Source organism: Virgibacillus sp. Bac330 (genome assembly GCF_003667845.1).
GTDB lineage: Bacteria > Bacillota > Bacilli > Bacillales > Amphibacillaceae > Virgibacillus > Virgibacillus chiguensis.
This window is the reverse complement of sequence record NZ_CP033048.1, coordinates 3,806,310-3,863,980: the sequence shown is the minus strand read 5'-3', so window position 1 is coordinate 3,863,980 and position 57,671 is coordinate 3,806,310. Positions and strand designations below refer to the sequence as shown.

General features: G+C 35.6%; 60 protein-coding genes and 4 pseudogenes (2 of these 64 cut by a window edge). 43 read left to right on the top strand and 21 right to left on the bottom strand.

Going from position 1 to position 57,671, the window contains the following annotated elements:
• The 4 genes from dacB to D9780_RS17970 all read left to right on the top strand — a co-directional run.
• On the top strand, positions 1 to 904 hold the 3' portion of the coding sequence (gene dacB / locus D9780_RS17990) for a D-alanyl-D-alanine carboxypeptidase/D-alanyl-D-alanine endopeptidase (protein ID WP_121641083.1). Its footprint begins 626 nt before the window's first position; 904 of the gene's 1,530 nt are visible here — the last part of the coding sequence; the start codon falls outside the window, past its left edge; the stop codon is at positions 902 to 904.
• Positions 905 to 971: 67 nt separating this feature from the next.
• Positions 972 to 1,277: a hypothetical protein gene (locus tag D9780_RS21250; RefSeq protein ID WP_162985931.1), complete on the top strand. Its 306-nt coding sequence runs from the start codon at positions 972 to 974 to the stop codon at positions 1,275 to 1,277.
• A 150-nt stretch (positions 1,278 to 1,427) separates the two neighbouring features.
• Positions 1,428 to 2,207, top strand: a complete 780-nt coding sequence (locus D9780_RS17980; RefSeq protein ID WP_205601099.1) for an AAA family ATPase — start codon at positions 1,428 to 1,430, stop codon at positions 2,205 to 2,207.
• A 1,531-nt stretch (positions 2,208 to 3,738) separates the two neighbouring features.
• Entirely contained in the window at positions 3,739 to 4,110 is a 372-nt protein-coding gene (locus tag D9780_RS17970) for a hypothetical protein (protein WP_240458725.1), read from the top strand.
• Between the two features lie 176 nt (positions 4,111 to 4,286).
• Here D9780_RS17970 and metA read toward each other — a convergent pair whose 3' ends face one another.
• Positions 4,287 to 5,195, bottom strand: coding sequence for a homoserine O-acetyltransferase MetA (gene metA / locus D9780_RS17965; protein ID WP_121641081.1), 909 nt, complete (start codon positions 5,193 to 5,195; stop codon positions 4,287 to 4,289).
• 316 nt (positions 5,196 to 5,511) lie between these two features.
• On the bottom strand, positions 5,512 to 6,198 hold the full coding sequence (gene pssA / locus D9780_RS17960; RefSeq protein ID WP_073010391.1) for a CDP-diacylglycerol--serine O-phosphatidyltransferase: 687 nt from the start codon (positions 6,196 to 6,198) through the stop codon (positions 5,512 to 5,514).
• A 469-nt stretch (positions 6,199 to 6,667) separates the two neighbouring features.
• Between pssA and D9780_RS17955 the strand changes: the two genes are divergently transcribed.
• Complete coding sequence (locus tag D9780_RS17955) at positions 6,668 to 7,453, top strand: phosphatidylserine decarboxylase (protein ID WP_073010388.1); 786 nt, start codon at positions 6,668 to 6,670, stop codon at positions 7,451 to 7,453.
• 2 nt (positions 7,454 to 7,455) lie between these two features.
• On the opposite strand, the gene D9780_RS17950 is transcribed toward D9780_RS17955, so the two are convergent.
• Positions 7,456 to 8,040 carry a DedA family protein gene (locus tag D9780_RS17950; protein ID WP_121641080.1) on the bottom strand — a complete coding sequence of 195 codons (585 nt, stop codon included), beginning with the start codon at positions 8,038 to 8,040 and terminating at the stop codon, positions 7,456 to 7,458.
• A 326-nt stretch (positions 8,041 to 8,366) separates the two neighbouring features.
• The gene (guaC, locus tag D9780_RS17945) at positions 8,367 to 9,353 is read right to left on the bottom strand and encodes a GMP reductase (protein ID WP_121641079.1); all 987 of its coding nucleotides are present in this window, start codon (positions 9,351 to 9,353) and stop codon (positions 8,367 to 8,369) included.
• Positions 9,354 to 10,069: 716 nt separating this feature from the next.
• Between guaC and D9780_RS17940 the strand changes: the two genes are divergently transcribed.
• Complete coding sequence (locus tag D9780_RS17940) at positions 10,070 to 11,338, top strand: helix-turn-helix domain-containing protein (RefSeq protein ID WP_121641078.1); 1,269 nt, start codon at positions 10,070 to 10,072, stop codon at positions 11,336 to 11,338.
• 15 nt (positions 11,339 to 11,353) lie between these two features.
• On the top strand, positions 11,354 to 11,494 hold the full coding sequence (locus D9780_RS21245; RefSeq protein ID WP_162985930.1) for a hypothetical protein: 141 nt from the start codon (positions 11,354 to 11,356) through the stop codon (positions 11,492 to 11,494).
• Positions 11,495 to 11,766: 272 nt separating this feature from the next.
• On the opposite strand, the pseudogene D9780_RS17935 reads toward D9780_RS21245, so the two are convergent.
• The 3 genes and pseudogenes from D9780_RS17935 to D9780_RS17920 form a co-directional block, all read right to left on the bottom strand.
• Positions 11,767 to 12,468: pseudogene (locus D9780_RS17935) on the bottom strand (SDR family oxidoreductase).
• Between the two features lie 303 nt (positions 12,469 to 12,771).
• Entirely contained in the window at positions 12,772 to 13,275 is a 504-nt protein-coding gene (locus tag D9780_RS17930) for a DUF4188 domain-containing protein (RefSeq protein ID WP_121641077.1), read from the bottom strand.
• 265 nt (positions 13,276 to 13,540) lie between these two features.
• On the bottom strand, positions 13,541 to 14,083 hold the full coding sequence (locus D9780_RS17920) for a PadR family transcriptional regulator (RefSeq protein ID WP_121641075.1): 543 nt from the start codon (positions 14,081 to 14,083) through the stop codon (positions 13,541 to 13,543).
• 143 nt (positions 14,084 to 14,226) lie between these two features.
• On the opposite strand from D9780_RS17920, the gene D9780_RS17915 reads away from it, so the two are divergent.
• The 4 genes from D9780_RS17915 (at position 14,227) to D9780_RS21725 (ending at position 16,326) form a co-directional block, all read left to right on the top strand.
• Entirely contained in the window at positions 14,227 to 14,574 is a 348-nt protein-coding gene (locus D9780_RS17915) for a hypothetical protein (RefSeq protein ID WP_073010369.1), read from the top strand.
• 81 nt (positions 14,575 to 14,655) lie between these two features.
• Positions 14,656 to 15,135, top strand: a complete 480-nt coding sequence (rlmH, locus tag D9780_RS17910; protein WP_073010366.1) for a 23S rRNA (pseudouridine(1915)-N(3))-methyltransferase RlmH — start codon at positions 14,656 to 14,658, stop codon at positions 15,133 to 15,135.
• A 78-nt stretch (positions 15,136 to 15,213) separates the two neighbouring features.
• Positions 15,214 to 15,771 carry a DinB family protein gene (locus tag D9780_RS17905; protein ID WP_240458724.1) on the top strand — a complete coding sequence of 186 codons (558 nt, stop codon included), beginning with the start codon at positions 15,214 to 15,216 and terminating at the stop codon, positions 15,769 to 15,771.
• Positions 15,772 to 16,107: 336 nt separating this feature from the next.
• The gene (locus tag D9780_RS21725) at positions 16,108 to 16,326 is read left to right on the top strand and encodes a zinc-ribbon domain-containing protein (protein ID WP_121641074.1); all 219 of its coding nucleotides are present in this window, start codon (positions 16,108 to 16,110) and stop codon (positions 16,324 to 16,326) included.
• A gap of 26 nt (positions 16,327 to 16,352) precedes the next feature.
• Here D9780_RS21725 and D9780_RS17890 read toward each other — a convergent pair whose 3' ends face one another.
• Both D9780_RS17890 and D9780_RS17885 read right to left on the bottom strand, forming a co-directional pair.
• The gene (locus D9780_RS17890) at positions 16,353 to 16,535 is read right to left on the bottom strand and encodes a hypothetical protein (RefSeq protein WP_240458723.1); all 183 of its coding nucleotides are present in this window, start codon (positions 16,533 to 16,535) and stop codon (positions 16,353 to 16,355) included.
• A gap of 177 nt (positions 16,536 to 16,712) precedes the next feature.
• Positions 16,713 to 16,991 (bottom strand): DUF1433 domain-containing protein, encoded by a 279-nt coding sequence (locus D9780_RS17885; RefSeq protein ID WP_162985929.1) that lies wholly within the window; start codon positions 16,989 to 16,991, stop codon positions 16,713 to 16,715.
• A gap of 101 nt (positions 16,992 to 17,092) precedes the next feature.
• Between D9780_RS17885 and D9780_RS17880 the strand changes: the two genes are divergently transcribed.
• The 7 genes from D9780_RS17880 to D9780_RS17845 all read left to right on the top strand — a co-directional run bounded on the left by D9780_RS17880 (position 17,093) and on the right by D9780_RS17845 (position 23,668).
• Positions 17,093 to 18,490, top strand: coding sequence for an alpha/beta fold hydrolase (locus D9780_RS17880; RefSeq protein ID WP_162985928.1), 1,398 nt, complete (start codon positions 17,093 to 17,095; stop codon positions 18,488 to 18,490).
• A gap of 31 nt (positions 18,491 to 18,521) precedes the next feature.
• Complete coding sequence (locus D9780_RS17875; RefSeq protein ID WP_121641070.1) at positions 18,522 to 19,208, top strand: hypothetical protein; 687 nt, start codon at positions 18,522 to 18,524, stop codon at positions 19,206 to 19,208.
• A gap of 74 nt (positions 19,209 to 19,282) precedes the next feature.
• Entirely contained in the window at positions 19,283 to 19,873 is a 591-nt protein-coding gene (locus D9780_RS17870) for a hypothetical protein (RefSeq protein WP_121641069.1), read from the top strand.
• Between the two features lie 974 nt (positions 19,874 to 20,847).
• Positions 20,848 to 21,843: a virulence RhuM family protein gene (locus D9780_RS17860; protein WP_121641068.1), complete on the top strand. Its 996-nt coding sequence runs from the start codon at positions 20,848 to 20,850 to the stop codon at positions 21,841 to 21,843.
• 270 nt (positions 21,844 to 22,113) lie between these two features.
• Positions 22,114 to 22,515, top strand: coding sequence for a cytidine deaminase (locus tag D9780_RS17855; RefSeq protein ID WP_073013478.1), 402 nt, complete (start codon positions 22,114 to 22,116; stop codon positions 22,513 to 22,515).
• 193 nt (positions 22,516 to 22,708) lie between these two features.
• A complete protein-coding gene (locus D9780_RS21240) occupies positions 22,709 to 22,903 on the top strand; it encodes a hypothetical protein (protein ID WP_162985926.1) in 195 nt (64 codons plus the stop codon).
• A gap of 324 nt (positions 22,904 to 23,227) precedes the next feature.
• Positions 23,228 to 23,668 carry a cell wall hydrolase gene (locus D9780_RS17845; protein WP_073013476.1) on the top strand — a complete coding sequence of 147 codons (441 nt, stop codon included), beginning with the start codon at positions 23,228 to 23,230 and terminating at the stop codon, positions 23,666 to 23,668.
• A gap of 210 nt (positions 23,669 to 23,878) precedes the next feature.
• Here D9780_RS17845 and D9780_RS17840 read toward each other — a convergent pair whose 3' ends face one another.
• Complete coding sequence (locus tag D9780_RS17840) at positions 23,879 to 24,172, bottom strand: DUF1433 domain-containing protein (protein ID WP_162985925.1); 294 nt, start codon at positions 24,170 to 24,172, stop codon at positions 23,879 to 23,881.
• Positions 24,173 to 24,279: 107 nt separating this feature from the next.
• On the opposite strand from D9780_RS17840, the gene D9780_RS17835 reads away from it, so the two are divergent.
• On the top strand, positions 24,280 to 24,633 hold the full coding sequence (locus tag D9780_RS17835; protein ID WP_121641065.1) for a hypothetical protein: 354 nt from the start codon (positions 24,280 to 24,282) through the stop codon (positions 24,631 to 24,633).
• A 204-nt stretch (positions 24,634 to 24,837) separates the two neighbouring features.
• Complete coding sequence (locus tag D9780_RS17830) at positions 24,838 to 25,308, top strand: DUF1648 domain-containing protein (protein ID WP_121641064.1); 471 nt, start codon at positions 24,838 to 24,840, stop codon at positions 25,306 to 25,308.
• A 71-nt stretch (positions 25,309 to 25,379) separates the two neighbouring features.
• Here the strand turns inward: D9780_RS17830 and D9780_RS17825 are convergent, their stop codons facing one another.
• On the bottom strand, positions 25,380 to 25,643 hold the full coding sequence (locus D9780_RS17825; protein WP_162985924.1) for a hypothetical protein: 264 nt from the start codon (positions 25,641 to 25,643) through the stop codon (positions 25,380 to 25,382).
• A gap of 125 nt (positions 25,644 to 25,768) precedes the next feature.
• On the opposite strand from D9780_RS17825, the gene D9780_RS17820 reads away from it, so the two are divergent.
• From D9780_RS17820 to D9780_RS17795, 6 genes are all read left to right on the top strand, one after another.
• Positions 25,769 to 26,644 (top strand): alpha/beta fold hydrolase, encoded by an 876-nt coding sequence (locus D9780_RS17820; protein WP_121641062.1) that lies wholly within the window; start codon positions 25,769 to 25,771, stop codon positions 26,642 to 26,644.
• The gene (locus D9780_RS17815; RefSeq protein ID WP_162985923.1) at positions 26,616 to 27,029 is read left to right on the top strand and encodes a hypothetical protein; all 414 of its coding nucleotides are present in this window, start codon (positions 26,616 to 26,618) and stop codon (positions 27,027 to 27,029) included. The genes D9780_RS17820 and D9780_RS17815 overlap by 29 nt, the downstream gene beginning before the upstream one ends.
• A gap of 72 nt (positions 27,030 to 27,101) precedes the next feature.
• A complete protein-coding gene (gene tnpA, locus D9780_RS17810; RefSeq protein WP_121641060.1) occupies positions 27,102 to 27,533 on the top strand; it encodes an IS200/IS605 family transposase in 432 nt (143 codons plus the stop codon).
• 244 nt (positions 27,534 to 27,777) lie between these two features.
• The gene (locus D9780_RS17805; protein WP_121641059.1) at positions 27,778 to 28,077 is read left to right on the top strand and encodes a hypothetical protein; all 300 of its coding nucleotides are present in this window, start codon (positions 27,778 to 27,780) and stop codon (positions 28,075 to 28,077) included.
• Positions 28,078 to 28,288: 211 nt separating this feature from the next.
• Entirely contained in the window at positions 28,289 to 29,077 is a 789-nt protein-coding gene (locus D9780_RS17800) for a class I SAM-dependent methyltransferase (RefSeq protein WP_121641058.1), read from the top strand.
• Between the two features lie 197 nt (positions 29,078 to 29,274).
• Complete coding sequence (locus D9780_RS17795; RefSeq protein ID WP_121641057.1) at positions 29,275 to 29,757, top strand: GNAT family N-acetyltransferase; 483 nt, start codon at positions 29,275 to 29,277, stop codon at positions 29,755 to 29,757.
• 348 nt (positions 29,758 to 30,105) lie between these two features.
• Here the strand turns inward: D9780_RS17795 and D9780_RS21305 are convergent, their stop codons facing one another.
• Complete coding sequence (locus tag D9780_RS21305) at positions 30,106 to 30,690, bottom strand: hypothetical protein (protein WP_205601098.1); 585 nt, start codon at positions 30,688 to 30,690, stop codon at positions 30,106 to 30,108.
• A gap of 290 nt (positions 30,691 to 30,980) precedes the next feature.
• Here D9780_RS21305 and D9780_RS17785 point away from each other — a divergent pair, with 290 nt between their 5' ends.
• The 6 genes from D9780_RS17785 (at position 30,981) to D9780_RS17760 (ending at position 38,030) form a co-directional block, all read left to right on the top strand.
• Complete coding sequence (locus D9780_RS17785; RefSeq protein ID WP_073013184.1) at positions 30,981 to 31,433, top strand: GNAT family N-acetyltransferase; 453 nt, start codon at positions 30,981 to 30,983, stop codon at positions 31,431 to 31,433.
• 448 nt (positions 31,434 to 31,881) lie between these two features.
• On the top strand, positions 31,882 to 32,103 hold the full coding sequence (locus D9780_RS17780) for a FeoA family protein (RefSeq protein ID WP_101933159.1): 222 nt from the start codon (positions 31,882 to 31,884) through the stop codon (positions 32,101 to 32,103).
• A gap of 3 nt (positions 32,104 to 32,106) precedes the next feature.
• Positions 32,107 to 34,110, top strand: a complete 2,004-nt coding sequence (gene feoB / locus D9780_RS17775; RefSeq protein ID WP_121641056.1) for a ferrous iron transport protein B — start codon at positions 32,107 to 32,109, stop codon at positions 34,108 to 34,110.
• 49 nt (positions 34,111 to 34,159) lie between these two features.
• Positions 34,160 to 35,383 (top strand): ISL3 family transposase, encoded by a 1,224-nt coding sequence (locus tag D9780_RS17770; protein WP_121638963.1) that lies wholly within the window; start codon positions 34,160 to 34,162, stop codon positions 35,381 to 35,383.
• 318 nt (positions 35,384 to 35,701) lie between these two features.
• A complete protein-coding gene (locus D9780_RS17765) occupies positions 35,702 to 35,872 on the top strand; it encodes a FeoB-associated Cys-rich membrane protein (protein WP_121641055.1) in 171 nt (56 codons plus the stop codon).
• A gap of 244 nt (positions 35,873 to 36,116) precedes the next feature.
• Positions 36,117 to 38,030: a 3'-5' exonuclease gene (locus tag D9780_RS17760; protein ID WP_121641054.1), complete on the top strand. Its 1,914-nt coding sequence runs from the start codon at positions 36,117 to 36,119 to the stop codon at positions 38,028 to 38,030.
• Between the two features lie 287 nt (positions 38,031 to 38,317).
• Here the strand turns inward: D9780_RS17760 and D9780_RS21235 are convergent, their stop codons facing one another.
• The 5 genes and pseudogenes from D9780_RS21235 to D9780_RS17740 form a co-directional block, all read right to left on the bottom strand.
• Positions 38,318 to 38,461, bottom strand: coding sequence for a hypothetical protein (locus D9780_RS21235; RefSeq protein WP_162985922.1), 144 nt, complete (start codon positions 38,459 to 38,461; stop codon positions 38,318 to 38,320).
• 15 nt (positions 38,462 to 38,476) lie between these two features.
• Positions 38,477 to 39,040: a hypothetical protein gene (locus tag D9780_RS17755; RefSeq protein ID WP_121641053.1), complete on the bottom strand. Its 564-nt coding sequence runs from the start codon at positions 39,038 to 39,040 to the stop codon at positions 38,477 to 38,479.
• Positions 39,041 to 39,218: 178 nt separating this feature from the next.
• Positions 39,219 to 39,517, bottom strand: a pseudogene (locus D9780_RS21485) (IS30 family transposase); the annotation flags it as partial.
• A 313-nt stretch (positions 39,518 to 39,830) separates the two neighbouring features.
• A complete protein-coding gene (locus D9780_RS17745; RefSeq protein WP_121641052.1) occupies positions 39,831 to 41,021 on the bottom strand; it encodes a coenzyme F420-0:L-glutamate ligase in 1,191 nt (396 codons plus the stop codon).
• A 496-nt stretch (positions 41,022 to 41,517) separates the two neighbouring features.
• Positions 41,518 to 43,011, bottom strand: coding sequence for an aldehyde dehydrogenase family protein (locus D9780_RS17740; RefSeq protein ID WP_121641051.1), 1,494 nt, complete (start codon positions 43,009 to 43,011; stop codon positions 41,518 to 41,520).
• Positions 43,012 to 43,304: 293 nt separating this feature from the next.
• Between D9780_RS17740 and D9780_RS17735 the strand changes: the two genes are divergently transcribed.
• The 6 genes from D9780_RS17735 to D9780_RS21720 all read left to right on the top strand — a co-directional run bounded on the left by D9780_RS17735 (position 43,305) and on the right by D9780_RS21720 (position 48,971).
• Positions 43,305 to 43,886: a DUF2057 domain-containing protein gene (locus D9780_RS17735; RefSeq protein ID WP_121641050.1), complete on the top strand. Its 582-nt coding sequence runs from the start codon at positions 43,305 to 43,307 to the stop codon at positions 43,884 to 43,886.
• 63 nt (positions 43,887 to 43,949) lie between these two features.
• On the top strand, positions 43,950 to 44,396 hold the full coding sequence (locus tag D9780_RS17730) for a hypothetical protein (RefSeq protein ID WP_121641049.1): 447 nt from the start codon (positions 43,950 to 43,952) through the stop codon (positions 44,394 to 44,396).
• Between the two features lie 690 nt (positions 44,397 to 45,086).
• Positions 45,087 to 45,599 carry a hypothetical protein gene (locus D9780_RS17720; protein WP_121641047.1) on the top strand — a complete coding sequence of 171 codons (513 nt, stop codon included), beginning with the start codon at positions 45,087 to 45,089 and terminating at the stop codon, positions 45,597 to 45,599.
• A 315-nt stretch (positions 45,600 to 45,914) separates the two neighbouring features.
• A complete protein-coding gene (locus D9780_RS17715) occupies positions 45,915 to 48,023 on the top strand; it encodes a T7SS effector LXG polymorphic toxin (protein WP_121641046.1) in 2,109 nt (702 codons plus the stop codon).
• Between the two features lie 10 nt (positions 48,024 to 48,033).
• On the top strand, positions 48,034 to 48,480 hold the full coding sequence (locus D9780_RS17710; protein ID WP_073013168.1) for an SMI1/KNR4 family protein: 447 nt from the start codon (positions 48,034 to 48,036) through the stop codon (positions 48,478 to 48,480).
• 242 nt (positions 48,481 to 48,722) lie between these two features.
• Positions 48,723 to 48,971, top strand: coding sequence for a transposase (locus D9780_RS21720; protein ID WP_121641045.1), 249 nt, complete (start codon positions 48,723 to 48,725; stop codon positions 48,969 to 48,971).
• Between the two features lie 382 nt (positions 48,972 to 49,353).
• On the opposite strand, the gene D9780_RS17695 is transcribed toward D9780_RS21720, so the two are convergent.
• The 3 genes from D9780_RS17695 to D9780_RS17685 form a co-directional block, all read right to left on the bottom strand.
• Positions 49,354 to 50,562, bottom strand: coding sequence for a spr1629 family repressor/antitoxin (locus D9780_RS17695; protein WP_121641044.1), 1,209 nt, complete (start codon positions 50,560 to 50,562; stop codon positions 49,354 to 49,356).
• Positions 50,563 to 50,665: 103 nt separating this feature from the next.
• Positions 50,666 to 51,415, bottom strand: coding sequence for a spr1630 family ClpXP-sensitive toxin (locus D9780_RS17690; RefSeq protein ID WP_121641043.1), 750 nt, complete (start codon positions 51,413 to 51,415; stop codon positions 50,666 to 50,668).
• Between the two features lie 329 nt (positions 51,416 to 51,744).
• Positions 51,745 to 52,278, bottom strand: a complete 534-nt coding sequence (locus D9780_RS17685) for a dihydrofolate reductase family protein (protein ID WP_162985921.1) — start codon at positions 52,276 to 52,278, stop codon at positions 51,745 to 51,747.
• Positions 52,279 to 52,378: 100 nt separating this feature from the next.
• On the opposite strand from D9780_RS17685, the gene D9780_RS17680 reads away from it, so the two are divergent.
• The 4 genes and pseudogenes from D9780_RS17680 to D9780_RS17665 all read left to right on the top strand — a co-directional run.
• Positions 52,379 to 53,344, top strand: a complete 966-nt coding sequence (locus D9780_RS17680) for a helix-turn-helix transcriptional regulator (RefSeq protein WP_121641041.1) — start codon at positions 52,379 to 52,381, stop codon at positions 53,342 to 53,344.
• A 109-nt stretch (positions 53,345 to 53,453) separates the two neighbouring features.
• Positions 53,454 to 53,804, top strand: a complete 351-nt coding sequence (locus D9780_RS17675; RefSeq protein ID WP_121641040.1) for a DUF2200 domain-containing protein — start codon at positions 53,454 to 53,456, stop codon at positions 53,802 to 53,804.
• Between the two features lie 124 nt (positions 53,805 to 53,928).
• The gene (locus D9780_RS17670) at positions 53,929 to 54,990 is read left to right on the top strand and encodes an alpha/beta hydrolase fold domain-containing protein (RefSeq protein ID WP_121641039.1); all 1,062 of its coding nucleotides are present in this window, start codon (positions 53,929 to 53,931) and stop codon (positions 54,988 to 54,990) included.
• Positions 54,991 to 55,204: 214 nt separating this feature from the next.
• A pseudogene (locus tag D9780_RS17665) lies at positions 55,205 to 55,396 on the top strand (MerR family transcriptional regulator); the annotation flags it as partial.
• 199 nt (positions 55,397 to 55,595) lie between these two features.
• Here D9780_RS17665 and D9780_RS17660 read toward each other — a convergent pair.
• Positions 55,596 to 56,371: pseudogene (locus tag D9780_RS17660) on the bottom strand (class I SAM-dependent methyltransferase).
• A gap of 468 nt (positions 56,372 to 56,839) precedes the next feature.
• Here D9780_RS17660 and D9780_RS17655 point away from each other — a divergent pair.
• Positions 56,840 to 57,671, top strand: partial view of an ArsR/SmtB family transcription factor gene (locus D9780_RS17655; protein ID WP_121641038.1) — the 5' portion only. The gene runs 212 nt beyond the window's last position; the window shows 832 of its 1,044 coding nt (coding positions 1–832); the start codon lies at positions 56,840 to 56,842; its stop codon lies beyond the right edge, outside the window.

The following is a 57,671-nucleotide window of genomic DNA, read 5'->3' as shown; positions in this document are numbered from 1 at the left end:
CACAGTAATCGTCCATGTTTTACCACAGGCCACCGAAAGTGGAAAAGCAATCATCGAAGTAACGCCTAAAACAGATTACATTAAAATTGTAAATCGCACACAGATTGTAGATACAGATAAGCCGAAAGATATTGCTATAGAGAGAGAACACGGGACGAACAGAATCATTGTAGAAGGAAATATGCCTAAAGAATCTACACAAGTGAGGTCATGGGTTGCCGTTTGGGAGCCGACAATGTATGCGCTAGACGTATTCCAGAAAACACTACAGGAGGAAGGTATTGACTTTATTGGTAAAACCGAAGCACTTGTGAAAGCAGCTCCAGATAGCAGCACTATATTAACAGAGACAAAGTCAATGCCTCTTAAAGATTTGCTCATCCCTTTTATGAAACTGAGCAATAATGGGCATGGCGAAGTGTTAACCAAAGAAATGGGAAAAGTTGTTCATGGAGATGGAAGTTGGGAAAAAGGACTTGCAGCAATGGAACAAGTAATGGAGCAATTTGGTGCAAACACCGACACGATGCTACTACGCGATGGATCTGGTATGTCGCACAAAAATATGATTCCTGCTAGCGAACTTTTGCAAGTATTGTACCATGTACAAGAGAAGGAATGGTTTCCACTGTTTAAAAAATCCTTGCCAGTAGCTGGCGTGGAAGATAGACTAGTCGGTGGAACATTACGGCATCGAATGCAGGAAGCACCCACAAAAGGAAATGTCATCGCAAAAACAGGATCTCTTAAAGGAATGTCAACACTATCTGGATACGTCACTACAAAGGATCAACAACCACTCATTTTTTCAATCATGATTAATAACTATATTGGATCAAGCGAGGAAATAACGGCAATTGAAGATCAAATCGCTTCCACTTTAGCAGCTCATGAATTAGAGTAAAAGGTATAAATTATAAAAGTTGCCCGCCATTGCGAGCAACTCGCTCGTCCCGGCGAGAAATCCGCTCATGCACGCGAAAAAAGCGCTCGTCTCGATGAGAAATCCGCTCATGTACGCGAAAAAAGCGCTCGTCCCGGGTAGAAATCCGCTCATGCACGCGAAACCCGCGCTCGTCCCGGTGAGAAACTCGCTCATGTACGCGAAAAAAGCGCTCGTCCCGGGTAGAAATCCGCTCATGCACGCGAAACCCGCGCTCGTCCCGGTGAGAAACTCGCTCATGTACGTGAAAAAAGCGCTCGTCCCGGGTAGAAATCCGCTCATGCACGTGAAACCCGCGCTCGTCCCGGCGAGAAATTCGCTCATGTACGTGTAAAAAGCGCTCGTCCCGGCGATAAATCCGCTCATGTACGTGTAAAAGTCACCCGTAACGGACTGAAACGTCCTTATCCTATCCCGAAAATTATCCTGCTTATTGTACATCTATCCCTAAACAATAGCTTCATGCTAAAATAGGGGCAATGGTATGATTGAGGTGATAGGTGTGTCGAAATTAACGTCAGATACAGCATTTTTAAAAACCGTTCATTTAAAAAAAGATAGGTTACCTGCAAATGCTGATGAGTTTCCATTTCATTTGCCAGTTATAAAGGATTTTCCTGGGATTTCTTTTCATCCGAATGTGACATATATTATTGGAGAAAATGGGATGGGAAAATCGACTTTATTGGAAGCGATTGCGATTGCGCTAGGGTTTAATCCTGAAGGTGGGACGAAAAATTTTAATTTTTCTAGCTACAATTCTCATTCGTCATTGGATCAATATATTCGAATTGCGCGGGGAGCGTACCAGCCGCAAGATCACTTTTTCTTTCGGGCGGAGTCCTTTTATAATGTAGCTACCAACATAGAAGAATTGGATGCAGCGAATGATTCTTTACCAAAAATTATTGATTCCTTTGGTGGAACGTCTTTGCATGAGCAATCTCATGGGGAGGCTTTTTTTGCGACGTTTATGCACCGTTTTCAAGGGAATGGGTTGTATATTTTAGATGAGCCTGAATCGGCGTTGTCGCCGTTACGGCAGTTGTCGATGTTACGACGAATTCATGATCTTGTGGCGGAAGGCTCGCAATTTGTTATTTCTACGCATTCACCGATATTGATGGCTTATCCGAGTGCGAGTATTTTGGAGCTAACGGAAGATGGTATGCAGGAAACAGAGTTGGAGCAAACGAGTCATTACAAGGTGATGGCACAGTTTTTTGAAAATAAACAGCGCATGCTCCACCACTTGTTTGATTAATGTAAAGGGTAAAAGGAGATGCTATGGGGAGCTGATAAATCAATCGCCCCCCTTAGCTTTTCGCTTGATGCTCATAGGTAATATATAATTCAAGCGCCATGGTTATTGCATATAACAAAATTCCGATAGCGAAATAAAAGCTCTTAAAATTGAAAAATAATCCACCAACGAGAAAAAAGATCAGTCCAATGAAAAATACGACAAATTGGAGTGAAAGTTGCTTGAGACTTAAGTCGTTTTCTGCGTGGCAGTATGGACATGTTACTGTTCTAGTTGCAAGTCCACGATACCATAATCTTTTGTATGGTGTACTTTTATTGCAATTCCAGCAAATGCATTTCTTCCTTTTAAGCATGATATCCCCTCGTTTTCGTTTCTACCTTATTTCGAGTTTGAAGTACTAATAAGACTACCACTTCAATGATTGTTGTGTGCTGTATATTAGAACTAATTTTTTGTTGGTGAGCGTTTTTATTACTTTGCAGTACCAACAATGGGCGGCATTTCCCTCTCGAACTAAATAACCGCAAACAGAAGTTTATTACTACATAATTAATATAGCATAAGAGCAGAGGGCGAGGCTAAATATACTATTTAATAATGAAATAACTAAACTTACTTAGTTTGCTACTTAAAGAATACATGAAGCGTTAAAACGTATAGAACGTTTCATGAATAGGAATGAAACGAGGGTAAGAGAACCAAAAAACACTAAGAACCATAATTAGAATTATAACGTGTAAAAAAGCTTCAAAACGTTTTTGATTGCATACAAAATGCATGTTGTATATAATGAATATATAAAACATATAATAATAAAAGACGCTAGTTCTAGTGTTACTAAAACGAACGTCTAGAAGGTAGCTATACCGCAAGACAGCGGTGGCGCAATAAAGTAAAAAAGTAATCTACTTCCTACTTGGCTGAGCAGGGTGGATTACTTTTTTGTGTTGGAGTTGATTATCGCTACAATTAAAGTACCGAATGCACAAATTACGAGCAAATGGTCTGTAGTAATAATCATGTGATCACCCCTTTTCCCAAAGAAATAACTTCGGAAGGTGAGTGCCACATACCACCCTGCATATACAACTACCTAAATTTAATTATATCACACTATTCAAAAAATCCTAATGTGGAAACGAACCAGCGTAACGCGTTTCGCTGAAATAAACGCAACATTACGGGGAATAGCTTAGTAAATAAGAAAAACCGTTGCATTTGGTGTATGCCATCAAATCCCAAGTATGCTCTATTGCAAAGAACCTCCACGAGAGGTTTAAACCTTATTCAACCATTTAATGAACTGTATCTTTAACATTTGAAATGCTTGTGAAGGTTTATATTGTCATCATATAGATGAAAACAAGTGGTTAAAGATATCAGATAAAGCCGATTTTGCTAGCTAAGTCCCTCAATCTATAAAAACAACCTCACTTTATGATTGTTGAAACACAATAGTTTCTCGCACAAACACCCAATCTTTTTCATATCTTATCGTAGAGAAAAAATTGAAATGAGGGAAGTAGAAATGAGTTATGAATGGAATGATCCTGCTCAAACAAGTAATCATCAAGAGCTTGAATTCACATATCCAACAACATATGAAGTTGCTCCTGCATATTACGAAGAACAAGACTGGATGCGTCGTCCAATTGGTTTTGGGAGACCGTTCTTTGGACCTAGACCATTTTTCGGTCCGAGACCATTTTTTGGGCCTAGGCCATTCTTTGGACCAGGCTTCGGATTTGGCGGCCCTGGATTCTTTCCTGGATTTGGTTTTGGAGTAGCTCCCTTTGTTGGAGGATTAGCGGGTGGTTTATTAGCTGGATCATTAGTAAATGCTTTCGCCCCTCCATATTATCAAGGCTATGGAGCTTATCCTCCTTATTATGGCTATTAGCTTCTGCAAATGTAATCCCCTCCCATTTATAATAAAAACGCAAGCCCACAGACTACATGATAAAGGGCTTGCGCATTTATTTCATAAGCGATAAAGCTTAATGCTAACAGACATTCAAATTTAATGACATTTCAATTTCACCTAACAGAAGCTAAAATGAATGCTTAGCAAATCAACTATTTCCATTCGTATGGTGTTTCTTGATAGACATAATAATTTAACCAGTTAGAGAATAGCAGGTGTGCATGGGAGCGCCAACGATGGAGTGGCGTCTTTTTAGGGTTATTATCAGGAAAATAATTTTTCGGTATTGCTGGGTTAAGTCCCTTTTTTCTATCTCGATCATACTCTTCTGCAAGGGTATCAAACTCATATTCAAAATGCCCTGTAAGCATAATGTGCTTCTCGTCTTTGGAAATCATAATAAACGGATCGTCGTCCGTCGTTGCAGCGAGCACCATTAAACGACTATCAGCTTGAACGTCTGCTAGTGATGTTCCCGTATAACGGGAATGTGGCGCTAGAAATTCATCATCGAACCCACGAATAAGCTCGACGGTAGAATGTGAAATCGTATGAGAAAACACTCCTGTGCATTTGGCTGGGAGCGCATATTTTTCTATTCCATAGTGGTAATATAGTGCTGCTTGAGCTGCCCAGCAAATATGTAATACAGAAGTTACATGGGTTTTCGACCATTCCATAATCATTTTCAGCTCTTGCCAATAATTCACCTCTTCAAAAGCGAGCATTTCCACAGGTGCACCGGTAATAATCATTCCGTCAAACCGTTTATGCTTGATGGAATGAAACGTTTGATAAAACTGGTTCAGATGTGATTTACTGACGGTTTTTGAATCGTGTGTTGCTGTATGCAGAAATGTCACTAGCACTTGCAAGGGCGAATTCCCTAATAGCCGGAGAAGCTGTGTTTCCGTGCGCTCTTTTTCCGGCATTAAATTAACGATCACAATGTTTAATGGTCGAATGTCTTGGGTCGTTGCTCGTACCGTATCCATAATGAAAATATTTTCTTTTTCCAAAGTAGCGTGTGCTGGCAGTTGCTTAGGAATTGTAATCGGCAACTAGGAACCCTCCTTTTTCGTATTTTCCCTATTATATAGGTAATTGACAGAAAGTTCTATCGTTCTGTTTTGAAAAAGAAGATGGTTTAAAATATATCTCGTATCTAAGATTTTGTAACCCTTGGCGTAACGACGAGCTGGAAAACGTACTAGGCACAGTCCTGATTACAAATTAAGGAGGTTTTAGATCGTTCCTCCGTACTGTCAGAGCTATAAAATTGGCTTTTTTGGAGTAATTTTTCAAGGGATACTCTATTCCGTGGAGAAAGGATTCTCACTGATAGATGTTCCGCTCTATGTTTTACTAACAAGCTATTTATCTACTTGCTTTTATTTTGATAAAACGATACGTCATATAAATAAGGTATAGCGGGATAACTATATAAAGAAGAGAAGTAAATACTCTCCAAGATCTAGCATGATTCATAAATAACATCATTCCTATAAGAATAGTGACAATGGTTTCGTTTCTTGGCAAGCGTACTTTTTTTAGGCTCGGTATTTGTATGGTACTAACCATTAAAAAACAAAGCAAAATAAAAATAACCATAGTAAATGTACTCGGAATGTCTTCTCTAAATAAAATGAGGGTAGCTAGAATTCCCCCCGCTATAGTAATGGGTATTCCAGTAAAATGATATAATGATTCTTCTTTTGCCGTAATATTATATCTAGCTAATCGATAAGCCCCAAACAAAGGAAATAGTCCTGATATTGCTAGACCAATCCACCCAAGATCAAACAACATTGTATAGTACATTAAAAAGCTTGGTGCGACACCAAAAGTAATGATGTCAGCTAAAGAATCTAACTCCTTTCCCAAAGGGCTTTCAACATGTAATAATCTGGCTATTCTTCCATCTATACTATCAAGTAACATTCCGATAAGAATAAAAATAGCTGCGTTTTTATAATGATTAGATGCCGTATAACCGATGGATAAGTAGCCACAGTATAAGTTTCCCAATGTAAAAAGGTTAGGTATTTGTTTTTTAAAATTCATTATTTCCTCCTGATTTTATTACTTGTAATGTTACATTTATCTACATATAAGTTTAGATGACTTTATATAATGTGAATGTAGTAATATCACATTATGTGAATTAATGAACTTCCTCAAGAGATGTTAAATCTTTTCTGCTATCGAGATAAAATTTTTAGGTTTACTCCGATATAAGGTGCTGTATGAATTATTTCAAGAATTTGAGATGCAAGCTGAACAAGTCTTGCTAAATTAAAAAAGCACTTTACATATTATTAATCTATTTCATCATTCTTACTTATTTTACTGCTAAAATAGACTAAATGGTAAACAGCAATTGTTGGAAAACGTATAAATCTTTATTTTATACAAGAATAATTATAAAATTAATAGCAAGGAAGCAACGATATAATAGTTCGTTTATAGAGTGATCGAAAGCAAACCCTCGATTATAGTTTCATTCTGTAAGTTCATATATAGGAGTGATAATTTGTTAAAAGCTTGGTTGAAATTATTTGTTGAATTAACCGGAAATAATTATGTATCTCAATTGCTCGTTCGTTTTACAAGTTCTACTTGGAGTCGCATGCTTGTCCCAATCTTTGCGAAAGTATACCGTATTAACCAAGAAGAAATGGAAAAATCGTTGTCAGAATATCAAAGCTTACACCAACTCTTTACTAGAAAATTAAAATTCGGTTGCAGGTCTATAGAATCACAGCCTAATTGTTTGGTTAGCCCAGTAGATGGCGTGATAAGCGATTTTGGATTTGTTCAGGATGTTGAAAAATACCCAATAAAAAACAAACAAATTAGGTTAGAAGAGATGCTAGGTAGTAAAGAAAAGGCGAATGTATATCGAAATGGAAAATATATTATTTTGTACTTATCACCGCGTCATTATCATAGAATACATAGTCCTGTAGATGGGATAATCAAAGAAAGCTGGGTGCTTGGCGAAAAATCTTATCCTGTTAATTCTCTTGGTTTAAAATATGGGAATAGCCCTCTATCAACTAATTATCGTAGAATAACAGAAATCCAAAGTGAATTAGGAAATATTGCTGTTGTGAAAGTAGGCGCCTTAAATGTCAATAGTGTCCATCTTACTGCTCGTTCGGATAAATTAGGGCGTGGTGAAGAACTGGCTTATTTTTCATTTGGTTCTACAGTTGTATTATTTATCGAAAGAGCAACTTTTCAATTTTCACCAGATATAGCAGGAAACAATGATATTTTGTTTGGAAAGAGCGTCGGTGTTTTTTCCAATGCTTGATTTTAATTTCGTTTAATTTTTCTCAGAATGATAAATAAGACGCCAGTAAGAATGATTAACCACATTATTTTTGATGCTTGCGAGAAAAAGGTTGTAATATATTCCCATTGATCACCTAAAATATTCCCCAAAATAATAAATGTGGATGCCCAAAAAATAGCGCCTATATAAGCGAAAACAGCAAAACGAAAATAATGATATTTGCTAAATCCTGCTACATAAGCAGTGACATGTCTAATTCCGGGGATGAAATAACCAAAAATGAGAAATGTCGCTCCATGCTTATTAAAATGGTTCCTAACCCAGTCTATCTGTTTTTCTTTTATGCGTAATTTAGGGCCAAAACGTTTTATAAATGGGACACCTAACCACTGCCCCAAAAAATAGCTTATTGAGATCCCGCTTATTGATCCCAAGATAGCAATGAATATAGCTAGATTGAGTGACATATTTCCTAAAGATACGTGATAGCCAACATATGTAAGTAATACTTCGTCTGGAAAAGGCATCCCTACAATCCCTAATATAAGAACAATATACATTCCAATGTATCCATAATGAACTATAAAGCTTTCTAAATCTGTCATGTTGTTCCATTCCTTCAAGTACCTAGTAGTATCAATTCCTTTAAATGTAAGAATAGTATACCATTATTAATGGGGAACTGCTATAGAACTTCGTTGTAGAAAAATATGTTAACAAAGCTGTATGCTGTATGAAGGGTTCTAGAGAATTATTGCTTTTTGAATTAAAAGAAAGTATTTTGGAAGAAAACCGCAACGATTAATTTGTTCTTACGCTATAGGAGAAATATAGAGGGAATATATAATTTTGCAATTTAGAAATATAAAAACGAAGGCTTCATACCATTCTTGATGGGGGAAGCCTTCGTTTTTATAAGGTAAAGTTTCATTTAGTATATAATCTTATCACCATTAAAGATGGAGTTTTTCACAACTACATAATCGACGGTACGGATGGCTTCTAGCTTTTTGCCACCTGCATATGAAATGGAGGATTGTAAGTCTTGCTCCATCTCTTGCAGTGTATCTTTTAAGGAACCTTTATGCTCTACAAGCATTTTCTTTCCTTCGACGTTCTTCTTCTCGCCTTTTTGGAACTCGGAAGCAGAACCGAAATATTCTTTTAAAACCTTGCCATCTTTTTCAATGGTTTCTCCTGGAGACTCTTCATGACCAGCAAAAAGCGATCCAATCATCACCATCGTTGCACCAAAGCGGATCGATTTAGCAATATCTCCATGCGTACGAATACCACCGTCAGCAATAATCGGCTTACTTGCAGCTCTTGAACACCAGCGAAGCGCTGCTAATTGCCAGCCGCCAGTGCCAAAGCCCGTTTTAATTTTAGTAATACATACTTTCCCTGGACCAATTCCAACCTTCGTAGCATCCGCGCCCGCATTTTCCAATTCACGAACAGCTTCTGGAGTACCAACGTTTCCAGCAATCAAGAAGCTCTCACGTAAATGTTTTTTAATATGTTGAATCATTTTTATCACAGACTCCGAATGTCCATGCGCAATATCGATTGTAATATAATCTGGGATCAGTTTATCTGCTGCTAGTTGCTCTACAAAATCATATTCTTCGTTCTTCACACCAACGCTAATGGAAGCAATGAGTCCACGTTCATGCATATCTTTAATAAAATCGGTACGTTTTTCTGGCTCAAAGCGGTGCATAATATAAAAATAGCCATTTTCAGCTAACATCAACGCAATTTTTTCATCAATAATTGTCTGCATATTTGCAGGTACAACAGGTAATTTAAATGTATGCTTGCCTAATGTGACGCTCGTATCACATTCTGAACGGCTGCGTACAATACATTTTGCGGGAATTAATTGAATATCTTCGTAATCAAACACATTATCCATACCTAACACCTCTAAAATCCGAATAAAAATTATTCGTTTATATTTAATGTTCGTCTATTAGTAATGTACATGATTTTGAATGAGAAGTCAAAATTTTATTTCTGTGACAGGGAAGCATGACAAATTAGAGTTTATAGTTTATGCAAGACGATCACGTTTTAACGTCATAAAGATTTGCAGCAAGCTAAATTTTTCTGAGAGAGGTTTTTATACGTTTGGGAAAAGGGATATAAAGATGTTAGAAAAAACGTGCGGCAGCAATCTTTTTTGTTCTATATATATTTTAAGCCTTACTTTATAGGGTAAGAAAAACGATAAATGTGCATAAAGACTCGGTGACAAGCAGCTTATCTAAGAGGGATATCTAGTAATATGATAATGGAAGGGGAAAATTTAAGTTGTGGAGGGGTTTTTATAAAGGTTGTTCATTTAAGGTTGCTTATTTCATTTATGATAATACTAAAAAAATAATTTTTTATCTTCGTAGCAAATTTGTATTGTTTTAAACAAAAAAGAGTAGATCACAAAAATTGACAGTTAATAATGAGTAATTCTACTACACCATGTACATTTGCCTGTTAAAAGAAAATTTGTTGATTAGTAACCCTAATTTAGGTGTAAAATTTTAGATTAATCATATTTTTTCTCAAACACTAAATATTTAGACTTGTGGTATAATATTACATAATATAACGTATTAAAGGGGGGACTAGGATTTGATAGATATAGGCTATATTATAAAATTACATAGAACCAAGCAAAATATGACACAAGAAGCATTATCAGAAGGTATTGTTTCTTTGTCCTATTTATCAAAAATAGAAAATCAGAAAGCAAAAGCCAATTCTGAGATTATTCAAGCATTATGTAATCGTTTAGGAATTGAGCTTACAAATATACCTGATTCAAATTTTGAAGACAAATGTAAGAAATGGTACGACATGTTATATGACCGTTTTGATAAACAGGAAATTATAACAAGATATGAAGAATTACAAAACGTAATGGATAAAAGTATTAACAATCAAACAATTATGTTTGAGATTCATAAAGTTCGTTACTATATTATCTTACGTGATTTCCAAAAAGCCTTACATAAAATTAATGAACTCCACGAGATGGCAGACTCTTTTAATTCTCTACATAAATATTTTTGGAATAAATTTCAAGGGAATTATTACTCCTTGAAAGAAGAACATCAACAATCTTTACAATGCTATAAAAAAGCCGAGAAAGTGCATCGATCAGCTGAAATTGAAGAAGAAGAGATTGCTGATTTGTATTATGCCATTTCCATTCAACATAGTCATTTACTAAATGGATTAGAGACTATAAATTATGCAGAAAAAGCAATGGCTGAGTTTCAGCGAAAGTATAACTTTACACGTTGCGCTCAATGTCATATCTTGCTGGGAATTTCGTATCAACGAATAAGAATGAATGATGTTGCGTTAGAAAATTATAATCAGGCAATGTATCTAGGTAAGTTAAACAACGAAGAACAAGTTATTCAGTTAGCCTATCTTAATTTAGGGCTGTTTTATTTTACAACAGGGAATTCAAAAAAATCCATTGAAAATTATGAGCTTGGCTTAAAAACTACAGACTTAGATTATGAACTTAGATTAGATGCTATTACGCACTTAATACATAGTTTTTACAAAAGCGATAATTGGCAGAAAACTAAAGTATATTTGCGCTCGGGTGAGGAAGCTCTTAACTTCACCCAAGACAAAGGATATCATAAATTTTATAGCTATGTAATTAAAACTTATACACATTTATTAAATGGCGATTTAAAGAATTTTAAAATCGTATTAGCAGATGAATTTATTCCATATCTAAAACAAAAAAAAGCATATAACTATTTAGTTTTTTATTCAAGATTGTTGGCTACCCATCTAGAAAAAATGGGTAAGTATAAGGAGGCGATGAAATATTATAAAGTAGCCAACGAGAGTTATGACAAAATAATCAAACTATAGAAGGGGGAATAGTAGATGAAGAAATTTGTAGTATCTTTTATATTTGCGGCACTTCTGATAGGTGGATTTTTGTTTACAAATGGTGCGCAAAATGAGGACAAATTAACCATGAACGCGAATATTCCTAAACCAACAACGACCTATGAAACAAGCTAAACAAAAAACCTATCTCATTTACTAATACTACTTAAACTACTCTAACCTCTAAGAAACTTTCCCATATCATTTTTACATACCTATAGGGGATAGCATAGGATAAATACAACGCTCAGCGAAACAAGCCATAGGATAGGAGATATTACGTATCCAATATATCGCTGTAGCGATAAAAGATCGCTGATGTTATATGCTGGAAGTGTTGTAAAATCATAGAAAAAGGACTGTTGCACGCTTAGAAATGCATGGTGCAACAGTCCTTTAATGTATTGTTATTTCCCTAAAAATCCGCCTTCAGAACGAATGGTTTGCCCTGTTATCCAATAGGAATCTTCACTTGCTAGAAAGGTAATCAGTTTGGCGGGATCTTCTGGGCGGCCGTGACGACCAGTTGGGAATAAAGGTAATACACTGTTTTTTATTTCTTTATTTATCCCACCTGTATCCGTTGGACCTGGATCAATAGAATTAACAGTTATGCCAATGGGAGCTAGAGCAACGGATAATGGCTCTGTAGTAGGAATAGTCATCCCTTTTGTAGCAATATAAGCTATATTATTTGGGTCTGGCCCTCTAGAGACGAAATTGCTAATCCGGCCTTCTTTCTTGTTGTAAAATTGCTGTTCATATCTTTTAGCAAATTCAATCGCTAATAAAAGGGTTCCGCGGTTATTCACTTGATAATGGTTATCTAGATTCTCTAAAGTTAACGTACGGAAATTCGTTGGAGCTTAATAGGTCGCGTTATTGTCTAAAATGGAAGCCGTACCTAATTTACTATGGGCTGTATTTAGCAACTTGATTGGGGATTCTTTTAGGCTTAAGTCTAACTCCATGTGATCAGAACGCACTCCATAGCTATTTATTTTTTCACAAAGCTTACTAGGAAAATCTCTTTCCAATCTCCCTTCCGCTTCGTCAAATGGAGACCAGTACGTGAAAAAGATGTCAGCTCCTGCTTTTGCAAGAGACAAACATGTTGCAGCTCCAATACCTTTCGAATTACGAACTCCAGTTACAATAGCAATTTTGCCAGTTAATATGACACAGTATTATGTGTGGAATAAAATCTAGGGGGAGAAAATAGAACCTCACTCTCGTATGTCATAAAGAGGTTTTCAAGCCAAACCTTTATGGCGCTTAACCATATGAGCAAATAAAAGTCCCGTAAACAGATTGAGGTAAGCATACCCACAACCTACCGGAGGAAAAGATGTGATATTCCTGTAGGAACAACTCGCATGCTTTGATTTAGTACATCAGCAAGCTGTTCCACATTACTTCCAATCATTTATTTGGTTAACTGTACCCTGTGTCAAACGCTGCTTAGCCGTTGTACGTTTAGATGAGACAGGAATATGTTCGTTTGCCTTTGCTAAACCGTATAACGGCATATTCGCATAAATCGCTTCATAATTACCTTTTGGTACGATGTACGTCTCATGATAGATACCAACCGCATTTGTATGGCTTGCTTTTTGGTTAAACCGTTTCCATGCAGCTAGATGTTGTTTCCCCTTTGCATAGGCAAGCAAATCTTCGGTAGACCGCCAATATTGCACCATCAACGTCGTGCGCAGGCCAAAATAACTTTCCATAGATAAAAAGCCTAACGTATCTTTATATGTGTAAAGTTCTTTAATCATCCGCGGCATTGCTAAAAAGACGGGAAGCCATTTATGTACAGCTAATCTACGGTTAACCCGCATCCCTATTAAAAACACAACAATATCTTCTTCATTTTCTGTGGTATAACGACCAGGGTAGACTTGTTTTTTCATGATATCCTCTCTCCCTCTACAGTATATGGAGGCGTTATGATATTGCCTATTGCTTCTAACTTTTCGGTAGGTGACTTTAACCTCTCGTTTTCTATAGGTTAAATGAAGCCTCTTCACTCGCAAAAATGTCCGTTGCTCGCCCCCCCAGTGATCAAGCTTTTCTCAAAGCAATCGCCTCTTGCTTTTCAAGTCATCTTTGTACAGAATAAGAAATTAAGCTTTTCGAAAGAGCCCAGAAAAGATATTATAACGGGAGCCAGTCAGTTTACTTTATTTTTTCTATGGTAGCTTCACACCATTCTATAGCAGCCTTGGTTGTCCGCTTTCCATAGTCTAGTGTATACAGCCAATAAGTAGCATCAGGGTTTTGAGAATAATTAGTGCCTATCATTTCTTCAATCGCTTCGTAGGTGTCTAATTTTTTCTGTAATTCTTCTTTATAATGGCGTATCAACGATTGTGTCTCATCTGCAGGCTGATGTCGACTAAAAAACAATTTCAAAAGTACTTCGTTACGCTCATTAGCAATATGCTGCAATGGCTCTTTCAACCAGTTCTTTAACACCTCTTTCCCCTTGGTAGTAAGGAAATATTCCTTTCGATCTGGTTTCCCATCCTGTGACATGACCTTAACGGTTGCTAAGCCATCGGTAACTAACGTTTTTAAATTCGGGTAAATTTGCCCATAACTAATTTTCCAAAAATGATTTAAGCTTTGATCCATCCGTTGTTTAATTTCATAACCCGTGCGACAATTTAAAGTCAAAATTCCAAGTAGCGCATAGGTACTATTGTTATACGTTTTCAAAGGAATCTTCCTATCTATTTGATATATATCATTTAGATATATAATACACGAATTACTTAAAAATGGAAAGTGTTTTCAGAAAAAAAATTTGTTTGAATGCATCTTTGTTATAATGGAAGAAAAGTGTGGAACGGAGGGGTAGCATGCGTTTATTTTCTACAAGATTGCTTGAATCGTTTCGTGCGCTGTTCATCTTTGTAGTACTTTATTTCGTATTTGGAGCGATAAGCAATTACTTTTTAGAAATATTCACGAACAGACCGATCGCTCAGTTGACGGAAGTATATCCATATTTGATGTACTTTTTAGCGCTACAAGCCATAGGCATTGCCATCCTTATTTTTGTCCTGTACCGAAATAAGTTCCAATTTACTGGATGGTTCAAAGGAAAGCGAGTAAAGTCGCTGTCTCAAACAACAACCCGAGTGCTTGTAGTCATTAGCGTAATTGCTATTATAGCTCTGTATATTGCAGTGGGTTTTAGTTTGTAGGGGTGAAGAGAAGAAATTTTAGTAAAAAGCACGGTCAGTTATGGTAAACTAAAGAAAAAATCTATGAGGACGTTACGCATTATGAAAATTACCATTGTATCAGTAGGGAAATTAAAAGAAAAATATTTAAAGCAAGGCATACAAGAATATTTAAAACGTTTAAGCACGTACGCAAAAGTAGATATCGTGGAAGTAGCTGATGAAAAAGCCCCGGAAAACTTAAGTGAAGCGCAAATGTTACATGTGAAACAAAAAGAAGGGGAGCGCATTTTAAGCCATATTCATCCAGACACATTTGTTGTCACGTTAGAAATTAACGGCAACATGCTTACTTCAGAACAATTTGCCAGCAAATTGGATGAACTCGCCACCTATGGAAGAAGCAAAATAGCATTTGTCATTGGCGGATCACTTGGAATCAGTGCAGAGGTACAACATAGAAGTAATTTTGATCTATCCTTTTCGAAAATGACCTTCCCACATCAGGTGATGCGGTTGATTCTGTTGGAGCAGGTGTATAGGGCATTTCGGATTAATCGGGGGGAACCGTACCATAAGTAGTGGTAAAGCAAAATGTGAAGTAACTCTGTATAAATAAATCATAAAAAAGCTAATTTAAATTTTAAGGAGTTGTGGATAATGAAGAGTAAATATATGAAAGAACATTTTCATAAATTATATGAACAAAGAGAGGTGATGAAGAATGAACTTAGGAGTTTTTACGGGGAAGAATGGAAGAGACCTTATAAAGATAAATGGTCCATTGGAGAAACATATTATCATTTATTTTTAATGATTAAGTGGTTTAGGAGGTTGAACAAAATTTATTTGCCATTATCTAAACCAATTGCCACAGTAATAAAAGATAAAAATTATAAAACTCAAAGTGATAACGTATACAATCGATATAAAGAAAAACATCATAAATCAATGAAAGCTCCATTTATTTTAGTGCCGCCAAAAAGAGCAAAAGACAAGATATCTTTTAGGGATTTATTGGATAAAATAGATAAAGAAACAAAGAGTTTAGAACTCATGGTTTCTAATATTAGTGATGATGCAGCTGGGAAAATACGTTTTCCAGATCCGATTGCTAATAATCCAAATCTAATTCAGAGTATAGATTTAATAGGTATACATGAGAATCATCATTTTTTACTATGTAAAAAATGGGTCAACACCAAAATAAATAGTTGATATCTAAAAAAATATGGTAGAGGTTCTAAATAAATGAAAAATATCTGCCTACCTGTTATGCTTTAAGTTACCAAAAGCAAAGAAGGTTAGACAGATATCTTATAAGTATATCAATGAACTTTTGGATTCACGGAACACTTGGGTATGTAACACCTGTAGAAATTAGAATACAAGCCCTTTAATTTTTTGTCCAGTTTATTGTTGACATTCCACTCTTCTGCTTCATAGGCTTTTATTGAATTTGCTTTACATGCAGAGGATCCTTTATTGTGGAAATTACCACAAACATAATATCGGTGCTTTCGATTTGTTCCAACTTTACGTGTATATGTAGTAATTGATGGAATCATACCTTATTGTGCAGGTAAAAGGGTCAATTTTACTAACTGTCTTTCTACTACACATCCGTATCTTGCAAGTGAATGGGACTACAATCAGAATGGAGACATAACACTTGCCGATGTGACAAAAGGATCTCATGATAAAGTATTTTGGAAATGTAAGAAAGCCATAGTTATCCTGCTTATGTTTATAGTCGAGAGGGGTGAGGTTTGATTTTACTATGCTGAATGCCACCCTATTTAATAATCACAAACCTCTTCTTTGCACTCTTCTTTTACTTTAGGAAATCCTTCTTTTTCCCCCATGCTATTTACTTTAAATTCTTTTGGGTCAACACTAGCAGAAAATTCAGCTTTTCCATTGACTGTGCCACGAATCATCAAACCACCCATAGGGACAATCATGTCATCTTTAAACTCCACTGATTTTATATCCTCATAGTTATGACGTAGATAGCTTTCTACTTTTTCCTTAAACTTTGCTGATCGTCTTGTCATCATGATTATTATTGGATATGTTCACATTACATCCAGTAAGCACTATAGTGGTAACTATAAAAAACATAAGATATTTCCACATGCTGAATACCGTCCTGTTTATTATTTACACGATCGTTCTTTACATTCTTCCTTCCTTTCGGGGAACCCTTCACTCAACCCTATACTTCCTACAGTATAATCATTTTCAACCCCTGCCGAAAAGTCAGCAACTCCTTCATTAACATTGCCATCAACGGTCAATCCTCCCATTGGGCTTTGGTAGATTTTATCGATCTTAACGGATTCGATTCCCTCAAAATTATTTTTTAAATACTGCTTAACGGCTTCTGTAGCTTTTTCTTTTGTTGTATCATCATAGGTTTCATTATTAGAGTTCACATTGCAGCCTCCTAATAGTATAATAAAAACAATTGATAAAAAAAATATTTTTTTGATAAGATAACCTCCTTTGATTATTACTTATAGCAGGAGTGATAAAATTGACTAATAACATTAATGATAAAATAGCAAGTAGACTTTCGGAAAGAACTTATAAAGATAATCGTTCAGAAATTTACGTAGAGTTAGGAAATGGAAAAACATCTATTTGGAAAAATATCGAAACCATCAAAGATAAAGACACCGGCCTTCATGGCTATGTTTTACAGAACCCCGACACAGAGGAAGTTGTTATCAGTTTTCGAGGAACAGAACGCCCTAAGACAACGACAAAACAAGTGGAACAAAAGTATGTTGGTTCCCCCTCTCAAGATGCCCGTCTTGCCGGAGCTGGAGGAGGGGCGAAACTAAAAGATGGTAATCTGAGTTATGAAACGAAAGACACGGACTTTTCCGAATTCGCAAAGGATGTTCAAGAAGATGTAGAAGGAATCGTCCTTGGTGATTCCAATTATAGCAAAAAGGAATATGGAAAAACACCCTACACAGCAAGACCCTCTCAAGATGCAGCTCTCGCTACTGGTAAGGCTAAGTTAAACCCCAACGATCAAACCATCACGTATAATAATAAAAATCAATTCACCGAAGCAAATCATGTTGTAAATAAATATGTGAAAAGATATGGAGCTAATAATATTACCTTTGTTGGACACTCATTAGGCGGTGGACTTGCTCAATATTATGCTGTGGAATATGATTCGAATGCTATTACCTTCGCTGCGGCGGATGTCTTTGATTTATTATCTGAAGAAAATCAAAAGCGAGCATTAAGTGGTGAATTTAAGGATAATGTCATTTCTTACACCTACCCGGATGATGCCGTAGGAACTTTCTATAAAGATTCGATAGGTTCTGTTTACTATATGGGTAATCCAGCAGAAGGAGGCTGGGGATTAAGTAGCCACGGCATTAAGAATTATATGGATAATAGTATGTATGATAAGAAAGGTTATTTCTTGCCTCGGCTATTATACGATGAAAAGATACAAGATCAATTAACGATGTCTCCTCTAGCTTTGAAAAATAGTGGCGTTTTTGACTTTCATATTCGTATCCAGTCCAGTTTAATGGATGGTTATGTTATTGAGATGAAGGAAAGTGAGGAACAAATTGCAGCCACAAGAAAGGCATTGACACATTTTCTCGATGACTATATAACAACGATGACAGAGTTGAAGCGTAAATACATGAATGCTGTCGATGTGGGCAAGTATGATAAGTTAAATGCTTCTCATGTAGAGGAAATCTTCCGTGACCTAACAGGTGTTGGCCCAGAAGGATTGCCCATGTTACTGGATATCGGTGAATTTGAAGAATTATTGGCCAAACTTCAAAAATTCCAATTGGATACAGGAGACATTGCTTATAATATGGATAAAATGAGCAAGGACTTTATCCATATGGATCAATTACTTGCTCAATGGTTACAACTTAAATAATGCAATTTTTGAAGCAGAAGAGGTGGGTTGAATGAAAGACGATAAGAATAGTACTGACTGGTGGCAAAATTATTTAGAAACGAATAGGCAAGAAGAGGAGTTAAAGAAACAAATAAGAAATGATTTAGAATCAAATGTGGAATTCTTCAAGCAGTACCTTATTGAAGGAAGATTTGGTGAGTGGGTAAATATCACCAACAATTATACAAATATTTGGAAAATAAAACATGGGATGGTTTTGGAGTATGACCACTATACCAAAGATATTAAAGCTTTTTTTTATAACTTTGGTTTAACTCAAAGAAATTTGCATATAGCGCAAAATTTAGCTGATGGTGAAGGCGAAGTTAGTGTTTATACTCGTCAAGATTTACAAGGGCAAAGACTTACAAAAAGAAGTAATTCACCTTTAATAAAGTATGTTGCAGGTTTAATTCCATATGGGGATAACGTATATAACGTCTGGGATACGCTAAGTAAGATGTCTCCTAAAAACGTAGGCTTAGGTACTGCTGAAGAATTTGTAGGAAAAGATTTTGAAGCTCAAAAAAAGGTCCATCATGGGAAAGTATACCGTGTAGTTTCAGGGAATTTAAAAGATTACGATATCAGAAATGAAGAAGCTTACGTAAATCTAAAAGGAGACATTCATTCAGGTGATGGTAGTATAAGAGTAACCTGGGCCTATAAAACTGATTTAGGATCAAACTTATATTAGTATTTATACGCCTAGGTCTATTTAGACAGACCTAGGCGTGATATATTGAAACCTCATACTCGGGAGTCTTTAATATGATAAAAAATAATTTAAATGCATTAAATATATCGTTAATATGCTTACTCCTTATTAGTCTTTTTTTAAATTATCATCTATATAGCGAGAACCAAGAAAAAAATAGTTATTATACCGTATATTATATTGAAGATTTTTTCAACGAACTCCAAGAATCCATATTATCGTTAAAATCAATCATCGCAGACGAAGAGACTGATTATCGTGAGATTTCTTACCTTGTAGAAAGACTAAACTATCTGGACTACATGGTGAGAAGAGTTCCTTATTATTTCGATGGTATGGGAGGAGGAACAAATTACATTGGTTACGCTGCAGTTGTTATGAATCGTGGAATAAGCTATGAGGGACATGAAATTCCGCCATTTTTTGAGGACCAAGAGATCAATCAATCAGAACTAGCTTTTTTGAAGTTATTTAAAGATCACTTAACTTCAATTTACGCACAGTTAGAGTCGGAAGATACTAATAAACTTGCCAATAATGTCACCAAAAATAGATTTGACAACATTATAATGAAAGATATTTTTATTGTAGGAGCTGAACGTGAGCTAGTAGAAGAATACTTAAAATATACAGCGTTAGATTAAAGTAAATAATAAATTAGAGGTAAACCATTGGAATAACTGAAATTTGATAATTGGAAAGGTATTTGGAGGATTCCAAGCAATCTGGTATGTTAACGCTAAACTGTACAAATTTTCAAAGGAACATAAACTTAGTTATAGTGTACAAAATGTATGTTCTCTATTTAAAGTTAGTAGATGCATTTTGTCACTTGACTCAGAGTTTCTGCGGGCAAGATCCTGAGCCGGGAAGCCAGATGTTCAAGAAATCTGGCTCAACCACCTAGGCTATCATACCCGCCAATTATAAAATATGAACTAGAGCATAAATTATTAGAGTGTAAAGCTCTTTAAACAATTAATAAATATTACTGAGAAAGATTAAGTGGGCAACTATTAAACTGGCATCTGTGTCAAGGGCACTTATAAAAAAAGAGTTATGCAAATAAAAGATGATTCCTATATCGAATAGGGGCCATCTTTTTTTAAGTTCGATTGATAACAATAATTGTTACAGTAAGTCATGTAATGATTGATTTTTCATTTTAATTCCTTCATGTTTTGGCTGATTTATAATCTACTTCATCCTCGTGCATTTTGCCTCACGATCACTTCAGAAGGATTAAGCTCCCGTTTCAGGGTTCTGCCAGCTTCTGTTTTCCTTGTATCAGTAAGCCCTATTAACCCTTTCGTTTCATAAGTTTTCTTCCACCGGATCGTTTTATCCCAATTACTTCTTCATCAAATCCACTCTCCATAAAAATTTGTCGTGGGAGTTTAGATACTTATCCATAAACCTGTTCTTGAAAGCCTCCGTGTAAGTGATGGATTTCTCACTAACGCGTTGTATTTTTGGATTCAGAAAATAAAATCACAACAAAGAAAACATGTGTTCGGTTTTCGTTTGGTTATCCAACTTAAAATGGTATAATAGGACACAAACTAGATGTTTAGAAAAAAATAATAAACGGCGATTCTTTTAAAAAGGAGTGATGACATTGCAAAAGGAAACTAGTATCCTAATCTATCAAACAGAGGATGGTAACACAAAAATAGATGTTAGATTGGAGAATGAGACAGTTTGGATGACCCAAAAGGGAATAGCGGAGTTGTTTCAAACATCACCTCAAAATATTACACTTCACATAAAAAATATTTATGAAGAAGGGGAATTACAGCAAGAAGTAACTTGTAAGTATTACTTACAAGTTCAAAGTGAAGGGCGAAGGGAGGTGAAAAGAAAAGCAAAACACTATAACCTTGAAATGATTATTGCAATTGGATATAGAGTTCGTTCTCACCGAGGTACACAGTTCCGCCAATGGGCAACAGAGCGGTTAAATGAGTATCTTGTTAAAGGGTTTACAATGGATGATGATCGTTTGAAAGAAATGCGTAATTTTGGGCAAGATTATTTCGATGAGTTACTAGAACGAATTCGTGATATCCGTGCTTCCGAGAAAAGGTTCTATCAAAAAATTACAGACATTTATGCGACGTCTATTGACTACAATCCAAAAGCAGAAGTCACACAAGAATTTTTCGCAACTGTTCAAAATAAACTACATTTTGCAATTCATGGTCAAACAGCGGCTGAACTTATAGTAGATAGAGCGAAGGCCGAGAAGGAGAATATGGGTCTTACTGCATGGAAAGGCGATAAGGTAAGAAAAACAGATGTAACAGTTGCTAAAAATTACTTAACGGAAAAGGAACTTAAATCACTCAATCGTATTGTTACAATGTACTTAGATTATGCTGAAGATCAAGCGGAAAGACAACAGCCAATGCATATGAACGATTGGATTGATAAACTTAATGCCTTTCTTCAATTTAATGAGCGTGAAATTCTTGAAAATGCAGGAAGGATCTCAAAGGCTGTAGCTGATAAGTTAGCCATTCAAGAGTATGAAACATTTAACCAGCATCGTTTAAATAAAAATACTCACGATGATTTTGAGCAGTTTATTGAGAATAAGGACTTAAAGAGATAAGACCTCAGTTTTGTTCTACATGTATCCGGGAGAGTTGCTTAGTGACGAACTTGAATCTTATCATAATTGATGTAAAACAAGTATTAACTTTTGGAAATACTACAAGCAGTAATAATAATAGATGTAATATCACTGTTAAAGACATTATTTATTTTAATACACAGAATATTTCGTATTATAAAGTGATGCTAGAATAATTTCATGGGCACATCTTTGTTAAGTAATTTAATGCGTATATATGTTTTGTTCAATGGATAGAAGGAGGTAAATATGAACATAGAGCAAAAACTGTATCAGTCAGCAATTGCGTTAATAAAGGATAGATATCCTTCTGGATGGGGAGGTGCTGCTGCGATGTTAACGGAGGATGGGAATATACTAACCAGTGTTTCCCCAGATGTTATTAACGCTTCAACGGAATTATGTATAGAAACGGGAGCTATCCTCGAAGCACATAAACGTAATACAAAGGTTACCCATACAATTTGTGTGGTAAGGGAAGATGAAAATGCTGAATTTACAATATTAACTCCTTGTGGCGTATGTCAAGAACGTCTTTTTTATTGGGGTAGAGATGTAAAAGCGGCAGTAACAAATTCACATGGAAGAATTGAATATAAAACGTTAGGAGAAATTCAACCGTATCATTGGTATAAAGCCTATGAAAAATAGGTTTGTTTTGTGCGATATATTTGATAATTTCACTTCTAGGTTTACGGAAAGGTGCGTCTAAATTCTTCTGAGATTGTCCTTCTTTTTTATCCTTTTGATTAGAGGACGAAAATTAGGCTTAGTTTTTGTTTTAGTAGGGGCCCTTGTATTATCAATTGGATTTACAAATGTATTAGCAAAAGAACAAACGGACGTGAGTGGTGAAGATAAAACCAGAGTTGTAACCGTAGAGGGACAAGATTTACGTGAAAATAAGAGTATGGAAGGGAAAGACCTTGAGACAGTTATCACAGCAGAAGAACAACGTAGTGTAGAGAATTCATCAGCTTTATCAAGGTATGTATCACAAGAAAATGGACTAGGGTTTTATTTTATTAAAGAGCAATAAGCTGCATGATTAAGTTAGTTGGGTGAAGTGCTTCTATAAACAACAAAAAAGCGAGCCACCATTTATGTGGGGTAATACCCCAGTATTATACCAAGAAGCTGATGGTTGTAGCGGTATCGAAATGCACACGTATGCTTTACAAAAGATGTCTAAAAACCTGAACCTACCGCGAAAAATTGATATTGTCCGAATGAAGACTATGCCAATAAGGAGCTAATAAATACAATCACTTTGATGTAGTAGCCCAAGCAAAGCCCATGTAAAAAATGATATTAGCAATCATTTTTACCAAATTCCCTCATATAATTTTTAGAGGTGATAAAAATGGGAAGGGTAGCATATACAGATAGTGATGTGGCTTTAGTGGCAAGGATGATGCGGGCAGAGGCGGAAGGTGAAGGCCAGCTAGGGATGCTGATGGTCGGTAACGTCATTGTAAATCGTTTAGTTGCTAATTGCTTAGACTTTAAAGATTTAAGATCCATATACGACGTAATTTTTCAAATACAGGGAGGCAATTACTCTTTTGAAGCTGTGCAAAAAGGTAATGTTTTCTACAACAGAGCGAGAGGTGTAGAAAAGAAATTAGCTAGAAGAGTATTGGAGCATTGGAGAGAGCATCCTTCCAAGTATGCACTATGGTATTTTAATCCATATGCACCATGCCCGCCTACATGGTACGGTCAACCATTTGCAGGGCAATACAAGTTACATTGTTATTACGAACCACAGGCAAATACATGCGATAGTGTGTATATCGGCTAGGTGTTTGGCAAAGGATGCCGTTCACATTTGGAAAAGATGAGCATTGTGCGAGAGCTCATATAAGGAGTTCTTTTTTAGTGAAACAAATAGAAATAGCCCCTTTTCCTTTTGAGGAAGCCGGGGTTATTTTTGTAAGGTAAGAGAAAATCATGTTATAAAAACTATAAACTATAGGTGCAATAAACATTAGTAACAATAAATTTTACAAATTTAATAATCGCATGTTTTTTCTTTGCACTCCTCTTTTCTCTCAGGGAATTCTTTTCCTACAGCGCTAGAAATAATTTTAAAATCATTTTCATAATCAACATCAATGAAGAAAGTTGCTTTTTCATTATTATTCACTGTACCACTAATTACCATCCCACCCATAGGAGTACTATGATCATTCTTTTTAAAAGTTATTGTATGGATATTTTTAAAATTGTTACTCAAATAACTTTCTATAGTTTTTTCCGCCTTGAGAATTGTATTATTATTAAAATCTCCCTCATTTGATTTCACAAAACAACCTCCCAATAGTATAATTGTAACAGTTAAAAATATTAGAATTAAGAGTTTTTTCATTCGTTTCACTTCCTAACTAGTATCAAAATATGGAGGGCGCAATTTTGGTAAATTATAAAAATATAACAGACCTCACCGCTTCTACAATTTCTAGGCAATCTTATAAACAGATTCCAAGAAAGATTTTCATTGAAACAGATTATCATATACAAGTTTGGGAAAACATCGAAACTATTAAAGACTCCGATACAGGTTTACATGGATATGTGCTCCAAAACGATGATACAGATGAAATCGTTATCAGTTTTAGGGGGACGGAACTTCCTAAAACAGCTGTCACCAAAGTGAAAGAAAAATACTTAGCGACACCCTCTCAAGATGCTAGATTGGCTGGAGAGCTAACATCTACAAAAGGGGATTTACACAAAATTATTGACACACTCAGTAAAAAGTGGTAGTAAACAGTTTAGAAATGTTTGCTGCTGTCAAAAGAATATAGTGATAAAAAGTCCTTATCTAAGATGAGGGCTTTTTGGTGTAAAATCTATGATTGTCTTAGTGCTTCTCCACCATTATTTTTGCTATAATGCTTGTAACTCTAAAATTAATGTTTGTTTTTTGCTTATTATAAAATATAAATAGGAAGGAGGATTAGATTAAGAATGAAAGTAAAGTCATTTAAGTACCTACTTACTTCCATCTCTGTGCTCATTTTGGTTTATCATTTGTTAAATATGTTTCAATTTTGGCCAGAAATTCCAGAACGTATAGCAATTCATTTCACAAAAGGGGAACCAGATAATTGGGGTTTGAAATACTTTCTACTAGTCATTCCTTTAATAGGATTATTTTTATGGTGGTTAATCGGTTTACTAACGAAGCGTCCTGAAAAATTAAATTATATTAATTTAACGGAGAAAAACCGAGAGAAACAATACACTATGGCGAAGAAAATAATGATTCTAATGCAGAATTTATTTTTTATAATCTCCATATTGGCTAATGAGTCTCTTTTGAGATATGCAGCAGGAATGGAAAATGGTGTATTTATTTTCTTATCTCTATTTTTATTAGCAGTAATTTTGATCTCTCTTTTTTTCAATCTAATTTGGGCGGCAACATTAAAAGAGTAGTATTGTTTCCAGTGTTTTTAAGATAACACCTTTGAAGCAAAAAATTGCATAACAATTTATATCACATAAATTTAATCTTCTTTGCACTCCTCTTTTCTCTCAGGGAAACCTTCATTTGTACCAATTGAGAGAATTTTTAATTTATCATTGAGAGTTACATGGAATCCTGCTTTGTTATTTACAGTGCCTTCAATAGTCAAAGCTCCCATTTCACTTTGAAATGGTTCTTCGAGATCAATGGATTGAATGTTTTTAAAGTTGTTTTTTATGCAGCTTTCTGTTATCTGTTTTGCTTTTGCAGTGGTTTTCTCATCATAATTTCCTCCTGACTTCACAAAGCATCCCCCTAATAGTATAATAATAAAAAAAATGACAACAGATTTAATTATTAGACTTTTGAACAAAAAGATCCCTCCTTATAATTAAACTGAAAGGAATTTGTAAATGAATATTACTGATTATGAGGCTAGTATTATTTCATGACACTTACCGGGATGATAAGAAAGACATTCAAGTTGAAACCTCCTCCTATATACAAGTTTGGGAAAACATCGAAACTATTAAAGACTCCGATACAGGTTTACATGGATATGTGCTCCAAAACGATGATACAGATGAAATCGTTATCAGTTTTAGGGGGACGGAACTTCCTAAAACAACCACAACCAAAGTGAAAGAAAAATACTTAGGGACACCCTCTCAAGATGCTAGGTTGGCTGGTGCCGGGGGTGGAGCAGAATTGAAAAATGGGTATATTGTTTATAACCAAAAAGATGTGGAAGAAGACATCCAGGGAATTGTTCTTGGTGATTCCGATTATACCAAAAAAGATTATAGAAAAACACCTTATTTAGGAACACCTTCTCAAGATGCTGCTTTATTAACTGGTAAAGCGAAGTTTGACTCCAAAGATAAAACCCTCACATATGACACCAAAAATCAATTTACAGCAGCTGAACAAGTGGTAGAAAAATACGTGAAGAAGCACGGATCGGACAACATCGTTTTTACAGGCCATTCTCTTGGCGGAGGTCTGGCTCAATATTATGCTGTTCAACATGATGCCAATGCGGTTACTTTTGCCGCAGCAGATGTGTTTCGTTTATTATCCAAAGAAGACCAGGAACGTGCTTTAAATGGCGAGTTTAAAGATAATATTATCTCCTATACGTATCCTAACGACGTCGTTGGCACTTTTTATAAGCATTCCGTTGGTTCTGTATATTATATGAAGGACCCTGTCGAAACAAAGGGTGTTGGACTTGCTACTCATGGGATAAAGAATTTTTTGGAAAAAGATTTATACAATGAAGACGGGTATTTATTTATTCGATGAAATCATACAGGGATCGCTTTCTATGGGTGGTATATCCAAATCTCCACTTGAATTAAAAAATAACGGTGTCGGAAATTTTTCGATTGTCATACAATCTGCACTAATGAATGCACTAGCTACGGATCTGAAAAATAGTGAAGAACATCTAGCTATAACAAGAAAAGCACTCATAAAATTTTTAGATTATTATTTTGCAGATATGAGCGAAATAAAAAATACATTTATAGGAACAGCAGGAATAGGGGCTTATGATAAATTGATCATTGCAGATGTAGAGGATGCGTTTCACGAAGTAGTAAAGATGGAAGACGGCATTCCCATGTTGCTTGATTTGGATGAATTTGAAGATTTATTGGCTACTTTAACTTACAAATGCGTGGTCTAACTCCACCGTCTTTAGACGGTATCCGCTTTTAGCCTTATCTTTTTTGTCAATACTAAGTGAAGAGGTGAAAGTATGGAAGGATATAGAAAAAATAGTCATGCTGTGTATGATATTAAGTATCATGTCATATGGGTGACAAAGTATAGATATAAGGTTTTGGGCAGGCATAAAGCGGTGAGAGTGCGTGATTTGATAAGACAAGGTTGTGAAGCCAGAGGAATTACCATATTGCAAGGAAGTGTTGGGAAAGACCACGTTCATTTATTATTATCTTGTCCTCCAAGTATTGCTCCAAGTAAAATATTGCAGTATCTAAAAGGAAGATCATCGAGATTATTGCAGGATGAGTTTCCAAAACTTAAAAAGAAATATTGGGGGCAGCACTTGTGGGCAAGAGGATATTTTTGTGCCACCGTAGGAACGGTAACGGAAGAAATAATAAGAAATTATATAGCAAATCAATTCAATGAAGGTAAGGACGAAATATTTAGGATAGAAGAATGAGTTTAGTCTAGCTTTGAGGATGCTTTAGCTAAGGCCTTTGAGCAGGACTTTAGCCTGGGAAACGACTTTAGTCGTCGACATTTATGTCTAAATCCACCTGCTTTAGCAGGTGGTCGTTTAAAAGACCTGCAAAAGGACACAGGGGAAATAGCCCATCATATGGAAAAGATGGCTCGAAATTTTGAACGTATAGATCAAATTCTTGCCCAATGGTTTGGAATTAAAAACTAAAGGAGTGAGCAGCTTGAAAGAATGGGAAGAGTGGTGGGAAAATTACTTAATTAGACGAAAGCAAAAGGAAGCATTGAGAAAATACATAAGAGATGTATTGCAAAAAAAAGCAAAGGAATTTAGAACATCCTTTGATGATTTTTTTTATGATGAGTCACTTTATGAAAAGCATTCCCAAGTGAAAGATGTCTTAGCTCAACAATTTGACGGTAAGGCAAACAGAGGTCTAGTAGAACGCCTTGAAATGAATGCTTTAAGGATATCAAGCATGAACGTTAAACGTAATATTGCTTATGAAAGTATTCAGTTGTAATGGTTATTTGACCAGAATTTATGTTAAATAGAGTTTACAATTTAATAACCACAGGCAAATACGGGCAATAGTGCGTATTGTGTTAGATGTTAGGTAAATTATACATTTCAGTTTAATAATTGGCTCTTCGCTAAATACGATGAAATAGCATAAAATACAGTATAATAGTTTCTATAAAATCTATGAAAAAACAAATTGGAGGGGGAATAAGATGAGTGAATGGAAGAAACTGCTAAGAGATTCGCAATTTAGGTGGGATGAAAATGCTGAATATTGGGATGATTATATGGGTTGGGAAAGTAATCAATTTCACCGTGAGTTGATTAGGCCAAGTACGGAAAAATTATTACAGGTTGCAGGAAATGAAACTATATTAGACGTAGCTTGCGGTAATGGAAATTTCTCTAGAAGATTAGCCGAATTAGGTGCGCAAGTCGTAGCCTTTGATTATAGTCCGAAGATGATTGAAAGGGCAAAATTAAGGTCTAAAGAATATATAAATCAAATCGAATACAAAGTAATGGATGCAACAGACTATGATCCTCTCATTCAGCTAGGGTATGCAAAGTTTGATAGTGCTGTTGCTAATATGGCTTTCATGGATATTGCTGATGTCACTCCTTTAATCAAAGCGGTTCATGAAATCTTAAAACCAAATGGAGCTTTTGTCTTTTCCATTACACATCCTTGCTTTCAAACACCAGGGATGAGAAAAGTCCATGAAACTGAGGATATAGATGGAGAAATTATACATAGGAATAGCATACAAATTTCAAAGTATTTAACCCCAGAACCGTATAAAGCTGTGGGGATAAAAGGACAACCTGTCCCACATTTTATGTTTCACAGATCGTTATCTTATTACTTTGGGTTATTTTTTCAAACAGGCTTCGTACTAGATGGGATGGAAGAGCCTAGCTTCAGCCATGTAAAAGAAAATAATACATTCGATTGGTATGAGATTCCTCCTGTAATCGTTTTGCGTTTTAGAAAAATATAATAGTTGCTTCGATGGGGAAGTGGTAGAAAGACGCAACAGTATAATATTCTGTATATATTATAACAAAGTTCATACTATTGCATTTATAACTAAATTGACAATGCAAAACAAGTTTCAGATTGTAAAAAAACTAGCCAACTTAACGTTTGAGGGGATTTGAATGGTAGAATTTTTACCAGAAAACATATGCAAAATCAATGTCAGCGTTAACCTCAGCACCTCAAGTAAAAGATGCATTAGGACTTATTAATTATCAAAGTTCCTTGAATGGAACCATTGATTTCATTGAGTTTATTTTAGAACAAGAAAATTTAGGACAGCAGTATTCAAGAGTTATTCTAAATGAGAACAAAGATTTAATTGGAGTAATAACAATAAAAGACATAAATAACATTAATAAAACTTGCCATATTGGGACTTGGATTGGGCATCAATATTGGGGAAAAGGTTACAATGCATTAGTAAAATCGAAAATTCTATATACTGCATTTGCCGAATTACATCTTAAATATGTATTTGCAGGAGCAAAGTTATCAAATATCCGTTCTCAAAAATCCCAAGAAAAGCTCCCCTATGTCAGAATCGGGGTACGAGCACAATTTCCAGATGAACATAAAAAGTTAGAATCACAAGTAAATGAGCCGTGTGTTTTGAATGTAATAGAGAAAGGACATTTTTAAAGTGGTATTTAGAAAGTAAATAAGTAAATAGAAGAAAGGTTATACCTTAAAAATAAACTTAAAAGGGTCGGAAAACATTATAAGTTACATTGGAATTCAAAAAACAGATACGGAAAAATCACATCACTACTAAAAATCCAGCATAAACGATCCAAACAAATCGCATTTAGAGTTAATAATGGAGTAATCCCATTTAAACGGGCTCTTCAAAATGGTATTGGCATTATCACATTGCTAGTGGTAAAAATGGCATGGGGTAACATTATTCTTTAAGATCTTTAGTTCCTTCTAAACATAAACCAAAATCCAATACAACACTATAATAAGACAGGGAAGGATGAATTAAAATCACTCTTCCTCTTTTTCTGTGTTTTGGAAAATTTTAAACACATCGTAAGGTGCATTAGGATCATTGTTCAAATTAAGGAACATACTATGATCATTTTTTTTGCCAAATTGTTCTGTATAGGGCATTTCAAAAGATCGAAACAACTTTTCATCATTTACCATTCCAACATACACTTCATACCCCTCATCATCCGAAGGGAAAAACATTCCGCTAGCAGAGGTACCTTGAACAAGAGCCTTATCAATTAATCTTCTAAGCTCCAATAATCCTTCTCTATTACCAACTATTAAAGATTCCTGATGGTAGGAGTGTTGAGCGTAAACATGTAAATAACGCGTATCAGATGACATTACAAAATATTTAGAAGCTACTTTAGTTCCGTGTTTAGCGGCTGCTTGTATAGCAAATCTACCAGCTGCTGCAGCAATTGGAGCGAGGATTGGAGCTATTGTAGGCATAATGATTCCAGCTTCTTGTTCTTTCTCATAATTAGCGTATTCTTTATTATATTTCTCTTCAAGTCTTAGAAATTCAGAACTGTTATAGATATCTTCATATACTCTTGCAAATTCTTCGTCACTCATATTCTCAAAATCTTGTTCGGAATAATTAAAACCACTGAGATAACTATCAATCTCTTTTTCAAGTTCAATTATTTCATCTGGTAATTCCTCGTCTATTAACTCACTATCTTCAATAAAATATGTATATTCGTCTTGTATGTATTCGGAATTGTTCTTCCCATTATTGCTAGATGAAGCGATTACAAAATCTGGTAGAACTGCACTAAAAAGAAGTAAAAAGCTAAGAAATCAAGGGAAATATCGAGGAGACGAATTAATTTTAGAGCTCACCAAAAAAAAACTTAAACCAAATGGATAGAGGAATAGAATCTTATACAAAAAAATTTAGGTCTTCGTTTAAAACGCTTCACAAAGAGGTATTTCCAGAAACATATTTTAATAGGGACATGATTTTAAATAGATTAAATGAATCAAATAATTTGTTACTAGCAAAGAAAAATGATAATGAGATAAAAGGATATGTTTATGTTGAATCTAATTCGAAACATCATGAGTCTAATATTGAATATATTGCGGTTGCCAAAGAATATCGAAAAGAAGGAGTGGGCAAATCCTTATTAATCGGAGCAATCAATAATATTTTTTCGCATCCAGAAATTGAAGATATAACGATATGTGTTAGTGGCGAAAATGATGCTGCTATAAATTTATATAAATCAGTAGGACTTAGTGTGAAGTATATTTTAAACAGCTATGATATAACAGTTGATAAATCATATAATACTAGGTTCGTATGTGATTGAAGAAGGTAAGGCGTCTTAAGTGAATGATTATAACTGCTAAACTCTATTGAACCGTTTTGGGTCAATATGAACACTTTCTACTCAAATTAACAACCATCAATTTAATGGATTTAAGCGAAACTGAACATATAAATGTATTTACTTAACTAAGTGGAATTATTTAAAAATAATTATTGCAAATGAGTTAGTTCAAACAGTGACTCACTGTTCCGCAAAGGTGGTTTTTTCCCCGCTATGATTGGTTCAAAACTTTTCACAAGTGGCTCCATTCATCCGCAATAATCACTTAATTGGCCAAATATCTCACTCCCCCTCACTAATTCTAGACATTCTCTATACAAAGCAACAAAATTGTTAAAATTATCTCGCTTTCCCCTTCAATTATATGATACAATTAATTGAGAATAATTATCATTATTAATAGTGTGCGTAATAGGAGGACGACATCATGAATCTCACAGATTTACAGCAAGGTAAAACAGCTGTCGTATCAGATGTTACAAAATTAAATGATATAGTAAAACAACGCTTAATTGATATGGGGCTCGTGGAAGGACAAGAGATTTGTTTGAAATGCACCATGCCGTTCGGAGGACCTGTCATGGTTGAAGTATGTGGACAATGTCTCAGCTTACGTCGTAAAGAGGCATCACGTATAGGGGTGAGCTAACAAATGTCACAGTTTGCTTTACTAGGAAACCCGAATACAGGTAAAACGTCCCTGTTTAATCATTTAACAGGTTCTTATGCATATGTAGGGAACTGGAGCGGAGTAACGATTGAAAAAAAGGTAGGAAAGCTTCGCCACCAAACAGATTTGCTTGTTGACTTGCCTGGCATATACTCTTTAAATCCGCTTTCTAAAGATGAAGAAGTGGTGACCGAATTTTTATTAACAGATGAATTTGAAAAAATATTAAATATTGTTGATGCCTCGCAACTAAAACGGAATCTACAGCTAACGATACAATTAATCGAATTTGGCAAGCCACTTATCGTAGGACTGAATATGGTAGATGTCGCACAATCGAGAGGTATTCAAATCAATGAAAAGAAGCTAAATGATATATTGGGTGTTCGTGTAGTTCCAATAATTGCTCGAACTGGTAAGGGCTGTGATCTTTTAACAAAGGAACTAACGAGCGATACAAGGAAAAAATCGCCGGGTACTCCTACTTTTAAAGTAGACTATGGGTTTTTAGAAGAAATCATTGAGCAAATGAGCGAGCTTCTTCCAGACGATATGAACTTGAACAAAAGATGGATGGCTGTGCAATATTTAGAGGGCAATAAACGTGTCATATCCTATGTATCGCAGCATATGCCCAATACAGCTTTGCTGGAACAGATAAAGCAAGAAGTGGAAGAAGAACTGGTAAAGCGCGGATATGCTCACTCTTTAAGACAATTCATCTATCATATGCGAGACCAAAACATTACGCATTTATTGGAACAAACTACAATAGTCACCTCGTCAACGAAAACGACTACGACGGATATGATTGATCGAATTGTAACAAACAAATTTCTTGGTTTGCCTATTTTCTTATTCTTTATGTATGTCGTGTTCATGTTGACGTTTGATTGGCTAGGGACACCGCTTTCGGATGTATTAGATGGCTTTATGTCTGGTCCATTAACCACTTGGACAGAGAATGGCTTGCATGCTATTGGTGCTTCTAACTTTATAAAGGATTTAGTACTAAATGGAATTATTGCTGGTGTCGGCGGAGTGCTCGTGTTTGTTCCGCAAATTTTTATCATGTTTTTCCTGATTTCTTTTTTAGAGGATTCTGGTTACATGGCTCGGGTCGCTATGGTAATGGATCGCATCATGGAATCGATTGGACTGAACGGAAAAGCTTTTATTCCAATGATCATCGGCTTTGGATGTAATGTTCCGGGAATTATGGCAGCACGTACCATCGAACAACCAAAAGAAAGGCTGTTAACCATTTTGCTAACTCCTTTAATGTCTTGCTCAGCCCGGCTCCCTGTATATGCTTTATTCGTTGGTGCCTTTTTTGTGAATCATCGAGCGTTAGTAGTTCTTTCTTTATATGTGCTTGGCATTGTCGTAGCTATGGTAATGGCAAGAATATTTTCCTTTCTATTTTTAAAAAAGGAGAAGAGTGTGTTCGTTATTGAGTTGCCTCCGTACCGTGTACCACAGGCTTTAACGTTATGGAGAAGTACATGGGAAAAAGGGAAAGGATTTATCCGTAAAGCAGGGACGTTTATTTTTGCTGGATCGGTTTTAATATGGTTACTAACTTACGCAGGGCCGCACGGATGGAATGTGGAAATGGATGATAGTTTTCTGGCATTCATTGGTGGCGTGTTAGCACCTATTTTTGAACCATTAGGATTTGGAACATGGCAAGCCGCGGCTTCTCTACTGACAGGATTTCTAGCCAAAGAAGTCGTTGTGTCCACGATGAATATTATATATCACGCGCCGGATACAGCGTCACTAACGGGCGTATTAAGCACGCAATATTCTGCGTTATCTGCATTGAGCTTCATGTCATTTATATTGCTGTATATCCCGTGCTTAGCGACGGTAGCTACGATTAGAAAAGAAACGGCTTCTAAAAAGTGGACCTATGTTTCCGTGATCTATTCCTTGGTTATTGCATATATCATTTCCGCCCCTTCGCTGATTAAAATGAAATAAGGTTGGACATACTGAAAACTATCAAAATAAAATGTTAGGTGGTTTTCATATGTTAATAGAAATTAAGGATATTGAAAATGTGTTCCATATTCCAGAACCTTGGTATATCCATGTCTGTATATTTGATGAAATAAAGCAACAGCTAGATGTCTATTTAAAAGTAGATAGAGATGCTTTATTTTCATGTTCGGAGTGCGGGGCTAAAAATCAACGTTTTTTTGATATTGCTGATTACAACCGGACATGGCGTCATTTAAACTTTTTAGAATACCCATGCTATATTCATGCAGAACACCCACGTACAGATTGTGAAAACTGCGGAAAAAAGCGTCGTGTTTCTATCCCTTGGGCTATAAAACCACGAGCTTCTTTTACAAAGCTATTTGATGCGTGGATTATGATGCTTGTTAAAGACATGCCAATGAATGCAGTAAGTCGCTTAGTGGGGGAGCACGATACACGTTTATGGCGAATATTACATCATTATGTAGATCAAGCTATGGCTCATCAAGACCTTTCTCATGTTACTAAGATTAATACGGATGAAACGTCATCAAAGCGCGGGCACCAATATATTACTATATTTGTGGACTCAGATAAAAAGAATGTCATTCATGTTGCCAAAGGAAAAGATGCTGCTACATGGAAAACGTGTAAAGAACGCCTAGAAGAACAAGGTGGTCATGCGAAAAATATAACAGAAGTCTGCATGGATATGTCACCTGCTTTTATTAAAGGCGCCTCTGACTATTTTCCGGAAGCCTCTATCACTTTTGATAAATTTCATGTGATTCAAGAGGCTAACAAAGCTGTAGACGAAGTTCGTCGCAACGAGCGTAAGACATGTGCTGAGCTCAAAAATACCCGTTATGCTTGGTTGAAAAATGAAGAAAATTTAACGAAGAAACAAAAAGCCATGCTGGATAAACTGAAAGATACAGAATTAGATACTGCCAAAGCTTATCGTATGCGACTTTGTTTGCAAGAAATTTATCAATACCCTGCTCCCATCGCTCCTATGGTATTGGAAGACTGGATACAATGGGGATTACGATCTCGACTAGAACCAATGATAAAGCTGGCAAAGACGTTAAAAAAGCATTTTGATGGTGTAGTTCAATGGTTTCAATCGCAATTAAATAATGGTATTTTAGAGGGTATTAACAGCTTGTTCCAGACGGCTAAACGAAAGGCAAGAGGGTACCGGTCTGATAAAAATATTGTAGCTATGGTGTATCTTCTTGCTGGGAAACTAGACTTTTCCATCAAATAAAAAGAACAGGTATCAGTATGGAGTCATGTGTCGCTCGCAACCAAACCCGTTCCCTTGTCCAATACTTAGGATACCACCTAGAAAGAAAATTATACATCGAATAAGATGTTGCTTAATTGGACTTGTATCAGGTGGTGATTGTGGAGCGAAGCAATTAAATCCGTTCCCTTGTCCGGTTTTGATTTGGTTTTTTCATAGATTTTATAGAAGCTATTAAACTGTGTTTTATGCTATTTCATCGTATTTAGCGAAGAGCCTCATTTCCCTTGTCATCTATCAAATTGGAGGACTATTCTTTTAAAAAAGGAGGCGCAATTCATGATCGTAAATATCTCCCTTGGTTTAATTATATTTGGTTATGCGGGTTGGATGATGGTTCGCCATATTAAAAAAAGCAAACAAGGAAAGTGTGCAGCTTGTCCGCTCCATAAGTCATGTAGCGGTTCTTGCTCTGAAACGGAATCCACTTCTATGACGGAGATGAAATAGATGTTCTTTCGGCAATTGTAACGTTTTTACATGTATATGGTAAAAAGTGGTAATGAACAGTTTAGAAATGTTTGCTGCTGTCAAAAGAATATAGTGATAAAAAGTCCTTATTTCGAGATAGACTACACGAGATAAGGATTTTTATAATAAATTCAATATCCCTTTCCTTGGTATTCCTAAATTATCCAATTAATGATAGTATAGTACATATTACCTATGTGGAAAAGATAAGGGGGAGAAGCATGTGGCCATTACCATACCGGAATCAATTCGAAGCTCAGCTACTGCAGGAGAGCGTATTCTTTTTCATACGTTAAAAGAATACCTCGATGATGATTACATTGTTTATTATGAACCTGAAATTAACGGAAAAAGACCAGATTTCCTTATTATTGGGCCTTATTTGGGCTTGCTTGTTTTAGAAGTGAAAGATTATACCGTTAATACGCTACATCGTCTTACGCAAGAAGAATGGATTATTAATAGCAAAAATGACGGGGTAGTAACTGTCAAGTCGCCCTTAAAACAAGCGAAAGATTACATGTTTGCTGTGCAGAACTTATTAAGAAAAGACAAAAATTTAACACAACAAGAGGGGAAATATCAAGGAAATTTGAAGTTTCCTTGTGGGTTTGGGACTGTTTTTACACGGTTAAGTCAGAAGCAATGTATCAAAACAGACCTTTACGAAGTGATAGATCCGAACTTTCTATTAACTCGTGAAGAAATAGATCCAGACCAAGATGAATTTTCAGAAGATTTATTAATAGAAAAATTGATGAACATGTTTATTATATCTTTTCGTTTAAGGGACCCTTTATCTAGTGAAGAAATCAATGCAATTCGTTATCATCTGTTTCCAGAAGTGCGAATTAGCCGTGAGTTCAAACAAGCAGCTCCGTATCGAGACCAGTTATTGCTTTCTTTACATAATTTAGAAACAATGGATTTACATCAAGAAAAGTTAGCCAAGCAATTAGGGGATAAAAATCGTTTAATTAGAGGCGTAGCTGGTAGTGGTAAAACATTGATTTTAGCAAGTCGGGCAAGACTAATAAAGCAACAACATCCAGACTGGAATATTTTGATTCTTTGTTATAATATTTCTCTTTCACGTTCAATTGAATCGATGGTGCGTGCAAAAATGGAAGAACCGACGGATTTATTTGAAGCAACTTTAGAACCTGAGGATCGGATGCAAGGTATCACGGTAAGGAACTTCCATGAGTGGTTGAAAAAAGATTTACATATATCTGAAGCGCAACTTCCTACCATTATAGAGAAGTTAAAAAATAAGGAGACGATTCTTCCTAAGTATGAGGCAGTACTCATTGATGAGGGGCAAGATTTTGAAGCTGATTGGTTGAAACTGGTTAGCCTCTTATTGAATGAAGATACGTATTCCATGTTGTTAGTGGAAGATCGTGCACAAACGATCTATCAGCGGGGGAGAAATTACTTGCAAAATACAGGGCTTGATTTTAGAGGTCGTTCTAAAATTTTGCAAATCAATTACCGTAATACATCGCAAATTATTCAGTTCGCCTGGGATTTTTATCAAACACATGCAGCTTCAAACAAAGTTGTTACGGGTACCGTGGAAGGACAAGAAATTATTCCTCCACAAAGTACTCGACGTAAAGGTCCTGAGCCCATAATTGTACGAGCCAATAGCTGGCAAGAAGAAACACGAATGGTAGCCAAGAAAATGATGGCACTCCATCAAGAAAAGAACGTTCCATATGAAGAAATGCTTATTTTATATCGGGTAAAACGAACACATAAAATAGATATTGTGAACACGTTGAAAAACACGTTGAAACAGTATCAAATTCCTTATACATGGGTAACAGAGAGCCAGGAATCTAAACGTACCTACAGGAAAAACGACGGTTCTGTAAAAATATCAACGTTTGATAGTAGCAAAGGACTGGATTTTCAAGCGGTGTTTATTGTAAATGCAGATAATACACCGTTTGCTTTAGAGGAAGATAAAAATAGAGAAGCAGCTTTGATGTATATAGGGATGACGCGTGCAATTGAGCATTTGATGATTTCTTATAGTGGTGAATCCGCATACACGACCTACTTTGATCATATTTTGGAAACAAGGCAAGCAACAGCGGAAAATCAATTCATGAATAAGTATGGTTCGTAAAAGTGAAATAGGAACATAATAAACATTTTTTACACCGTATCCATGATTGGTTATGACAACATACAAAACACCCCTAAAGTCACTTGAACTTTAGGGGTGTAGTATATCCCAAGTATTGTATCTTTGTGATTAAATAGACATGAAATATAGATAGGTGTACATGAATTATAACAATAAATGAAGAAAGCTTATTTAGAGTTAATAGATTATTTATGCAAAACACTATAAAAAAATACTGTAAAATAGACTTGCATTATACTGATCTAATAAGCTTGCCATTTAATTATTTAAAAAAATCTTTCCATTGCTTGTTCAACTACCCCATAAACTACTATAGTTAATCCTATAATTAGTCCTATGAAAATGTAGAATTTACGTTTAGTAAAAGTAATCTCATTATCTTTATCATTTTGATTTTTTTTGGTCAACATATAGCCTCCCCTTTCTTACCACCAACAAGTACCGAAGTATTTCACCCCACCGGCTGCAAACCCGCCAATAGCACCGACTGCTGCGCCAGGTCCAGCTCCAACACCGCCAGCTACAGCGCCACTAACACCACCTGTAATAGCTCCAGTAGTAGCACCTCCAATGAGACTTTTTCCATAATTAGACCATGAACAACCACTTGCAGCCATTATTGGTGCATCTATATCATTTTGTAAGCCGTTTTGGTTGGAGAGAACACCATTATTTGAAGCAACGAGTTCTCCTTTTATAATTCGATCGTTATTCATATAAACTCCATATAAAAAGAATTTATAAAGTTCTTTTCCGTATTTATCCTCGACTACTGGGTCTAATTGCAATAAACCTTCATCTGTAACAGTAACATATTTATCAATTTTGTACTCTAATTCTTTAGCTTTATCAACTAATTCTTGATCAACTTTTACATATTCTACATTTTTCATCTCATTACTTTGTTCAGTAGCAGAAATGGGAGTCCCCCCAATAGAAATTAGTAGAGTTATTGTGGCAACAACCGAACATATCATTTTTTTGATCATTAAACTCACTCCTTTTAATAGTTAATAATTTACATTATAACAATAAAAAGTAAATTTTAACAATGTTGCATAAATAATTCATAATATTTTATAAATACATCAACCATTTATTTGTTTTTATCAAAAACAGTTTATTTTCAATATTTATTTATTTTCATTTTTAATGTAGGACAGTTTGTTAAATTAAGTGCAACAGTTCTTCTTGAAACGTTTCGTGTGTAGTTTTCCAATTTAAACATTTTCTAGGTCTATTGTTTATTCGTACTAATGCTTTTTGTAGTTCTGCATCTAAGACTTAGACAAATCGGTTTTCTTAGGGAAAAGCTCTCTTATAAACTATTTGTATTCTCATTGCTACCACGCTGCCATGAGTTGCGCAAAATATACATGAATGTCCGTTTCTTGTTCAATGGAGCTATAACAAGCGAATTCTTTACTTCTATCTACTGTGACGGTTTGAAATGCACCATCGGGTAATCGTCATGCACTGTTCGAATAGCTTGATAGTGTTGTCTCTAGCCGCTGCAAAAGCAAGGGATGCTTCTCCACATTTGTAGAACGAAAAACTAGATGGTACCTAGCATTAAAGAGGTGAAACTCGAACTTTAAAAACATTCAATCTATAGAACTGGATGATCCATTCATAAAGCATCCCCTAATAGTATAATCATAAAAAAAGAGAACAGATGTAATTATTAGAATTTTGTTCAGAAAGATCACCCTTTCAGCTATAACCTCTAAACAAATAAATCCAGGTACCAACAAAAACCATTGGCACCTGGCACCTTCCTTATTTCGTATAATTATCAAAATAGCCTTGGATGTAAATAATCGGTGTTCCTTTGTCACCGCTACCTGATGTTAAGTCAGATAAGGAACCTATTAAGTCTGTCAGCTTTCTCGGCGTTGTTCCTTGTGTTTCCATGGAACCAACAAGATCTTCGCCTTTATTTTCAATATAGTTGTTAATCGCTTCTTGAAGTGCTTCTCCTTTTAAGTCGGCAAAATTATTATCCGCAAGATATTTTAATTTCACCTCGTTTGGCGTACCTTCAAGTCCAGATGTATAAGCAGGTGAGACAACAGGATCAGCAAGTTCCCAAATCTTTCCTACAGGATCTTTAAATGCACCATCTCCGTATACCATCACTTCTACATCTTTCCCAGTTTTCTCCTTAAGCATCTGTTGAATCTTATCGACTACAGGTTGACAATTTCTAGGGAAAAGCTTAACGGTATTTTCAGTAGATTTATTAGACCCTAATAGTCCATATGCTTCATTATAACCAATGCCGTCAATAGAATCTTTTAAGATGTCATCCAGACTGTAAACTTTGTCAGCGCCTTGAGCTGTTAAAATTCTTTTCGTTCTAAAACGTGAATGAATATCACAGCTGAGTACACTTTTCGTGTAATTTAAAATGGTTTTAGGGTCATTGGCGAAAATAACGTCGCATTCAATGCCATACTCTTCCACAATGGATTTATAATAATCGATATAGTCAATACCAGTAAATGTATGCTTTTGATGACCAAAAAGGTCGCGGAATTGTTCTTCTGTTAACACATCTGTCCAAGGATTTACCCCTTTTTCATCCAGCATATCAATATCTACTAAATGGTTTCCTACTTCATCAGAAGGGTAGTTCAGCATTAAGACAATTTTTTTAGCGCCTTTGGCAATACCACGTAGACAAATAGCAAAACGATTTCTGCTTAAAATAGGAAATATAACGCCAATTGCCTCGTCGCCAAATTTGGCTTGAACATCTGTAGCAATATGGTCGATTGATGCATAATTCCCTTGCGCACGTGCTACGACGGATTCCGTAACTGTAATAATATCCTTATCATTTATTGGAAAACCTTCCACCTTGGAGGCGTTCAATACGCTATCGACAACAATTTCTTCAATATTGTCTCCTTCATTTATAATGGGGCAACGAAGTCCTCTAACAACTGTTCCGACTACTCTTTCCAATTTAATCGCTCCTTAAAGAATAACTAAAATAAAACATTCTATTAGTAATATACATGAATAAAGGGTAAGAAGTAAAACAAATGTATACAAATGTTCGTTAAAAGCGAATGTTAAACAGAAAAATTGCTAGAATGATCGTGTTTATTGCCAATCTGCTTTCGGAAGGAAAGGGTGTTTTGGGGGGATCTGTAAGAACAGTTCATATTAGAAAAGGTAGATTTTCCGCCATTTTTTATGGCGAAAGTTCTTTTTGTATTATATAAAGCCGTCATGTAAAAATCTTAGGCTAGGTGTTTGTTTTGACGTTTGAGTTATTGTGGCTTTTTACATAAAGAAGACGGGTTATGGTGCAGCCTTTATTTTGCTTTTATGTTAGACCCTATATATTGTCATTTTCTATCGTGTTAGAAAGTCCATTCTTATGGATAGTATTTGTTTTAATGCAAAAAAGCTGCGGCTAATAAGCAGCTTGCTTATTGCCACAGATTTCAAAAGATTAATAGAGTCCGTCTTTTTCTTCTTTCATGCTAATGAAAATGTTTTTTGTTTGGGTATATGCGTCGAGTACGCTTTTATACGTTTCACGACCAATACCTGATTTTTTATAACCGCCAAATGGAGCGCCAGCGGAGAAGTTCGTATATTGGTTCACCCACATGCGACCTGTCTCTACTTTACGAGCTACCCGCAAGGCAGTATTTAAATCTCTTGTCCATACGCCACCACCAAGACCGTATTCGGAGTCATTGGCTAAACGGATTACTTCTTCTTCGGTTTTAAATTTAATCACCGTAGCTACAGGTCCGAAGATTTCCTCTTGAGAGATACGCATATTGTTATCTGCATCAGCAAGAATAGTTGGTGCCATGAAAACGCCATTTTCCATACCATTCTCTTTTATTTGGTAACCACCTGTAATGAGTTTAGCACCTTCTTGCTGGCCAATTTCTACATATTGTAAAATTTTATCTAGCTGTTTTTGGTTGATTTGTGCCCCCATTTGCACGCCATCTTCCCACGGTAGTCCAACTTTAATATTTTCAAACGCTTCTTTTAGTTCGCTGACAAATTTATCATAAATGCCTTCTTGAACGAAAATACGTGATCCAGCGCTACATACTTGTCCTTGGTTAAATAAAATGCCTGATTGTGCACCTTCAATCGCTCGTTCCCATGGCGCATCATTAAAGAAAATATTGGCCGACTTTCCACCTAGTTCTAATGTCGATGGCACTAAACGGTCAGCGGCTGCTTTGGCTACGGTATAACCGACTTCTGTTGATCCTGTAAAGGCTAATTTGCTAATCCCCTCGTGGTGAAGCATATAATCACCCGAATCAGCACCTCTACCGGTAATCACATTGACGACGCCTGCTGGTAACACTTGGTCTAGTAACTTAGCCAATTCTAATAAACTAAGGGACGTAGAGGAAGATGGATGAATAATAACCGTATTCCCTGCTGCAATGGCTGGAGCGATTTTCCACGCCGCCATTAGTAATGGGAAGTTCCATGGAATAATTTGCCCAACTACTCCAATTGGTTCTTTTAGCGTTAACGTTAATGTATCATTATCTAGCTCTTTGGCAGTTCCTTCTTCAGAACGAATAACGCCAGCGAAATAGCGGAAATGGTCAGCGCATAAAGGAACATCAGCACCGCGTGATTCTCTAATTGGTTTACCATTATCTAACGTTTCCACCATGGCTAGATGATCTGTGTTTTTGTCTATCAAATCAGCAATTTGTAGAAGTAATTTGCTTCTTTCTTCAATGCCAACGGTTTTCCAAGATTGAAATGCTTTTGTCGCTGCTTCTACTGCTGCATCGACATCGGCGTGTGTTGCATCAATAATTTCAGAGAGTTTTTCGCCTGTACTAGGACTATAGCTTGCTAGTTTTCTTCCCTCGGTGCCTTCTGTCCACTTGCCATCAATATATAATTTATACGATGGCTCAATAAGTTGTTTTGTGTTCACTTTGCTGTTCATGACTTTTTACTCCCCTTCTCTTGTAAAATATTTACTTATATTAGCTATTGTACTTGGGATTGAAACGGTTTACAAAGAAACAGCTTACGAGAAAGAATGAAATAGATATAATATGGGGTAATACCCTCTTTATGAGGAATAGAGTTTTAAATTCGTATAAAATATAGGGCGCAGTGGTAAGAGAACAATTGCCAAGAAAAGAATGAAAAAAAGGGGCAATTTGGTATGTCCTTCTCATATTTGATTATCCAAAGGCGCAACTTGTTCAAAAATGGAGTGACACAAAGATAAGTTTGACGGACAAACATGAAGGAAAATACTTAAAAACAAGCAAATTCATTCTAGTAGGGATCTTAGTTTTATTAAAACATTTTTTATACATAGTAATATGGCAAAAAAATAAGAAGGGGTGTTATTTATGGCGTCGGTTTATAATCAGGGGCATTAACTGGTACAGAAGCCGATTTTCAGAACGTGGATACTTTAATCTAGACGGGTATACTGCTATTAATAATCAACTATCAGAACCATCTATTTTGGATGCAATAAGTGGTATACCAGGAACTGCAAATTCGTTACTTTTTGGAGCTGCGGGATGGACAGTCTCAAGTGCTGTAGCTTCAATTGCAGGAATTATCACAAGTAGTTCTAATTCGGAGCTAGAGGGGCAGGCTCAGATTATTTTGGACGGTACTAATGCTACTAATAATATTGTTGAGCAATTTGTTAATAACGATAGCTTCTCACAACTTGAAGTAAGGGTGACCTTTCTTGTGTATGAAATGTCAGATAGTTCAAGGGTGAGATTTGTTGTTTATAACAACTATACACCAATTCGAGCGTTAACACCCTCAGGTTCGATTGAATTGTGTTAAAATTCCAATAAAAAATATTGTATATGGTTATACAGTACCTTTTTATGTAAAGGAGCATTTAAAATGAAAAAAATCATTGTAGTGCTAATGGTGATTATAATAGCGGTAGCCTCTTATTTTACTTTTATAAGACCTACAACTTTTACGTTTGGAGAGATTCTTTCTGACACGATGGAAGATATTAATAACTTAGAAGGTGGAGAAGTAATACGATACATTGACATAAGACGAATACATACACCGAATAATGGAAATTCACAAGAATATGAATACATACAAATTGATGATGAAGAAAAAATAGATAAGCTCATAAAGGACGTTACTGATATGAAATTAAATAGGAAAGATGAAAACCCCGATGTTGGTTATTTCATTTCCATTAAAACAAATCACTCTAATTATGATTTGATACTTGGCTTAGAGGATATTCTATGGATTGATGGTACATCGTATGAAATAATAGGGGAAAACAAACTTTTAGAAATAGTTAGCTCACTTAATTATGAATAGTTATAAAGCCATAATTTAAGTGTATTTAAAGTAAGATAAGTAAAAAGTCACTTTATTTAAGAGTGGCTTTTTACTTATGTTTATTAACTTAAACCGCTACTTCCCCTTAGGATATGTTATCATCTATTCGTCCCTCACTGTAATTCCTTTATCTTCGCTCATTCGTTCCATTCGCTACATTGCTAAACGGGCGCTTGCATCTTTGTTCCACTATAAGAAAGCATAAAAGTTTTATGAATTATAGTATGGGAAAAAACAAAATCTGACAGCCAAGTTGTTCTAAGGAATGTTTTCTGTTGGAAAATGTTGTATATTTAAAAAGGCAGTAGCACCTAATTGTCATGGAAGAAAGAGAGGATTCTATTTGATGGTATATGAAGGAATGGACCCGTTTTTATTACAAAACTAGTCATCATACCTTTTATTGTTATATCCCTGGGGCTATTAGTGGTATGGATAACTAAAAAAATTATGCTAGGAGTTATTGCTACATTATTAGCAAACATTTTATTGGAGTTGATACTATATGGAGCTAATTTATCTAGCTGGAATATTACTTTTCCTATAGTCACACTAATTATTTCCTTACTTCTAATCATGAAACGTAGGGAATGAACTAGAAAAGACGCAATGGATGTATGGTAACTTATAACTGTATGTGTCCAAAATTATATATAAGTAGGTGTTGCAATGGAACAAAAAATAATTGCTGATGTTTATAGACTTGGATTACTCATTCACTTTTTTACTGTGGAGGAGGTTATTCATTGGGTGGATCATTACATTGAAAAAAATGATGTTAAGGATATCCCTTTTGCCTTTTTTGACCTATCGTTAACCAAAGATAGAGGGAGAGCGATTGAGTTATTAAGTCAAATTTCACATGGATATAAGGGGGCTCTATCTATTCAAATATTATTAGGTCTCGTTTATCATAATTGGAATGATGCGAATGCGAAATCTATCATAAATGAGGTAAACCAATTAGCTTCCCTGATGAACTCTGATTTGCTTTTATCTGGAACCTTAATGGCACTTGTTGACCAATACGAGGAAGCGTTAAAAGGGTATGGAAATCCTAGGATTCCGGAACATGTAAGAAAAAAATATGAACGTGAAGCCATTGAGGAAATTAAAGATGTGCTTGCTCATTATGAGACAGATGCCATGCTTTGGGGAAATGCGGAAGATTTCATGAGATAAGCTAGAAATTATCGTGGTTAGCAGGTCAGTTCCTTTTTGACGAGCCCTATTTTAGTTTTCTAGAGCTGGATATGAATGATCTCTTTTGCCTGTTTGATTGTTGCTATTTTGAAGCCAAAAAACAACCATCCAAATCCTAGTAAGATGATTGCATAGAGGGGTGCCACGCAAATCATGTGTGAGATGCACCAATTAGTTTTATTTATGAGTATTACGTGTTTCATATTGCTTTCTACAAACAATTCCATATATCTTATATTTTTAGTATAATGCAACTAAAAGGGGTTACATTTAAATTATAGCCAATGGGAGGGGATGTTCATTAAGGCGCTTTATGTGAGCGACCTCCATAGCTATATTGACAAAACGATATCACGCCTAGAACAAATACATACACAAGTGAAAAACATCCAGAAGAGTATAGAAGCTATGATAGCTTTGGAGGATGAATTTAAAGGGAAACTGGCTAATTCTATTCGTGCCTTTTATCAAGAGGTGCACATGCCGTTTTTGTTGTTTCTAGAGGGATTTATTACGAATTACACCGATACTTTACAAGAAATGAAAAAGTCTATTCAGTACATGGAGCCAGATAAAGACGGTGTTATTCGAGAAGATTTTATTTCTCAAGATGTACGACGGGGATTAGAACGAATGGAACAAATTACGATGGATTTAACAGATGAAGCGAATGCTATTATCCAATCGGTAAGTGATATTGTGGACTTACGCAAGATAGATGATAGCGAGTTCTTGGATATTGTACAACATGGAAAGAAAAAGATCCATAAGACTCTGGAAAAGTTGTATGAATTGGATCGTCATAATACAGCTAAGCTGGAGCCGATTGAACAAGATATTCACATGATGAAAAACTACATTAGCCAAATCCGCGAGTTAGGAAATAATGGCCAAATACATATTGGCAGTTACCAAGCACGGCAATTAGCAGATCAAAGGTTTCATAAAGAGCTAATAAGCGGCATTAGGAGTAAGGCTGTTCGAAATGCCGTTGGGCTAGAGACGGTGCTTGGTGAGGTTGGAAAGTATCTATTATCTCAGCATTTGCCACCAGCAAACTTGTTCGTGCATTATCTACAGAAAAAATTTGGGCTACAAACAATGGAATATAGCTATCGGGCAATGCAGGCAGCTGTGGCAGCATCAGGGGATCGCTTAACTGCAAGAGAGTTTTCTACTATTGAGCACCAAGTGGTTTCCACAATAAACGTCTCCGACTATAAAAAAGAATGGCATGGGGAGTACTATACACTAATCAACGACAGAAAAGTCAGAAAATTTAAAGAATCAGATGGTTCCGTGACGTACGAATTGGTATCATCAATTCCTGATGATCGTAGGCAAAATCTATTTCAAAAATCTGCTCAAGCGTTTCGAGAGATAGGTTCGGATGTATTAAAAGCAGCAGAGGATAGAAATGAAGCTAAATTCGACACTTTTTATGATTTCGGAAATTATATTACTTTTGGTGCATTAAATAAGGGACAGGACTTTTCAAAAGGTCTGCAGGTCAGGGAAGAAAGCATGTTGCATACACCAAAAGACTTTGTTAACTGGCTTACTATTGGTGGAGTTGACATGATGCATGGGACAATAAGTCCTGAAGAAACTTATTCCAAAGAACATTGGTTATCTAGTTTTGGGCTATTTTCTACTGTTGTTGGTGCAAAGACGTTCCTTTATAATCCAAAATCTGGTAGTAAATTGGTGAACCGAAATGATGTTGGAGAAGTAATTTCTAGAGATAATACGTATACAAGGTCCTCTCTAAAAATTCCTACGATGTTGAATATAAAGGAATGGATGAGAACACAAATACCTAAAGTCAATGTAGTTAAGGATACAACAGACGGTTATCATTATACAGTGAGTAAGGGAAGTAATGCCTTAAAAAAGGAGAGCAGTAATCAAAAAACAAATAAAAATTTCAATAAGGTTAATCAACATGAGGTTAAAGGCGCGCTTAAAGATTATCAACAGAACAGTAAATATACAGTGAAGAAGGAAAAACAAGTTGTAAGTTTCACAAAAGAACAATTAGCTTCAAAACCACCTTATTCCCGTGATCCGATTAAATGGCAAAAGAAAGGTGGGGGAATCGAAATTAACGAACATGGCATATGGACATATATTGATTGGGAAGTGCCTCCAAATAAAGTTTCCTACCCTAATGGCTTTCCCGATTTTAAATCAGCTGGATTAGTAATACAAGAAGTTCAACTAAGAAAATTTAAAAGTTATTCTGCAGACTTTGAAGTAGCAGATAAACTGGCGCCAAACGGACCTAAATCTTCAAAAAATACTTGGCATCACCACGAAGATTTAAAAACGATGCAAGAAGTAAATAAAATATTGCATAGAAGGTTTACGCATCGCGGTGGTATGGCGTTATCAAAAGAATAGGAGTGTTACTATGAACATCAACCCTTTTAAAGGAGCAACAGAAGAATTAATCAGCAATTTTGAAATAAGGATAGGCTTTTCTTTACCTACTGACTATAAACAGTTTTTATTACGATATAATGGTGGTACATCTAAAAAAAGATATAGTACTTTCTTTGTTAAAGAGCTGAATCAAATTATACAATTAGATGTTTTATATGGAATAGGAGTTGATGATGAAACATTCGATTTAGAAACTTGGTATGATGAATTTGCTGATGATTTATTATTTAATAGTTTAGTGATAGGTGATGATCCTGGGTCGGGATTAATTGTATTAATTGCAGATAACGAACACGATGGCATCTACTATTGGGATCATTCATTTTACTTTGATAAATCAAATGAAAATGCAAATACGTATAAAATAGCCAATAGTTTTGAAGAATTTTTAAATCAATTAGATATTCCTAGATGATTGTTCGTTGGATAGAGAATCTCCTAAGCAAATATATAGCTAGTATAACCTACTCTAACGGGTAGACTTTTCTGTAGCAACGTTCGCTCGAAGTCTAAATAAGTACTTAATATTTAGTTGCAAGCGACTTGACGTATGTAGATGTGGCTGGAAAATGTAATTACGTCTGCCTATTTGTCGACCTTTTTAATTGAGAAATCATTGTATATAGCGCAGGAGCAAACAAAAACCATTAATTGGTTATGAAAGCTTTAGCTAGTATTCCAGCAAATCTACAAGAGGTTGCTATTTCTAACACGGATTGTGGCAAAGAATTTGATAATCAAGTCGTTGATGAAGCATTAACTGTATTTCAAATCGAACGTTCTCTTAGCTCAAAAGGATTCCCTTATGATAACGCTGTAGCTGAATCAACGATTAAATCATTTAAAACAGAGTTTGTGAATGGGAGAGTCTTTGCATTTATAGCAATTACAACTGGAGTTGGCTGATTATGTACAACCAACAGAAAGCATTTAAAAAAATATAATATAGGTACTTATAGTGAAATTAGAGGACTACCAGGTTTAGAAGCGCATCACGTTGGACAAAAAGTGGTTATGAAAAAATTTATAAATAGCTATGATTGGAAAAGAGCTCCTGCTATATTAGTACCAAAAGTAGATCATACAATTAGGGGGCCAAAAGGGATAGTATCAAGAAACTCAAAAAGTATAGATAATGGAAGGCAAAGCTCTCCGTTCAATGGAGAGCTAACGATTTAAACAGCTTTTTAATTAACTTACATACATCAACTAAACCTCAGCAACACGCATCCATCCATAGCCTTGAAACACTTTTGTTGCTGCTTCCTTTGCTTTTTAACGGTATATGTTACCCATTTTTCTTTTGCACAACAGATGTAATATTATTGACATGAACGAGCTCAAAATCTTGATCCATAACTAAATAGTTAGTAAAAAATCCCTTATCAATTCCAGTGAGTCTATACAAAAAATCAATCTCTACCATCCAGTCTTTTTCCAGCATTTTATGAATATCGATAATCCCTTTTTTGGCAATTAAATCAATAATGGACTTTATTTTTTGTGGTTTTTGTATTGGTAGCAAATCATCTAATGGTTCCCGTTTTAAATACCCTTTACGATGTAGGGATGCGTAAAAGTTACGATGTTTCTTCGCATCCATTATACCTAAATGTGCGGCTCTATAACCTAGAACCTGCAACGATACTTTCCATTTCTTTTTTAAATCAAGGTATGCATCCGGATTGGTAATAAAAGAGATGGTGTTTAGGTCTTCTAGAAAATCTTCTTTTGGTAATAGAAAAGCACCTGCAAATAAATTCGCTTCATCTTCCATGTTCTTATGTTCCTTACCATCCAGATGAGTAAATTCCACCTTATAATGGAGTAATAAATGGCCAAGTTCATGAGCAAGATCAAAATTTCTGCGTACAGCGGAATGCTTCCTATTCCCTAATACAATGAAAGGGCGTTGCTTTTCTGTCCATAAACTATAAGCGTCAATTTCCTCGCCAATCGACTTTTCAAATATAAAGGCACCACTTTTTTCAATGAAAAACATAACATCATCGTTTGTATCATTACGCAATCCTAATCGCTTTCGTGCGAGTTTAGCTACGTTACTTATTTGCTGGGTACGCTCATCTAATGTGCTATTTAAGTAATGAATGACTTCATCTCTTAACTGAATAATTTTTTGTGTTGGTATACTTAAATGGGCCGTTATATAATTAATAAAACTATCCAGATATTCCATATGCTTTGCTTCTGCTTCTGTTTTTGAAATGACATTTCTCAATTTTGAACGATAGGCAATATTCATAACAGGTATATTTCCCGTTGAAAAGTAACGTTTTAGAACATCTTGATGATAAAAATATTTACTTTTCACATGAAAAATGGATTTTAATTGATTGACAATTTGCAACTTCGGTGATGTATAGTTATTTTCATATTGCCAGACTGCCTGTTCGGTTATATGTAACATGTCAGAGAGCTGTTTGCGTGAATATCCATGCATGATACGAAGGTTTGTTAAATTTTCACCAATAAACATAGCGCTCCCCCTTTACTTGATTTTCATAAGATAATGGGAGCCATAAAATTTAAAACCATTCTTCATATGGCCCCCTTTTTAAATTGTATAGTGATAGAAAATGCTAATTCTTTTTGTCCTCTTCTTTAAAGATGCCAATGTCAAAAACTGCAGGGTCCATGATATCACTATCTTGATCTGGTGCAATAATTTCTCTTTCTTCATTTGTTAACTCGGCACCAGAAATATATTCTGATAAATTTTCTATTTCATATGCTATATTATTCGCTGGGTTAGGTAAATAATGCATAATCTCTGAAATTTGATATGCTTCGTCAATGTTGTACGTGAGAATATGGAATTCATTAAAAGAAGCGTGAAAGTTTTCTATATCCTCTTTTATATGTTGTTCCGAAATGAAAAGGGAAAGTTGCACGCTTTCTTCATTGAAAAATTCATTCTCTGTATGGATGTCAGACGGAAATTGTAGATTTTGGTTTATTTTAGAAAGTTCGTAGAGGTAGGTTCTTCTGCTGTCTATGCTCTTTCTATTCGGTGAAACAGCTTGAGAAAAACAATTTGGATTAAAGTAAGCAGCGTTTTTAATTAGGAAAAGCTGCTTTTTTTCACCGTTAATAAATTGCAAATAATCCCAAGTGAGTCCAGCTTTTGCTCGTTTATACTTGAACTTGAGATCAGAACTAATTTCTGCCAATTTGCTCTCTATAAAATTGCCTTTCGTCCATGCGAATGCAGAGCTAATCACCATTTTATCATGACGATCTTTACGGTGTTCAATATAATCTCGGTAGCCTTCAACAATGGCAGTAACAATTTCTTTGCCATCACTGGGGTTAAACTTATATTGCTCCATACCTACCACTCCTTCTATCATTCTAGGAACAATTCTACCTTAATTAGTAAAGAAATGATATGATTTATATTCATATTTTTAAAGTTTTGGTGATAATTTGATGTAGTTTTATAGTGTTGCGTAGGAATATTTGAATGTTTGTTATTGTTAGTGTAGCTAGGATACTTCTCTCTGGTTTTCTTACATTTAAAAACTGTATGCGCAGAAACGCTAATTTTTCCAGAACACTTTCTATATTACTTGATGAAAGCGTGTTGGTTTTAAAACCAAAGAAAAACAGCTCTAATAGAAGAGCTGTTGCCTTACATCATCCCTTTTTCTAATTCTATTCACCTTTTCACTTTATAATGCAATTCAACAAATTGATTAAATCGCTTCGTATTTTTCAAGAAAAGATCTAATTGGTAATCGCCTTTTTTAAATAATGGAATTCCATCACCTAAAATAGTTGGGGCAACGGTCAGGATAAGTTCGTCTAGCAGTTTTTCTTGTAGAAAAGTATGCAATAATTCGCCTCCGCCCACGATCCAAACGTCTTTTCCTTCTTGATGTTTTAAATGCTGAATAAAATCAGACACATCGTCAGATATAAACTTCACGTTCTCCGTCTCCGTAACAGAAGACCTCGTAAATACATAGCTTTGTTTATTCTTATAGGGAAATTCTTGCATGTCCTGTTCCATAATCCAATCATAGGTTCTTTTCCCCATTAAAACGGTATCAACGGTTTCATAAAACGCCGCAAAACCGTTATCTCCTTCACCGTCTACTTGAAATAACCACTCTAAAGAATCGTCTTTCGTGGCAATGTATCCATCTAAGCTTGCGGCGATAAATAATACGACATTTCGATGCTGCTTCACAATCATTCTCCTTTCCGTAGCTATAGATTAAGTATATACTTTAAATATGACATCTTTTGTCATATTTATAAATTGTTTTTTAACCAAAGGGGCTGGTGTTATGCGAGCAGATCGATTAATGACGATTATGATTTTGTTGCAAAATAGAGGGAAAATGACGGCGAGGGATTTAGCTAGTGAATTAGAAGTTTCCGTTAGAACGATTCTAAGAGATATGGACGCATTAAGTACTGCGGGGATTCCTGTTGTATCGGAAAAGGGGAAGGAGGGGGGCTGGCGTCTGTTAGATAACTTTCGCAGTACCTTAAGTGGCTTACATATAGATGACATGAAATCCCTATTTCTCTTCCCTTCAGGAAAATTACTTGAGGATTTAGGGTTAAATAGCCAAGCGTTAGATACGAGGGAAAAATTATTTGCAGCTATACCAAATACGTATCGGAATGAAGCGCAAACCATGTGGGAAAGAATTCACATCGATGCGAGCACTTGGCGACAATCCGAGGGAAAAGTGCGCGCTCTTAAAATTGTTCAACAAGCTGTTTGGGAGAGTAAAAAGTTACGCATGCATTATGAACAAGCTAATGCTGAACGAAAAGAAAGATTAGTTGATCCATTAGGGTTGGTGGCGAAAGGGAGTAACTGGTATCTAGTCGCATTAAGAAATGGAGAGTTACGTAATTATAGAGTTTCACGCATACACTACGCAAAGGTTGAAGAGAGAGTTTTTGACAGACCGCAGGATTTTAACTTAGCGGCATATTGGGAACAGTCAAAAGCGGATTTTATTCAAAATCTACCTAAGTATGATGTGCAAGTAGAAGTAGACCCAGAAATAATGCAGCGGCTTCGGTTTACAGGTAAGTTTGTTCAAGTTATAGAAACTGAGCATCAACGTGATAGTCAATGGCTATTAGCGACTGTACGTTTTCATGATGAGCAAGAGGCGATTGAATTTTTATTAGGGTTTGGAAATAAAGTGAAGGTGCTTTCGCCAAATGACCTTCCAGATAAAATCGTAGCGCTTGCTAAGTCTGTTATGGACTACTATCAAAGTGCCAAATAAGTCTGCTCTTTGAATTGTTCAAAGATGAGGGCACCTAATACTGTGTTAGATGATTTTTGACTATTTTTCGTGTTAAAATGAGGCAAATATAAAAATAAGGGCGTGTATGATGACGAAACATAAGATTTATACGATGCGTTTCGCCAGTGTTTATCCACATTATGTAACGAAGGCAGAGAGAAAAGGACGTAGTAAAGCAGAAGTTGATGAAATCATTCGGTGGTTAACAGGATATAGCCAAGAGGAGGTAGAGGAGCAACTAGAAAAACAGACTGATTTTGAGACCTTTTTTGCGCAAGCTCCGCAATTAAATCCTTCACGGATTTTCATTAAAGGAGTTATTTGTGGCGTTCGAGTGGAGGACATTGAAGAACCGACGATCCAGGAAATTCGCTATTTGGATAAACTGATTGATGAATTAGCCAAGGGAAAAGCGATGGAGAAAATATTGCGTAAATAATGAGGAGCAATGCAAATTTAAGCAAATTCTAATCCCTAAACATAAGTACTTAATTAAAACAATTACTCCATTCATTAAAGCGATTTCTTAGTAACAAATCTATTTATTTGAAAGGAAGATTATCATGAATGTAAAAACAGATCAACTAATGAAGACTGTGAACACAAATGATACGCGAATGAGAGTAAAGCCTGTACCGGGAAAAGGCGAGTCAGGTCATATCGACCCACGTACGCTTGAAGAGCTAAGTATGGCTGCAGAGGAATCATCTTCAGAAGAAAAGACGAGTGAACCTACAGTCGAGATGATGCGTGCTGGAATCGGATGGTCCAACGCCAAAGATATTACTACAAATGAATTAATGGTGGAAGACACGGAATTTGCGGGTATCCCTGTTCGAACATATGTAAAAAAAGCTATAGCAAATGACGTATTACCAGCCATCATATTCTATCATGGGGGAGGTTTTTTTGGTGGTTCTTTAGATCATGTTGATTTACCATGTAGACGGTTGGCAGATTTGGCGGAGGTACGTGTTTTCTCCGTAGAATATGGCTTAGCACCAGAACACCCTTACCCAGAAGCGGTTATAAACGCACATCAATCAGTCGTTTATATTCATCATCACCACAAGGAATTAAAAGTAAATGCAAATCATATCAATGTCATGGGCGATTCAGCTGGGGGTAATTTAACGTATGTCGTTTCCTTATTAGACCGGTTATACGGGACGAATTATATTAACCATGCCGTCTCCATTTACCCCGTTGTATACCAAGGGGAGAATGAAGCGTTATTAAATCGTTTTTATGACTTATCTGCAATTCATGCACATGAACATGAAGACTTGGTGCATGAGCATATAAAAGGATTTATGCATTTCTTTTATTTTATTGATAAATGGTATATTCAAGGTACGGATGCCGAAAGCTGGATGATTTCGCCGTATAATGTGAAGGAAGATTTATTAAAAAACATGCCACGAACTTTATATATTGCTGGGGAATATGACGCACTACGCCTTCAAGGAGACGCGTTTTATGAAAAAGCGAAACAAGCAGGCGCAGATGTGTACTGCTTACGCTATAACGGAATGATTCACGGATTTATGGATAAGGTCGGTGACTATGTCCAAGCAGACGATTGTCTAAAAGAGTCCGTGAAGTTTATCTTAGAAGCGGAATAAATGGATAGGAGAATGATTCAGCTAGCGTTTACAGTATGAGCGAAAGGAATTCAGTTTGTTGCTGGATTCCTTCGTTTTACTATAGAAAAGTTTTAGGCGGCTTTAAAGTATAAGTGAAATAAACTTGCGCCATTGTGACTTCGGCGTTAAGCAGGTTTTCCTGATGATTCACATTATAATGAGAAAACATCTGTAAAAACGGAGGTGAAGGGCGATGTATACGATTGGGCAAGTAGCAAAGTTTTTGGGCGTTACGAGAGATACGTTGAAATTTTATGAACAAAAAGGGTTGGTAAATCCGAAACACGACAGCGAAAATGGGTATAGAAAATATAACCAAATGGATATTTATGATATTGCAACAGTCAATTTTTATCGAGAAATAGATGTTGACATTAAAAGCATCTAGGAAATTCGAAACAGCAAAAGTGTCCCTTAATAAATCGCCATGGCTTGCATTAGAGATCAGCATCAACGCTGAAAAGTATGGTATAAGCTTTTTTACACAAACAGCATTGACCCTGACTCGTCAAAAGGGCCGATGCAATGTTGTGCGTTTATTTCGTCAAATACGGTCATACCCTTTCCTCAAATTAATCTAACTGCTATTTCACTGCCTTCCAAACTGTCCATCTATCTTTTTCAACGATGCTGTTATCTGTTGTTATTAATGTATCAATATATTTCGTTAAATACTTCAATTCTTTATTGCTTAACTCATGTAAAATGCTTCTTCCTGTTCTATCGCTTAAGTCTTTAAGCAATTGCTTTTTATTTTCATGCATTTTTCTTATTTCCCAGAACTTCACTTGCTCGATATCCTTAAAACCTGTTGCCTTTAACATACTAATTACAACTTGGCTGTTGTGTCTACGATTAATTTCCTTTTTGGTTAGTTTTGGAAAGCAGTCAAAGAAATATCCTTAATATGGTTATCATTACCTTCAAGCAAACAATCTTCAGGGGTGCGATCTTGAATAATATAAAAACCGTTATCTTTCAGAACCCTGTAAGCTTCTTTAAAACAACTTTGCAAGTCTTTAATATGATGTATGAGTGCTCTTTCAAGAACGAAGTCAAAGCTGTTATTATCTAAACCTGTTTCTAAAGCATTGCCATACTGAAATGAAATATTATTGTATTCCTTACAATTTTTTCTAGCCCCTTCAAGCATGGCCTTGGAAAAATCTATACCAGTGACAGAGCTTATACCAATGTCCGCCATTGCCATAGAATAAATTCCTCCACCGCATCCAATATCTGCAGCATTTGAAATCTCTCTGCTGGATATAAGTTTGTTTATTGTTCTAATCCATGAATTGTCAGCTCTCCGTGTTGTATAAGTAATACGATTTCTTTGGTTATGAAAGTTAATCCCCATTAAGCAGTCATCCTCTCGAAACCTTCCCAGCTTTCTGTCTAAAATAATTATATCTAGAATTAAATAGAATTAAAAATGCTATTTTTTAATACAAAGTAATAACTCATATTTATCGAACCTTATTTCTTTACTCATTTAAATATCCTTTTGTTGAAAGAATAGGATACGACGTTTTTCAATTCTTATATCTTCACTCTTTCTCAAGCCAATTTCACTAGTTCTTTTTCGTTGCTTTTTCTCCTGTTAATTTCTTTCTCTTTCTTTTAATGATTGTATAAGAGCATCTTTATTCCCTTCATCTAGCATGATCTAGAGCTTTCCAAGAAGCATAAATGCTTTTCATACTATACATATTCTAATGCATTCCTAGTACTAACAAAGATATATATTCTATATTTATAAAATATTATATTCTATAAATATAGAATATGTGTTATACTATCCCAAATAATAGAGGGAGGTAGAGAAGTGGATATTTTACAACTGACTAGTCGAAAAAGGGAGACATACCATGTTCAATTAACGTATTCTCTTCTTTGGGAAAGCGCTTTAGGTATTGCCGCAATTACAAACAGTAAACTATTACAGACATTAGAAAGACCAGAAAAATATTGGGATGAAATAAAAAACTCTATAACGGATGAACTATTGGCCCACCTCAATTTCGTTGAGCAAAATAACACATGGAAGTCGTTGTTACAAATACTTCATCAACGGAAGTTTGCCGATTTATCCGAATTCACCACGTATGTTAATGCAATTGATGAAACGGAACTACGGTTCATATGCCTGCCGTTTATCGGAATTGATTATCAAATCTACAGAGAGAAAGCAGCTCAAGGAGAAAAGAGCTCCGTAGAAAAGCTAGTTCAAGCAACGGCTGATAACCCCTTCTTTCCGACTTATATCGAATTCATGACAAAGTGCGACATTAGCTTTTTAAAGGAGCATCTTATTCACGTAATGCGTGGCTGGTATAAAGAGGTTTTAAAACGAGACGCGACAGAGATAAGCACCATTTTAAAAAATGATTATGAAGCTAAAAAGCAGATGAGAGAAAAATTAGCACCAGAAGAACTTGTTCAGTGGGCGACTGGTGGAGTGACATACACGCCTGAACCAAGTGTGCATCAAGTTTTATTAATTCCACAATATATTTATCGTCCATGGAATATTGAAGCAGATATAGAAGGAACGAAAGTTTTTTATTATCCGGTTTCCAATGAAAGTATTACTCCTTATGACAAATATACGCCAAATAATTTCTTAGTGCTGAAGCATAAAGCGTTAGGTGATGAGG

Bases quoted from the DNA above. Each gene is read 5' to 3' on its own strand.
- D9780_RS21250 (WP_162985931.1), top strand. From the start codon at position 972: ATGCACGCGAAAAAAGCGCTCGTCTCGATGAGAAATCCGCTCATGTAC.
- D9780_RS17980 (WP_205601099.1), top strand. From the start codon at position 1,428: ATGATTGAGGTGATAGGTGTGTCGAAATTAACGTCAGATACAGCATTT.
- D9780_RS17970 (WP_240458725.1), top strand. From the start codon at position 3,739: ATGAGTTATGAATGGAATGATCCTGCTCAAACAAGTAATCATCAAGAG.
- pssA (WP_073010391.1), bottom strand. From the start codon at position 6,198: ATGAATTTTAAAAAACAAATACCTAACCTTTTTACATTGGGAAACTTA.
- D9780_RS17950 (WP_121641080.1), bottom strand. From the start codon at position 8,040: ATGACAGATTTAGAAAGCTTTATAGTTCATTATGGATACATTGGAATG.
- guaC (WP_121641079.1), bottom strand. From the start codon at position 9,353: ATGGATAATGTGTTTGATTACGAAGATATTCAATTAATTCCCGCAAAA.
- D9780_RS21245 (WP_162985930.1), top strand. From the start codon at position 11,354: ATGAAGAAATTTGTAGTATCTTTTATATTTGCGGCACTTCTGATAGGT.
- D9780_RS17930 (WP_121641077.1), bottom strand. From the start codon at position 13,275: ATGAAAAAACAAGTCTACCCTGGTCGTTATACCACAGAAAATGAAGAA.
- D9780_RS17915 (WP_073010369.1), top strand. From the start codon at position 14,227: ATGCGTTTATTTTCTACAAGATTGCTTGAATCGTTTCGTGCGCTGTTC.
- rlmH (WP_073010366.1), top strand. From the start codon at position 14,656: ATGAAAATTACCATTGTATCAGTAGGGAAATTAAAAGAAAAATATTTA.
- D9780_RS17905 (WP_240458724.1), top strand. From the start codon at position 15,214: ATGAAGAGTAAATATATGAAAGAACATTTTCATAAATTATATGAACAA.
- D9780_RS17875 (WP_121641070.1), top strand. From the start codon at position 18,522: ATGAAAGACGATAAGAATAGTACTGACTGGTGGCAAAATTATTTAGAA.
- D9780_RS17870 (WP_121641069.1), top strand. From the start codon at position 19,283: ATGATAAAAAATAATTTAAATGCATTAAATATATCGTTAATATGCTTA.
- D9780_RS17855 (WP_073013478.1), top strand. From the start codon at position 22,114: ATGAACATAGAGCAAAAACTGTATCAGTCAGCAATTGCGTTAATAAAG.
- D9780_RS17845 (WP_073013476.1), top strand. From the start codon at position 23,228: ATGGGAAGGGTAGCATATACAGATAGTGATGTGGCTTTAGTGGCAAGG.
- D9780_RS17830 (WP_121641064.1), top strand. From the start codon at position 24,838: ATGAAAGTAAAGTCATTTAAGTACCTACTTACTTCCATCTCTGTGCTC.
- D9780_RS17820 (WP_121641062.1), top strand. From the start codon at position 25,769: ATGAGGCTAGTATTATTTCATGACACTTACCGGGATGATAAGAAAGAC.
- D9780_RS17815 (WP_162985923.1), top strand. From the start codon at position 26,616: ATGAAGACGGGTATTTATTTATTCGATGAAATCATACAGGGATCGCTT.
- tnpA (WP_121641060.1), top strand. From the start codon at position 27,102: ATGGAAGGATATAGAAAAAATAGTCATGCTGTGTATGATATTAAGTAT.
- D9780_RS17800 (WP_121641058.1), top strand. From the start codon at position 28,289: ATGAGTGAATGGAAGAAACTGCTAAGAGATTCGCAATTTAGGTGGGAT.
- D9780_RS17795 (WP_121641057.1), top strand. From the start codon at position 29,275: ATGTCAGCGTTAACCTCAGCACCTCAAGTAAAAGATGCATTAGGACTT.
- D9780_RS21305 (WP_205601098.1), bottom strand. From the start codon at position 30,690: ATGAGTGACGAAGAATTTGCAAGAGTATATGAAGATATCTATAACAGT.
- D9780_RS17785 (WP_073013184.1), top strand. From the start codon at position 30,981: ATGGATAGAGGAATAGAATCTTATACAAAAAAATTTAGGTCTTCGTTT.
- D9780_RS17780 (WP_101933159.1), top strand. From the start codon at position 31,882: ATGAATCTCACAGATTTACAGCAAGGTAAAACAGCTGTCGTATCAGAT.
- feoB (WP_121641056.1), top strand. From the start codon at position 32,107: ATGTCACAGTTTGCTTTACTAGGAAACCCGAATACAGGTAAAACGTCC.
- D9780_RS17770 (WP_121638963.1), top strand. From the start codon at position 34,160: ATGTTAATAGAAATTAAGGATATTGAAAATGTGTTCCATATTCCAGAA.
- D9780_RS17765 (WP_121641055.1), top strand. From the start codon at position 35,702: ATGATCGTAAATATCTCCCTTGGTTTAATTATATTTGGTTATGCGGGT.
- D9780_RS21235 (WP_162985922.1), bottom strand. From the start codon at position 38,461: ATGTTGACCAAAAAAAATCAAAATGATAAAGATAATGAGATTACTTTT.
- D9780_RS17755 (WP_121641053.1), bottom strand. From the start codon at position 39,040: ATGATCAAAAAAATGATATGTTCGGTTGTTGCCACAATAACTCTACTA.
- D9780_RS17740 (WP_121641051.1), bottom strand. From the start codon at position 43,011: ATGAACAGCAAAGTGAACACAAAACAACTTATTGAGCCATCGTATAAA.
- D9780_RS17730 (WP_121641049.1), top strand. From the start codon at position 43,950: ATGAAAAAAATCATTGTAGTGCTAATGGTGATTATAATAGCGGTAGCC.
- D9780_RS17720 (WP_121641047.1), top strand. From the start codon at position 45,087: ATGGAACAAAAAATAATTGCTGATGTTTATAGACTTGGATTACTCATT.
- D9780_RS17715 (WP_121641046.1), top strand. From the start codon at position 45,915: ATGTTCATTAAGGCGCTTTATGTGAGCGACCTCCATAGCTATATTGAC.
- D9780_RS17710 (WP_073013168.1), top strand. From the start codon at position 48,034: ATGAACATCAACCCTTTTAAAGGAGCAACAGAAGAATTAATCAGCAAT.
- D9780_RS21720 (WP_121641045.1), top strand. From the start codon at position 48,723: ATGAAAGCTTTAGCTAGTATTCCAGCAAATCTACAAGAGGTTGCTATT.
- D9780_RS17695 (WP_121641044.1), bottom strand. From the start codon at position 50,562: ATGTTTATTGGTGAAAATTTAACAAACCTTCGTATCATGCATGGATAT.
- D9780_RS17690 (WP_121641043.1), bottom strand. From the start codon at position 51,415: ATGGAGCAATATAAGTTTAACCCCAGTGATGGCAAAGAAATTGTTACT.
- D9780_RS17680 (WP_121641041.1), top strand. From the start codon at position 52,379: ATGCGAGCAGATCGATTAATGACGATTATGATTTTGTTGCAAAATAGA.
- D9780_RS17675 (WP_121641040.1), top strand. From the start codon at position 53,454: ATGACGAAACATAAGATTTATACGATGCGTTTCGCCAGTGTTTATCCA.
- D9780_RS17670 (WP_121641039.1), top strand. From the start codon at position 53,929: ATGAATGTAAAAACAGATCAACTAATGAAGACTGTGAACACAAATGAT.